The sequence below is a fragment of the Streptomyces sp. NPDC002870 genome, assembly GCF_042888505.1.
Lineage (GTDB): Bacteria > Actinomycetota > Actinomycetes > Streptomycetales > Streptomycetaceae > Streptomyces.
Map to the genome: position 1 here is coordinate 55,310 of NZ_JBIAPW010000031.1, position 43,475 is coordinate 98,784.

Sequence of the window (43,475 nt, forward strand, 5' to 3'; positions counted from 1 at the left end):
GCGTACCGCGTCCCCGGCACCGGCTTGACGGTGTGGGCGCCGAAGACGCCCACACCCCCGACGTGTCCGTCCAGGTGCTGGACCAGCGTCCCGCCGAGCGCCACGTTCAGCAGCTGCAGGCCTCGGCAGATCCCCAGCAGCGGCGTCCCGGACGCCAACGCCGCCCTGATCAGGGCGAGTTCCCACGCGTCCCGGTCCCGCGCCGGCGGGCCCGTACGCGCCTCGGGCTCGGCCCCGTACCGTACGGGCTCGACATCCGCTCCGCCCGCGATCACCAGGCCGTCCAGCCGGGACACGACCACCTCGGCCTGGGCCGGGTCGTCGGGCGGGAGGAGCGCCGCGAGGCCGCCGGCCGCCTGGACCAGGCGGGGGTATCCGGCCGGCAGCAGCGCCGCGGGCATCTCCCACACGCCCCACGCGGCCGACTCCAGGTACGTGGTGACGCCGATGAGCGGCTTGGACACAGTGACCTCCGTTCAGTTCCGTTCGAGTCCGTTCCGGTCGAGTCGGTTCCGTCGAGTCAGTTCCGTTCGAGTTCGGCCTCGGCCGCCGCCAGCGCCGCGAACTCCTCCTCCGGAGCTTTCGCCACCAGATGATGGCGACTGTAGATCGCGAAATAGGCGAGTGCGACGGCGTAGACGCCGAGCGCGATGAAGGCCGCGTCCTTGTCCACCAGGAACGTGGCCACCAGCGCGGAGAGTGCAAGGACGAAGGCGACGGACGAGGTGAGCATGCCGCCGGGCGTGCGGTACGGGCGCGGCAGGTCCGGCTCGCGGCGGCGCAGCACGATGTGCGAAAGGGCCATCAGCGCGTAACTGATCGTCGCCCCGAAGACCGCGATGTTCAGCATCCGCGCGCCGTTACCCGTCCCCGCCGCCAGCGCGAAGCCGATCGCCCCGGGGATCAGCAGCCCGAGGTAGGGCGACTTGCGGCGGCTGGTGAGGGAGAGGAAGCGCGGGAGGTAGCCGGCCCGGGAGAGCGCGAAGAGCTGGCGCGAGCCCGCGTAGATGAGCGAGAAGAAGGACGCAACCAGGCCCGCCAGGCCCGCGTAGTTGACGAAGCGGCTCAGCGGCGTCGGATCGCCGCTCCCCTGCAACGCCACCACCAGCGGATTTCCGGCCTCCTGGATCGCGTTGGAGCCGCGTGCGCCGGTCGAGGCTATGAAGGTGACCACGGCCAGCAGCACCAGGATGCCCATGGAGATGGCGAGCGCCCGCGGCATCGAGCGCACCGGGTCCTTCGCCTCCTCAGCCGCCAGCGGCACGCCCTCGACACCGAGGAAGAACCACATGCCGAAGGGGAACGCCGCCCAGATGCCGAGCAGACCGAACGGCAGCCAGGAACCCGAGCCGAACGCGTCCTTGTCGACGGGGATGTCGTCCAGGCCGCCCGCGCTGAACTCCGTCAGCGCGCCGACCGCGAAGATCAGCAGCGCCGCGACCGCGATCGCCGTCACCACCAGGCTGAAGCGCAGCGCCTCGCCGACGCCCCACAGATGGATGCCGATGAATATCACGAAGCAGGCGAGATAGACCGGCCAGCCGGACTCCAGGCCGAACAGGCCGAGCGATTCGACGTAGTCACCGATGAAGATGGCGATCGCCGCGGGCGCGAGTATGTACTCGATGAGGATCGCGGTGCCGGTCAGGAACCCGCCCCAGGTGCCGAGCGCGCGGCGGGCGAAGCCGTAGCCGCCGCCCGCCGTCGGCAGGATCGCCGACAGCTCGGCGAGTGCGAAGACGAGACAGGCGTACATCGCGCCCATCAGCAGGGTGGCGATCGCGAGCCCGCCGAAGCCGCCCTTCGACAGGCCGATGTTCCAGCCGGAGAAGTCGCCGGAGACGACATAGGCGACGCCGAGCCCTGTGAGGAGCAGCCAGCCCGCGCTGCCTCTGCGCAGAGTGCGGCGGTTCAGGTAGGTGTCGTCGGCGGGGGACTGTTCGCGTGTGGTGGTGCCTTCGGCCATGAGTCGCTCCTGGCAGAGGTCAATGGTTTGTGCGGACACCATTGCGGCAGTGATCTGTGATGCGCAAGCCCTGCGCGTAAACCTGCGGTTACGGTTCGGTCGCGAGGAGGGTGTCAGGGCAGGAAGCCGCGCAGCAGTGCCGCCGTCCCCTCGCAGTGCTCCCGCATCACCTCGCGCGCAGCGTCGGCATCCCCGTCGAGCACCGCTTCGACCAGCGCCGTGTGCTGGTGCTGCGAGTGCTCGAGGTTGCGTACGAGCAGCGGAATGCAGTCCAGCAGATCGTTCAGCGTGGCGCGCACCGCGGCGTACCGCGCGGTCAGCGTGGGAGAGCCGGAGAGCTCGGCGATGGTCAGATGCAGCAGCGTGTCCTGGCGCCGGTACTCGGTGAGCGGCGCGTCGTGCGTCGCGGCCAGGGCCGTACGCAGCCGGTCCGCGCCCTCGTCGGACAGGCCGTGCGCGGCGCACAGCCCGGCGGCTCCCACTTCCAGGACCTCGCGGAAGCGCAGGGTGTCCTCGACGTCCACCTCCGCCACGCGTCGGCGCAGTTCGTCCTCGCCATGGGCGTCGGGGCGGTGCAGCACGAACGTGCCGCCGTAGCGGCCGCGCCTGCTCTCCACGAGCCCCTGGTCGGCGAGCACCTTCAGCGCTTCGCGCAGCGTGACCCGGCTTATCCCCATCCGCTCGGCGAGCTCGCGCTCCGCGGGCAGCCGTTCGCCGCCGGCGACCAGTCCGAGGCGCAGCAGCTGAAGAATCTGTTCCAGTGCTTCCTCGAAGCCGTTGCCCGCGCGCACAGGGCGCAGTACGGGCATCAGCGGGTCGGCCGCATTCGGGTCGGCCGCATTGGGGGCGTCCTCTTCGGGGGCGGCCGCATCGCTCTTCTTCACCACGTCGCCGTTTCCTCTTCCCATGCAATGGTCTTCAGTAATACCTTATGGCTTCCGGCTGACCCAAGGAGGCGTAATCCCGTGGCAGACCGCAAACCCCCGCTCGGGGTCGAGGAGCTTCGCGTGCTCGTCGCGAGCGGTGAGATCGACACAGTCGTCCTGGCCTTCCCCGATATGCAGGGCCGGCTCCAGGGCAAGCGGTTCGCCGCACCTTTCTTCCTGGACGAGGTCCTGGAACACGGCACAGAGGGCTGCAACTACCTCCTCGCCGTCGACACCGAGATGAACACCGTCGACGGCTACGAGATGTCCTCGTGGGAGCGCGGCTACGGCGACTTCGCCATGCACCCCGACCTCACCACACTGCGCCGAGTCCCCTGGAACGAGGGCACCGCGCTGCTCGTCGCCGACCTCGCCTGGAACGACGGCTCACCCGTCGTGGCCGCGCCCCGCCAGGTCCTGCGCCGCCAGCTGGACCGCCTCGCCGAGCACGGCTTCACGGCGCACGTCGGCACGGAGCTCGAATTCATCGTCTTCAAGGACACCTACGAGGAGGCCTGGGACCGCAACTACCGCGATCTCATCCCGGCCAACCAGTACAACATCGACTACTCCGTCCTCGGCACCGGCCGCATCGAGCCGCTGCTGCGCCGGATCCGCAACGAGATGGCGACCGCCGGCCTGATCGTCGAGTCCGCCAAGGGCGAGTGCAACCCCGGTCAGCACGAGATCGCCTTCAAGTACGACGAAGCCCTGGTCACCTGCGACCAGCACGCCGTCTACAAGACCGGCGCGAAGGAGATCGCCTCCCAGGAGGGCGTCTCGCTCACGTTCATGGCCAAGTACAACGAGCGCGAGGGCAACTCCTGTCATATCCACCTCTCCCTCCAGGACGAAACCGGCACGAACGTCATGGCGGGCGACGGACCCGGCGGAATGTCGCAGGTCATGCGCCACTTCCTGGCCGGACAGCTGGCGGCGCTGCGTGACTTCTCGCTGCTGTACGCGCCCAACATCAACTCGTACAAGCGCTTCCAGCCCGGCTCCTTCGCGCCGACCGCCGTTGCCTGGGGCTACGACAACCGCACCTGCGCGCTGCGCGTCGTCGGCCACGGCCGGTCGATGCGGTTCGAGAACCGGCTGCCGGGCGGCGACGTCAATCCCCACCTGGCCGTGGCCGGTCTGGTCGCGGCCGGTCTGTACGGCATCGAGCAGCAGCTGGAACTGCCCGACGAGTGCTCCGGGAACGCGTACACCGCCGGATACGCGCAGGTGCCCACGACGCTGCGCGAAGCCGCCGAACTCTGGGAGAACAGCCCCATCGCCAAGGCCGCATTCGGCGACGAAGTCGTCGCGCACTACCGCAACATGGCGCGGGTCGAGCTCCAAGCCTTCGACGCCGCGGTGACCGACTGGGAGCTTCGCCGCTCCTTCGAACGTCTGTGAGGCACGTCTTGCCATACGCGTACCACGAGGTGCTCAACCCCGCGACAGGACAGGTCGTCGAGACCGTCCGGGCGACGACGGCCGCCGAGGTCGACGCCGCCGTCGCACGGGCCGCGAAGGCCCAGCAGGGCTGGGCGGCCGCCGCACCCGCCGACCGGGCCAGGCTGCTGCGCCGCTTCGCCACGGTCGTCGACGAACACCTCGAAGAACTGGCCCGGTTGGAGGTGCGGGAGGCCGGGCACACCATCGGCAACGCCCGCTGGGAAGCGGGCAACGTCCGCGACCTCCTCGACTTCGCGGCCGGGGGAGTCGAGCGCCTGAATGGCCGTCAGATCCCTGTCGCGGGCGGCCTCGACATCACCATCCTCGAACCGCTCGGCGTCATCGGTGTGATCGCGCCCTGGAACTTCCCCATGCCGATCGCCGCCTGGGGCACGGCTCCGGCCCTCGCCGCCGGCAACGCCGTCCTGCTCAAGCCCGCGGAGACCACCCCGCTCACCGCGCTCCGGCTCGCCGAACTCGCCCTGGAGGCAGGCCTGCCGGAGCACCTCTTCCAGGTGCTGCCGGGAGCCGGCGACGAAGCGGGCAACGCGCTGGTCGAGCACCCGGGCGTCGCGAAGATCGTGTTCACCGGCTCCACCCGGGTCGGCAAGCAGATCATGGCCAAGTGCGCGGCCCGGGTGAAGCGCGTGACCCTCGAACTCGGCGGCAAGAGCCCCAACATCGTCTTCGCCGACTCGGACCTCGAAGCCGCGGTCGCCGCCACCCCCATGTCCTTCCTGGACAACAGCGGCCAGGACTGCTGCGCCCGCACCCGCATCCTGGTGCAGAGCTCGGTCTACGACCGTTTCCTCGACCTTCTCGCCCCGGCGATCGAGTCCGTCGTCGTCGGCGACCCGGCCGACGAGAACACCCAGATGGGCCCGCTGATCTCGCAGGCGCAGCTGGACCGGGTACGTGCGTACGTCCCCGACGAGCTGAAGGCGATCCGCGGCACCGCCCCCGAGGGCCCCGGCTTCTGGTTCCCGCCGACCGTCCTCACCGACCTGGCGCCGGACGCCCCCGCGGCCTGCGAAGAGGTCTTCGGCCCGGTTGCCGTCGTCCTCCCCTTCGACGACGAGGCCGACGCGATCCGGCTCGCCAACGCCACCGAGTACGGCCTGTCCGGCTCGATCTGGACCCGCGACGTGGGCCGCGCGATCCGCGTCTCCCGCGCCGTCGCCGCCGGCAACCTCTCCGTCAACTCCCACTCGAGCGTCCGCTACTGGACGCCGTTCGGCGGCTACCGGCAGTCCGGCCTCGGCCGCGAACTCGGCCCCGACGCCCTCACCGCTTTCACCGAAACCAAGAACGTCTTCATCAGCACGGAGGCCTGAAGCAATGACCGCCCAGAACATCTGCCGCCGCCTGGTCGGCCGCACCGCCGTCATCACCGGCGCCGGCAGCGGCATCGGCCTGGCCACCGCGCGCCGCCTCGCCTCCGAGGGGGCGAACGTCGTCTGCGGCGACATCGACGAGACCGCGGGCAAGGCCGCGGCCGAGGAGGTCGGCGGTACGTTCGTACGCGTCGACGTCACCGACGCCGAGCAGGTCGAAGCGCTGTTCAAGACCGCGTACGACACCTACGGCAGCGTCGACATCGCCTTCAACAACGCGGGCATCTCGCCGCCCGACGACGACTCGATCCTCACCACGGGCCTGGATGCCTGGAAGCGCGTCCAGGAGGTCAACCTCACCTCCGTCTTCCTGTGCTGCAAGGCCGCCATTCCGTACATGCAGCGCCAGGGCCGCGGCTCGATCATCAACACCGCGTCGTTCGTGGCCATCATGGGCGCGGCGACCTCCCAGATCTCGTACACCGCGTCCAAGGGCGGCGTGCTCGCCATGTCGCGCGAACTCGGCGTGCAGTTCGCCCGCGAGGGGATCCGCGTGAACGCGCTCTGCCCCGGGCCGGTCAACACCCCGCTGCTGCAGGAGCTGTTCGCCAAGGACCCGGAGCGCGCCGCGCGCCGCCTGGTCCACATCCCGGCCGGACGGTTCGCGGATGCGGACGAGATCGCCGCCGCCGTGGCCTTCCTCGCCAGTGATGACTCCTCGTTCATCAACGCGACGGACTTCCTCGTCGACGGCGGAATCGCGGGCGCGTATGTCACTCCCGTGTAGCACTCCCGTGTAGAGGCACGGAAGCGGCCCCCCTAGGGTGGCCGGATGAGCATGACGACCCCGGCGGGCTGGTACCCGGACCCCAACGTGCCAGACGGCGAGCGCTGGTGGGACGGGGCCGCCTGGACCGCGCACACACGCCCGGTCCAGGCGCAGGCCCAGGCGCAGGCGCAGGCCCCAGGCCAGGCCCAAGCCCCGGGCCAGGCCGTCGGGTTCGGTTCGCCTACCGTGCCGATGCAGCAGGCGACACCCGCAGGCGCAGCGGGTGGCAGGGCGCGGGTGGTGGCGCTCGGCACGGCGGGCGTGCTGCTCGTCGCGGCGGTCGCCGCCGGCGCGGTGCTGCTCGGGAAGGACGACGGGGGTACGAAGCCCAAGTCCGCGCCGAGCGTGTCCGAACCGGCCCCGACGACGGACCCGAAGAACAGCCAGGCCGCGACCCCGCCCGCGAGCGGCGACTCCGCGCTGCTGACCGACCAGCTCAACGGCATAACCATGCTCGTCCCCGAGGGGTGGGAGAAGTCCGACAGTTCCCTCGACGAGGGCACCACGATGGTGACGGACGAGACCTACGACTGTCCGGGAGGCGGCTCCTCGCTCTGCCGGCACGGCCGGGTCTCGTCGATCACCGCCGCCCAGACCGATGTGCACTCGCCCGCGGCGCTCGCCAAAGAGGACATCGTGACGGCGGCGGACAAGGCGTACGAGGAGGACGCCCTCGGCAGCCGCATCCACGGCGGCATCAAGTCCCACACCGTGCTCAAGTCCCAGTCCATCGCCGTCGCCGGGCGGGCGGGCTATCTCGTGCGCTGGCGGGTGACCACCGGAGCGGGCCCCAGCGGGTATGTCCAGTCGCTGGCCTTCCCGTCGACGGTGGGCACCGGGGCGATGGTCGTCGTCCGGTTCGCCTTCGACGCGGGTCCGGACGGGCCGAAGCTCGCAGAGATGGACAAGATCGCCGCGAGCATCCGCCCGATCGGCGACTCCACGAGCGGCGGAGTCGGCAGCAGCATCGGCCCCGGCTGAGGGCCCACCGTGGCGTACTGAGCCCCGGTCCTCAGAGGAAGGTGCGGCCCTCGCCCCGGTACGTCGGCGCCGTGCCCGTCACGTGGTCGCCCTCGATGAGATGCAACGTGTCGAAGCGCTCGCACAGCTCCCCGGCCTTGGCATGCCGGAACCAGACCTTGTCGCCGATCAGCAGATCGTCGGCGGCCGAGCCGAGCAGCGGGGTCTGCACCTCGCCGGGCCCCTCCTGCGGGTCGTAGCGCAGACCCTCCGGGAGATACGGGACGGGCAGCCGGTCCGCGCCGGCCGCACCCGACGCCGGATAGCCGCCACCGAGCACCGTCACCACGCCCACGCCCGGCCTGCGCACCACGGGCTGGGCGAAGAGCGCGGCGGGACGCCCCGTGAACGAGGTGTAGTGGTCGAACAGCCGCGGGACGTACAGCCCGGACCCGGCGGCGATCTCGGTCACCGCGTCCTCGGCCGCGGTGTGCTGGACGCTGCCGGTGCCGCCGCCGTTGACGAACTCCAGGTCCGGCGTCACGGCCCGCACCGCCCGCACGACCGCGGCCCGCCGGGCCGCCAGCTCCTTACGGGCCGCGGACTGCATCAGCCGGACGGCCCGCGAACGCAGCGGACTGCCCGCCACGGCGTCCCCGACACCCGCCACATGCCCCTCGTACGCCATCAGGCCCACCAGCCGGAAGCCCGGGCGGCGCGCGATCGACCGCGCCAGCTCGGCGAGCTGGGCGGGCTCACGCAGAGGGGAGCGCCGGGCCCCGATCCGTACCCTGCCGCCCAGCAGTTGCAGCGCGGTGTCGAGTTCCAGACAGACCCGGATCTCCTCCTTGCCGCCTGCCCTGGAGCGGTCGATCAGCTCCAGCTGCGCCGCGTCGTCGACCATCACGGTCACGGCGGCCGCGAGCTTGGGGTCGCCCGCGAGCTCCCCGAACCCGGCCCGGTCCGCGGACGGGTAGGCCAGCAGCACGTCGTCGAACCCGGCCCGCGCCAGCCACAGCGACTCGTCCAGCGTGAACGACATGATCCCCGCGAACCCGTCCCGCGCCAGCACCCGCTCAAGGAGTGCCCGGCAGCGTACGGACTTGCTCGCCAGCCGGATGGGCTTGCCGCCCGCTCTGCGCACCAGATCGTCGGCGTTGGCGTCGAACGCGTCGAGATCGACTACGGCGAGCGGCGCATCGAGATGGGCGGTGGCCCTGTCGTAGCGGGCCCGGTCAGCGGCACGGGGAGTCATGGCCCGAGCTTGCCAGACCGGATTACCGCAGGGTAGGGGGACGTTTTGCGCAGATCCCCCCGGACCCCTGGTCTCGTTGCCGCGGCGCGTGTTCCAGCCCGTAGAGTGACGCACACGCGGTGACGAACGGGCCTGCCCCGAGAGGCGATCCGTTGGTGTACGTGGACGAGAATTCAGGGGGGCGGGATGAGCACGGAGGCGCAACGTCCTCCCGGCCCGGCCTCGCCTCAGCCCGGCGGCGGGGAGCCGACGCCGAGCACGTCACGCATCACGGATGAGCTGGGCCCGCCGGATCCGGCCCCGAGGACGCTGCGGGCGTCGAGCCTCACGGAACTGGTTCACCCGCAGCCTGTGCTCCCGCCGCCGGGGCCGTCGGCCCCACGGCACCCGGATGCGCCGGCGCGCGAGCCGTCTGCCGACGCACAGGCCGGCCGGGCCGCATCGCCGTACTCGGATACGCCGGCGGGTGCGCCGTCGCCCGACGCCCGGGCCCGGCCGAACGCGCCTGCGCGCCGGCCCGAGTCCGGGTCCGGACGGACCGAGCCGGACGCGGCCACCCCCGACGTGCGGCCCGCGTCCTCGGGCAGTGGCTCCGCCGGGCCCGAGCCGTACGCCGGCAACTGGCCTGCTGACGGCGGCCGCCGACCGTCCTCCTCCCCGCCGTTGCCGCAGCCGTCGTCGGGCCTTCCGCCGCGTCCGGAGGTACCGCCCGCGCGCTCCGGCGTACCCGCGCCACTGCGCCCGCCCGCCGCCGAGCGCCCCGCCGCGCCCCGCCCCGGTGGCGTCCCGCCCGTCGAGACCACCGCCCGGCTGCGGCCCATCGCCGCGCCCCCCGGCCCCCGCACCGGTTCCGCGCCCCTGCCCGCAGAGGCGCCCCCGCTGCCCGCCGCCGCACCCACGCGGCGCAGGCCCGTCGGGGCCGTCGACCTCACACCGAGGCCCGGCGCACGACCCGCGCACCCGGGCCACGGCCCTGGCCACGGAGCCGACGGCTGGCCCTGGATGCCGCCGGAGAGCCCTGCCGAGATGACCACCCGGCTCCGTCCCGTACGGACCCGGCACCCCGCGCGCACCCTCGGCGCCGTCGCCTGCGTCGTCCTCGGCCTCGGCCTGATCGGCGGCGCGGTCACCGGCAGTTGGCTGACCGGTGACTCCAGCGCCGACGCCGCCGCACGTACCGGGTACACCGAGACCCGCACCCTCTGGCACAGCGTCCCCGTGGACACCCTTTTCCCCCGCACCCTCAGGGGCGAGGGCGCGGGACCCGGCGGCGCGGACCGGGCGTGGACCCGGATCGCCGTCGCGCCCGACGGCGGCTGCGCGGGCGCCCTCGACCCGCTGCTGGTCAGAACGTTGCAGCCGGTCGGCTGCGCCCGCGTGCTGCGCGCCACCTACGCCGACGCGACGTCCAGCAGCGTCACCACGGTCGGGCTGATCTTCACAGAGGCCGATGCGGCCGCCATGCACACGCTGGCATCCCGCTTCACCGCCGAAGGCCTGGACGAGCGCCCCGATCTGATGCCCCGCACCCTCCCGGCAGAGGGCACCGTCGCCGCCGGTTTCGGCGACCGGCAGCGCGCCAGCTGGACCGTGAACGTCCTGACCGAGGCGCCCGTCGTCGTGTACGCCGTGTCCGGCTTCGCCGACGGCCGTACCGTCAGCGACCCGCAGCCCGCCGACGAGGCCAGGGCCAGGGGCGCGACGTCCGCGCCCGCCCAGGCGGGCCTCGGCCATGAGGCCAAGGGCATCGCGGACCGTATCCAGCGCGTACTGCGCAGGACCGTCAGCACGGCCACGGAGAAGCCCGAATGACCCGCCGCCCCGTCACCGGACACCGCCTCCGCCACCGCATCGCCGCCACCCTCGCGGCCGCCGCCCTCGCGCTCCTGCCGGCGACGCCCGCGCACGCGGACGGCATCCGGACCCAGCAGTGGGCGCTCAGCTCCATGAATACCGACCAGGCCTGGAACACCACCAAGGGCGAGGGCATCACCGTCGCGGTCCTCGACACGGGCGTCGACGACCGCCACCCCGACCTCGCGGCCTCGGTGCTGCCCGGCAAGGACTTCATCGGCTTCGGCGCCCAGCGCGGCGAACGCGCCTGGGCCCGCCACGGCACCGCCATGGCGGGCATCATCGCCGCCCACGGCCACGGTCCGGGCAGCGAGGACGGCGTCATGGGCATCGCGCCCGAGGCGAAGATCCTCCCGGTCCGGGTCATCCTCGAAGGCACCGACAAGGCCCGCGAGAAGGCCCGCAAATCCCGCGGCAACGCCCTCGCCCAGGGCATCCGCTGGGCCGCCGACCAGGGCGCCGACGTCATCAACCTCTCCCTCGGCGACGACAGCGAGTCCGCGCATCCCGAGGCGGCCGAGGACGCCGCCGTGCAGTACGCGCTCGCCAAGGGCTCCGTCGTCGTCGCGTCGGCCGGCAACGGCGGCGAGAAGGGCGACCACATCTCGTACCCCGCCGCCTACCCCGGCGTGATCGCCGTGACCGCCGTCGACCGATTCGGCACCCACGCAGCTTTCTCCACCCGCCGCTGGTACGCCACCGTCAGCGCACCCGGCGTCGACATCGTCATGGCCGACCCGGACCAGAAGTACTACCAGGGCTGGGGCACCAGCGCGGCCGCCGCCTTCGTCTCCGGCGCGGTCGCCCTGGTCCGCTCCGCCCATCCGGGCCTGGCCCCGGCCCAGATCAAAAAGCTCCTCGCGGACTCCGCCCGCAACGGCCCCAAGGGCGGCCGCGACGACGCCAAGGGGTACGGCGTCGTCGACCCGGCCGCCGCGATCAAGGCGGGCGCCAAGCTGCGCCCGGCCGGCCTGAAGGCCGCGTCCTCGGGCTACGGCAAGAAGTACTTCGGCCCCGGCCCCGTGGCCGAGAAGAAGGACGCGGAGCCGGCCGGCTGGCTCGCCCCGCTCGCCGGCGGCATCGGCGCGCTCGTGCTGGCGGGCGCGGTCGTGCTCTGGCGCGGCGGCCGGGTCAGAGGCGCCTGACCGCGCCGAGCGAGCGGCGCCCGGCCGGGTCAAGCCAGAGGCACGCGGGCGGCGCCCGACCCGGGCCGAGCCGGCGGCGGCCCAGCCGGCCGGGTCAGAGGCGCCTGACCGCCTCCCACACCGCCGCCTCGACGCACGCGATGCCCTCCTCCTTCGTCTCATGCCCGTCGGAGAGCACCGCGAGGAGCCGGCCACCGGCCCGCCCCACGGAGTGCACGACCCACAGCCCGGTATCCCGCATCGGCATCCAGCCGTTCTTGAGCGCCCACGCGCCGCCCGCGGCCGACACCCCCCAGTCCTGCCCCTCGACCACCTGGCCCATGAGGTCCCGGAGATACGCGTACGGGCCGTCGAACACGGCCCGCATCAGCGCGAGTTGATCCGCCGCGGTGGTCCGCGTCAGCCCCCACGCCGTCTCGGCCCGCGTCTGCGTGAGCCCGAGCCGCGCATGCGCCGCGTCCAGCCCCGCCGCGCCGCCGATCGTCTCCCACAGCGCCGTCGCCGCGTCGTTGTCGCTCCGTACGATCATGGCCCGCGCCAGCTCCCGCTCCCGCGCGGTCAGCGGACGCCCGTCGCGCAGCAGCGCGGCCAGGATCGAGACCTTCACGATGCTCGCCGAGGGATACGCACGCTGGTCGCCGTACGACCGGCCGGCCACGGCGACCGCGACACTGACACTCATACCAAGGAGGCTAGGCTCCTCGCGTGGCGCTCAAGAACATCCCCGACTCCGGTTTCTCCGACGACGACGGCACCGCCGATCCCCGGCTGACGGCGGCCCTCGCGGCCTGGTCCGCGGACCGCACGGCCCAGCAGCCGGTGCTCGAAGCCCTCAAGGACGCCCGGCTGCTGGTCCCGGTCGTCGCATTCCTCGGCGAGGTCGAGGAGGACGAGAACGGCCTGCGCCGCGAGAAGACCAGCGACATGGCGGTCCCCACGCTGACGGCGGGCGACCGCCGTGCGCTCCCAGCGTTCACCTCGGTCGACTCGCTGGCCCGCTGGGACCCGCACGCGCGCCCCGTGGCCGTACCGCTGCATCAGGCATTGCAGGCCGCCGCCCACGAGCAGGCCGACACGCTGCTGCTCGACGTCGCGGGTCCCGTCCCGTACCAGGTGACCGGCAGCGCGCTGCTCGCCCTCTCCGAGGGCCGCATCAGTGCCGACCCGCTCGACGACCCGGCGGTCACCACGGCGGTACGCGACGCGGTCGCCGCCGAGCCCGCGGTGCTCCGAGCCCACCTCGGCCCGGGCCGCGCGGACGGCATCCTCGCCCTGGTCCTGGCCGCGGACGCGGTCCCGGCCCAGGCGGCCCGCCGCGTCGCCGAGACGCTGGCGGCCGACGACGTACTGAGGGCCCGCCTGGTGCGGGGCCTCGACCTGGCTTTGCTCCCGGCCGAGGCCACCCCGCCGGGCGAGCCCCTCTTCGTACGCGGTTGAGGAAAGGATCCGGGCTCAGCCGTACACCGGGCCGGTGTACTTCTCGCCCGGTCCCTGGCCCGGCTCGTCCGGGACCAGCGACGCCTCGCGGAAGGCCAGCTGCAGCGACTTCAGCCCGTCGCGCAGCGGCGCCGCGTGGAAGGAGCTGATCTCGGTCGCGCTCGCGTCCATCAGACCCGCCAGCGCATGCACCAGCTTCCGCGCCTCGTCCAGATCCTTGTGCTCCGCGCCGTCCTCGGTCAGACCGAGCTTCACGGCGGCCGCGCTCATCAGGTTCACCGCGACCGTGACGATGACCTCGACGGCGGGGACCTCCGCGATGTCGCGGGTCATGTCGTCGAAGCCGGGGGACTCATTGGGGGTGGTCGCGTCACTCATGACGCACACGATATGCCCCGCCGCGGGCGACCGGGTCCCGGCCACCGGTTAGCCGCTTCCGGCCAGAGCTGCTAACCTTGTGTAACGACCGGCCGGACACGTGTGTGCCCGGCCCACAAGTGGAGGCTCCGATCTCCCACCTGGCTGTCCTCCGGGACGGCGGGTCACCGGTCAGGCGGCGCCCATCGTTCCGTACGGACGATGGAGCCGCCCGATAAGCCCCGCGGTAGCACGCGGCGGTGTTCCGGTATTCGAGGAGCTCCCGCCTGTGTCCCGTCCGGGGCATTTTTCACGTTCCGGTGCGGTTGGTCTCAGGAAACAGACGTTACGCGGCTGCCTGCCAGACATCCGTGTGGTGCTACTTAGGAGGATCCATCAGCGCCGAGCCCCGCATCAACGACCGGATTCGCGTTCCCGAAGTGCGACTTGTCGGTCCCAGCGGCGAGCAGGTCGGGATTGTTCCGCTTGCCAAGGCCCTCGAGCTTGCGCAGGAGTACGACCTCGATCTGGTCGAGGTCGCGGCGACCGCCCGTCCGCCCGTGTGCAAGCTCATGGACTACGGGAAGTTCAAGTACGAGTCGGCCATGAAGGCCCGTGAGGCGCGCAAGAACCAGGCGCACACGGTCATCAAGGAGATGAAGCTCCGGCCGAAGATCGACCCGCACGACTACGACACCAAAAAGGGTCACGTCGTCCGGTTCCTCAAGCAGGGTGACAAGGTCAAGATCACGATCATGTTCCGTGGTCGTGAGCAGTCCCGCCCCGAGCTTGGCTTCCGCCTGCTGCAGCGGCTCGCTTCCGATGTCGAGGATCTCGGATTCATCGAGTCGAACCCGAAGCAGGACGGCCGGAACATGATCATGGTTCTTGGCCCGCACAAGAAGAAGACCGAGGCCATGGCCGAAGCGCGTGAGGCCCAGGCCGCCCGCAAGGCGGAGCGCCAGGGCTACGCGCACGAGGAGTCGACGGACGAGGCCGCCCAGGCCCCGGCCGAGGCCCCTTCCGAGACGCCCTCCGAGGCGTGACCTGGCGGGGCTGCCACCCAGGCAGCCCCCGGTCCCGCCCGGAACCCACAAACCAAGATCTGACGCTCCTGTTGTCCGGTGTCCGCACCGGGGGAGTGCCACTGACGAGGAGATAACGGCGCTATGCCGAAGAACAAGACGCACAGCGGTGCCAAGAAGCGCTTCAAGATCACCGGCTCCGGCAAGGTGCTCCGTGAGCGCGCCGGCAAGCGCCACCTGCTGGAGCACAAGTCGTCCAAGCTGACGCGTCGCCTCACCGGCAACGCCGAGATGGCCCCGGGTGACTCGAAGACCATCAAGAAGCTTCTCGGCAAGTGACGTATGTGTCCCCGGTGACCGGGGGCACGCGCCGAGACCGGGACCAATTCGTTTCCGGGCCGGGGTGAGTCGAACTCTCACTCCCAGCCCCGCTACAAGGAGTTAACAAGTGGCACGCGTCAAGCGGGCAGTCAACGCCCACAAGAAGCGCCGGGCGATCCTCGAGCAGGCCAGCGGCTACCGCGGTCAGCGTTCGCGCCTGTACCGCAAGGCCAAGGAGCAGGTCACCCACTCCCTGGTCTACAACTACAACGACCGCAAGAAGCGCAAGGGCGACTTCCGTCAGCTGTGGATCCAGCGCATCAACGCCGCTGCCCGCCAGAACGGCATGACGTACAACCGCCTCATCCAGGGTCTGAAGGCCGCCAACATCGAGGTGGACCGCAAGATCCTGGCCGAGCTCGCGGTCAACGACGCCGGCGCGTTCGCCGCGCTCGTCGAGGTTGCCCAGAAGGCGCTTCCGAGCGACGTCAACGCCCCGAAGGCCGCGTCGGCGGCCTGACGGCCGCGTCCAGCCGGACCGCTTTTGGACCCGCAGGCCTTCGGCCTGCGGGTCCGGTGCGTTCTGAGCTGTATACCAGCTGTATCCGGGGGCGCCCCCGGCCCCCCCGGGCCCCCGGACCACCCCGCCCGGACCGAATCAGAGAGCCGCAGGCACATGGCCCCCGAGCTGATCTCCCCGCGTTCCCCGCGCGTCACCGCCGCCAGGCGGCTTGCCAAGCGCGCCTTCCGGGGCAAGGAGCGCCTGTTCATCGCCGAGGGGCCGCAGGCCGTGCGGGAGGCGGTCGGCCACCGCGGCCCCAGCGGTGAGCCCACGCTGGTCGAGCTCTTCACCACCGTCGAGGCCGCCGAGCGGTACGCGGACATCGTCGACGCCGCCCGTGCCGCCGGGGCCCGGGTTCACCACGCCTCCGACGCGGTGCTCGCAGAGGTCTCCCAGACCGTCACCCCACAGGGCCTGGTCGGCGTCTGCCGGTTCCTCGACTCGCCGTTCGAGGAGATCCTGGCGGCGCGGCCGAAGCTCGTCGCCGTACTCGCGCATGTACGCGACCCCGGGAACGCAGGCACGGTGCTGCGCTGCGCGGACGCCGCGGGCGCCGACGCCGTCGTCCTCACCGACGCCTCCGTCGACCTCTACAACCCCAAGTCGGTGCGCGCGTCGGTCGGTTCGCACTTCCATCTGCCCGTCGCCGTCGGCGTCCCCGTCGAGCAGGTGGTGCGGGGACTACGCGACGCCGGAGTGCGCGTACTGGCCGCCGACGGCGCCGGTGACGACGACCTGGACGACGAGCTCGACGCCGGGACCATGGGCGGGCCCACCGCATGGATCTTCGGCAACGAGGCCTGGGGACTGCCGGAGGAGACCCGTGCGCTCGCGGACGCCGTCGTGCGCGTACCGATCCATGGAAAAGCCGAAAGCCTGAACCTCGCGACCGCGGCAGCCGTATGTCTCTATGCCTCGGCGCGTGCGCAGCGCGCGGTGGGTACTCCCTGAGTGGGAGTACTCGCTCAGGGGGTCCGCTCCGTCACCTTCAGCTAGTAGTGTGACGGGCTCGGGGGCCCACTGCGGCGGCGCGAGAGGTGGGGTGCGGGGATGGCTGTCGGGACGAGCAGGCTCGCGGAGACACACGGGGCGATGCTGTGCCGGTCCGGCGGCCTCGACGCGTTCGGGATCGACCCCGACGAACTCCCCGACGGACTTGTCGTGGCCGACGAGACCGGCCGCGTGATCTGCTTCAATGCCGCGGCCGTACGGATCACCGCCGTGTCCAAGGGCGAAGCGCTCGGCCTGCCGCTGGAGCGCGTGCTGCCGCTGGAGGACCTCAAGGGCTGCCGCTGGTGGACGCTGACCGATCCTTACGGCGGACTCGCCACCCGCGTCGGCCAGCCCGAGCGCAATCTGCTGCTGCCCGGCGGCCGGGAGGTCCTCGTCGCTGCCCGCTATGTGCGCGAGTACCCCACCGGGCCGGTACGTCGCGTCGTCATCAGCCTGCGGGGCACCGAGGCCCGGCGCCGCACCGAACGCAGTCATGCCGAGCTGATAGCGACCGTCGCCCATGAGCTGCGTTCCCCGCTGACCTCCGTGAAGGGCTTCACCGCGACTCTGCTCGCCAAGTGGGAGCGTTTCACCGACGACCAGAAGCGGCTGATGCTGGAGACGGTCGACGCCGACGCCAACCGCGTCACCCGGCTCATCGCCGAACTCCTCGACATCTCCCGTATCGACTCCGGACGGCTCGAAGTGCGCCGCCAGCCCATCGACATCGCGGCGGCCGTCGGACGCCACATCCAGGCGCACATAGCCAGTGGCCAGTCTCCCGACCGCTTCTTCGTACGCATCCAGTGCCGACTGCCCGACCTGTGGGCCGACCCGGACAAGGTCGACCAGGTGCTCGGCAATCTGCTGGAAAATGCGGTGCGCCACGGCGCCGGAACCGTCACCATCGAGGTGGCGCCGGCATCGGCGAAGGACGACGAGAAGGGCACGGCCGTCACCGTGAGCGACGAAGGCCCCGGCATCCCCGAGGAGTCGATGGGCCGTGTCTTCACCCGCTTCTGGCGGGGGAGCAAGCGCGGCGGCACCGGCCTGGGCCTCTACATCGTCAAGGGCATCGTCGAGGCGCACGGCGGGACGATCACCGTCGGCCGCGGACCCGGCGGCGGCGCCGAGTTCCGATTTATTCTGCCCGTCGGCGCCCCGGCCTACCTGGCTTGAGCAGCCCGCGGGCTCATTCGCCTCTCCACACCCCGTTAGACTCGACCTTTGGCACCTTTGCGTCCTCGGTCGACGAGCGGGGGCCCCAGCCAGCCCATCGGAAGTACGGGAAGAGATGTCCGCACCCAATAAGTCGTACGACCCAGTTGAGGTCGAGGCACTGAAACCGGAAGAGATCGAGCGCATGCGGGACGAGGCGTTCGCCGCCTTCGCCGCCGCCGGCGACCTCGAAGAGCTCGCCCACGCGAAGGTCGCGCACACCGGCGGCGGCTCGCCGCTCGCGCTCGCCAACCGGGAGATCGGCGCACTGCCGCCGCAGGCCAAGGCCGAGGCCGGCAAGCGCGTGGGCCAGGCCCGCGGCGCCGTGAGCAAGGCGCTCGCCACCCGCCAGGCCGAGCTGGAGTCCGAGCGCGACGCCCGGGTGCTGGTCGAGGAGGCAGTGGACGTCACGCTGCCCTACGACCGCGTTCCGGCCGGCGCCCGCCACCCGCTGACCACGCTCTCCGAGCGCATCGAGGACGTCTTCACAGCCATGGGCTACGAGGTCGCGGAAGGCCCCGAGGTCGAGACCGAGTGGCTGAACTTCGACGCGCTGAACATCGCCGCGGACCACCCCGCCCGCGGCGAGCACGACACCTTCTTCGTCGAGGGCCCCGACGGCGGTGGGGGCACCACCCAGGCCGAAGGCTCCGGGGGAAATTCCGGCGTCGTACTGCGTACGCACACCTCGCCCGTGCAGATCCGCTCGCTGCTCGACCGTGAGCCGCCGGTGTATGTCATCTGCCCCGGCCGCGTCTACCGCACCGACGATCTGGACGCCACCCACACCCCGGTCTTCCACCAGGTCGAGCTGCTCGCCGTGGACGAGGGCCTGACCATGGCGGACCTCAAGGGCACCCTCGACCACATGGTCCGGGCGCTGTTCGGCGGCGAAGGGATGAAGACCCGGCTCCGGCCGAACTTCTTCCCCTTCACCGAGCCGTCCGCCGAGATGGACATGGTCTGTTACGTGTGCCGCGGCGAGTCCGTCGGCAACCCGGACCGGCCCTGCCGCACCTGCGGCAGCGAGGGCTGGATCGAACTCGGCGGCTGCGGCATGGTCAACCCGAAGGTGCTCATCGCCTGCGGCGTCGACCCCGACAAGTACAGCGGATTCGCCTTCGGGTTCGGCATCGAGCGGATGCTGATGTTCCGCCACAACGTCGAAGACATGCGAGACATGGTCGAGGGCGACGTCCGGTTCACCCGGCCGTTCGGGATGGAGATCTGATGCGGGTCCCGCTTTCTTGGCTGCGGGAGTACGTCGACCTGCCGGCCACGGAGACCGGCCGCGACGTACAGACCAAGCTCATCGCGGCAGGTCTCGAGGTCGAGACGGTCGAGCAGCTCGGCGCGGGCCTCAAGGGCCCCCTCGTCGTCGGCAAGGTGCTGACCATCGAGGAGCTGACCGAGTTCAAGAAGCCCATCCGCTTCTGCACCGTCGACGTCGGGCAGGCAAACGGAACCGGCGAGCCGCAGGAGGTCGTCTGCGGCGCGCGCAACTTCTCCGTCGGCGACAAGGTCGTCGTGGTCCTGCCGGGCGCCGTGCTGCCCGGTGACTTCGCGATCGCCGCGCGCAAGACGTACGGCAGGACCTCGCACGGCATGATCTGCTCCGGCGACGAGCTCGGCATGGGCGACGACGGCAGCAGCGGCATCATCGTGCTGCCGCCCGAGCACGAGGTCGGCACCGACGCCATCGAGCTGCTCGAACTCGTCGACGAGGTCCTCGACATCGCCGTCACGCCCGACCGCGGCTACTGCCTCTCGATGCGCGGCGTCGCTCGCGAGACCGCCATCGCGTACGGCCTGCCGCTGCGCGACCCGGCGCTGCTGGACGTGCCCGCACCGAACTCCTTCGGCTACGTGGTCAAGGTCTCCGACCCGGTCGGCTGCGACCGCTTCACCGCCCGTACGGTCGTCGGCCTGGAGCCCGAGGCCCGCTCCCCGATCTGGCTGCAGCGCAGGCTGCAGAAGGCCGGGATGCGCCCGATCTCGCTCGCCGTGGACGTCACCAACTACGTGATGCTCGAAGTCGGCCAGCCGCTGCACGCCTACGACCGGACCCGTCTCGACGGGCCCATCGGGGTGCGCCGCGCCGAGCCCGGCGAGAAGCTCACCACCCTGGACGGCGCCCAGCGGGTGCTGGACGTCGAGGACCTGGTGATCACCGACAACCGCGGGCCGATCGGCCTCGCGGGCGTCATGGGCGGCGCCAACACCGAGATCGCCGACCACGACCTCGGTGCCACCACCGAGGTCGTCATCGAGGCCGCGCACTTCGACGCCGTGTCCATCGCGCGTACGGCCCGGCGCCACAAGCTCTCCTCCGAGGCGTCCAAGCGCTTCGAGCGCGGCGTCGACCCGCAGGCGGCCGCCGCCGCCGCGCAGCGGACCGTCGACCTGCTGGTGCTGCTCGCGGGCGGCACCGCGGAGGCCGGCGTCACCGAGGCCATCGCGCCGTCCGCGCCGCGTACGGTCTCGATGCCCGCCGACCACCCCGACCGTGTCGCGGGCGTCCACTACGGCCGCGAGACCGTCGTCCGCCGCCTCCAGGAGGTCGGCTGCGACGTGCACGGGCAGGACGAACTGGTCGTCACCGTCCCGTCCTGGCGTCCCGACCTCGGCGAGCCGAACGACCTCGCAGAAGAGGTCATCCGGCTGGAGGGGTACGAGAACCTGCCCTCCACGCTGCCCAAGCCGCCGGCCGGCCGCGGGCTCACCGGCCGCCAGCGGCTGCACCGCCGCGTCGGCCGCGCACTGGCCGGCGCCGGCTACGTCGAGGCGCCGAACTACCCGTTCGTCGGCGAGACGGTGTTCGACCAGCTCGGCCTGGAAGCGGGGGACCCGCGACGCACCGTCGTCAAGCTGGTCAACCCGCTCTCCGACGAGGAGCCGGCGCTGCGCACCACGATGCTGCCGGGCCTGCTCGCCGCGCTGCGGCGCAACGATGGCCGTGGCTCGCACGATCTGGCCCTCTTCGAGACGGGTCTCGTCTTCCGGCCCACCGGCGAGGAGACGGTCCCGGGCACGCTGCCCGTCGACCGCCGCCCGACCGATGAGGAGATCGCCAAGCTGAACGCGGCGCTGCCGCGCCAGCCGCGCCGCGTAGCCACCGTTCTGGCCGGTGCGCGCGAGCAGGCCGGCTGGTGGGGCAAGGGCCGCCCGGCCGACTGGGCCGACGCGGTCGAGTCCGCCCGTACGGTCGCCCGCGAGGCCGGCGTCGAACTCACCGTCCGCGCCGACCAGCACGCCCCGTGGCACCCGGGTCGCTGCGCCGCGCTGTACGCCACCGTGGACGGCGAGGAAACCCTCGTCGGCCACGCCGGCGAACTGCACCCGCGCGTCATCAAGGCGCTCGGACTGCCGGAGCGCACCAGCGCCATGGAGGTCGAGCTCGACCTTCTTGAGCGGGCGGGTGAGGGTGCCCTCCGGGCCCCGCGGATCTCCACCTTCCCGGTGGCGACCCAGGACGTCGCGCTGGTCGTGTCCCAGGACGTGCCGGCCGCCGAGGTCGAGAAGGCGCTGACCGAGGGCGCGGGTGAACTGCTGGAATCCATCCGGCTGTTCGATGTGTTCGTCGGGTCGCAGATCGGCGAGGGCGAGAAGTCCCTGGCGTACGCGCTGCGGTTCCGCGCCCCGGACCGGACGCTGACCGTCGAGGAGGCGTCGGCCGCCCGCGACGCCGCCGTCGCGCTCGCCGCCGAGCGCACCGGGGCGGTGCTGCGCGGGGCCTGACCGGCCCCCGATCCCCTGAGGGGCGTGCCCGGACACCGGGTGCGCCCCTCACGCCTTTGCGCCGGCAGCTGGGCGGCCGACGGCCGAGACCTACGATGTGGCGCTGCTGGCGCTGCTGGTGCCGCGCTACGGCCGCTCGCGGGTGCCGGCGCAGTGCGGGGACACCGCCCTGCGCCGTACCCGGTCAGAACCCTCCTATCGCCGGCGGTCATCTGCAGCCATGTGCAGCGATCGGCAACCAAGGGATTGCCGTGCGGCCGGCGCCGCCCGCCCTGCCGCGGAGTGTCGGGCAGATCAGCAGGGCAGACGACGCGATCGAGGGCCGCCGCACTGTACGAGGGGGAGCCGACGGCCCGGCCGCCTCCATGAGAGGCATTTCAGTCAACCGGCGCGAACGGTACGGCGGCAGAGCGCGCGAGGCACAGATCGGGGCACTCCAAACACACCCCGTGCGAATCCCCCTCTACTACGCTGAGCGCACCGAGCCGACAGAGGGGCCCACATGCAGCCCAATACCCTGCTCGACGCCCTGCTCGACGAGGCAGGAATCTCCAACGCGGGACTCGCCGCCCGCGTCAATCAGGCGGGCCGGGCCAGGGGCCTGTCACTGCGGTACGAACACACGGCCGTGGCACGGTGGTTGAAGGGCCAGCGCCCGCGCGGCCAGGTGCCCGACCTCATCTGCGAGGTGCTCGCGAGCCGGCTGCACCGGGCCATAACGCTGGGCGACATCGGTCTGGGCGTGCCCGGCGAGTCGGGCTCGCCGCCCGGCTCGCCGCTCTCCGGTTTCGTGGAGCGCGCCACCGCGCTGTGGCGCTCCGACGAACAGCAACGGCCGCACATCATCGAGGCGCCCGCCGTCACCGGAACACCCGCGGTGATGCCCGTATGGGAGTGGGAGAACCCTCCGGAGGACTCCGACGTCTCCCGCTCCGGACGGACGCACGTCAGCATGGCCGACATCAAAATGCTGCGCGCCGCCCGGGCGCACTACGAGCTGATGTACCGCAAGGCGGGCGGCATCGCCACCCGCGCGCGGATCGTCGGCTTCCTCAACGCCGAGACCGCGCCTCTGCTGCGCGGCGCCTACAGCGACGCGCTGGGCCGCCAACTGCACCGTGCGACAGGCGGTCTGGTGGCTGTCGCCGGCATCTGCGCGTACGACTCCGATGCGCACGGCCTCGCCCAGCGCTACTTCCACCAGGCGCTGCGGCTCGCAAAGGCCAGTGGGGACCGGGGACTTGGCGCCTATGTCATCGCGCTGCTGGTCAACCAGTCGCTGTTCATGGCCGAGCACCGGCAGGCGGTGGCCTTCGCGGAGGCGGCGCTGCGGGCGGCCGGGCGGCAGCTCACCCCGGCGCTGGCCGCCGATCTGTACGCGATGCAGGCGAAGGCGTACGCACATCTCGGCGACAGCGGCAGCGCGCTGCGGTGCATCCGGCGCGCGGAGCTGGAGGCGGAGCGGATCCGGCGGGGGCACGAGCCGGACGAGACCGGCTATGTCCAGCCGGGGCTGGTGAACGTCCAGGTCGCGGAGGCACTGCTCAGCCTCGGTGATCTGCCGGCGGCACGCGAGCACGCCACGGCGGCCGTCGGCACTCCGGCGCACGACCGCGGCCGGGTCCACCGGCTCGCCATGCTCAGCCAGATCGAGCTGCGCCAGGGCGAGGTGGACCGGGCGGCGCGGACGGCTGCGGAGATGGTGGAGCGGGCGAGGGGGATGGAGTCGCAGCGGCTCAGGGACCGGCTTCGCGCGGTGCGCGAGCATCTCGTGGCGAGCGGTTGCAGCAATGCAGACGAGGCGGCCGAACTCATCGACGGGGCGCTGCGCGTTCCCCTCTGACCGAGCTCCTGCTGCGATATTGCCATCTACTTGTCGGAAGGTGGCAGAAAAGTGCAGTGGACGAACTTAAGCGAACAAACTGTGTATGAAAACCGCTGGTTCAGGGTCAACCTCGCGGATGTCGTGCTCCCCGACGGCCGGCACCTGGACCACTTCCTCATCCGGCTCCGTCCGGTCGCCGTAGCGACAGCGGTCAACGGGGCCAACGAGGTGCTGATGCTCTGGCGGCACCGCTTCATCACCAACAGCTGGGGCTGGGAGCTCGCGGCGGGAGTCGTCGAGGACGGCGAGGAAATCGAGGCCGCCGCGGCCCGGGAGATGGAGGAGGAGACGGGCTGGCGCCCCGGCCCCCTCCAGCACCTCCTGACCGTCGAACCGTCCAACGGTCTGACCGACGCCCGGCACCATCTCTACTGGGCCGAGGACGCCACGTACATCGGCCACCCCGAGGACGACTTCGAGTCGTCGCGCCGCGAGTGGGTACCGCTCAAGCTGGTGCCCGACATGATCTCCCGCGGTGAGGTCCCGGCCGCCAACATGGCGGCCGGGCTGCTGATGCTCCACCATCTGCGGCTGGGCTGAGCCCCGGCGGCTAGTGGCCGCCCAAGGCCTGCCACACGGTGACCGCCAGCGCTCCCAGCGCAGTGAGCGCAGCGACGGCGGGCAGCGGCCACCTGGCGTGCTCGAGTGCCCCGACGCGCGCGGCCAGATCGGTGAGTTCCCGGTCGATCTGGTCGTTGCGCTGTGCGAGCAGTGCCAGATGCCCGTCGATCCGGGCAAGGCCGACGTCGAGGCTGCGGCGTAACTCGGCGAACTCTTCGACGACCACTAAATGATCAGGGTCGGTGGTCACGGATGGGCTCCTCTTCGACAGAGTTGTACTGCGGACCCTTGACTGAGCGGAACCGAGTCAACTCGCCCTGATCGGAGGGCGGGAGCGTGTGCGCAGGGCATATGCGGGCACGCCCCGCACACTCCGTGTGAATCAGGAGTAGGGGTAGAACCCGGAGCCCGTCTTGCGGCCGAGGCGCCCCGCGTCCACCATCCGCTGCAGCAGCGGGGGAGCGGCGTACAGCGGCTCCTTGAACTCCGCATACATCGAGTCGGCGACCGAGGCGACGGTGTCGAGGCCGATCAGGTCGGAGAGCTTCAGCGGACCCATCGGGTGGGCGCAGCCCAGCTCCATGCCGTTGTCGATGTCCTCGCGGCTGGCGATGCCCGACTCGAACATCCGGATCGCGGAGAGCAGATACGGAATGAGGAGGGCGTTCACCACGAAGCCCGAGCGGTCCTGGGCGCGGATCGGGTGCTTGTCCAGCACGTTCTGGACCACGGCCTCGGAGCGCTTGACCGTCTCCTCTGAGGTGGTCAGCGCCGGGATCAGCTCGACGAGCTTCTGCACCGGGGCGGGGTTGAAGAAGTGGATGCCGATGACCTGGTCGGGCCGGGAGGTCGCGACGGCCAGCTTCACCAGCGGGATGGAGGAGGTGTTGGAGGCGAGGATCGCGTCCGGGCGGGTCACCACCTGGTCGAGCACCTGGAAGATCTCGGTCTTGATCTGCTCGTTCTCCACGACGGCCTCGATGACGAGATCGCGGTCGGCGAACTCCCCGAGGTCGGTGGTGAAGCTGAGCCGCTCCAGTGTCGCGTCGCGCTCTTCCACGGTGATCTTGCCGCGCTCGGCGGCCTTCGAGAGGGAGTTGTAGAGCCGGGTGCGACCGATCTCCAGGGCCTCGCCCGTGGTCTCGGCGACCTTCACCTCCAGGCCACTGCGGGCGCACACCTCCGCGATGCCCGCGCCCATCTGGCCGCAACCCACCACTCCGACGCGTGCAATGTCGGCCATTGAGTCCGTCACCTCGTGCCTTTCGCTGATCTCTGCGGCAGGCGCCCCCGTGTGGTTCCGGTGCCCGCCTCGACCCCCTGACGTTACTCCGGATGCATCTGTGCCCGGCGGCCAGGGGCGGGCATGCTGGGCGCAGCACGGTGACCGGCAACGAGCGCGGACGGGGCGACATATGGGGCATATCGGGAGAAGAAGGTTCGTGCTGACGGCAGCCGGAACACTCGCCGCGCTGGCGACGGGCGGAGACGCGGCCGCCCGGCCCGTCGGCTCGCCGGCCGGCGCCGCGCGACGCCGGCACAAGCCGCTCCCGGAGTTTCGCGGCATGTGGCTCGCGACCGTCTCCAATCGCGACTGGCCGTCCCTGCCCGGCCTCCCCGCCGCCGAGCAGCGCGCCGAACTCCTCGACCACCTCGACACCGCCGTCGCCCGCAAGCTGAACGCCGTCGTCCTCCAGGTCAGGCCCGCCGCGGACGCCCTGTGGCCCTCGCCGCACGAGCCCTGGTCGCAGTACCTCACCGGCGCACAGGGGGAGCACCCCGGCTGGGACCCGCTGGGGACCGCCGTGTGCGAGGCGCATCGGCGCGGTCTCGAGCTGCACGCCTGGTTCAACCCGTACCGTGTCGCGACTCACACCGACCCGTCCCGTCTGGTCGAGAACCACCCGGCCCGGGTTCACCCGGAGTGGGTCCTGCCGTACGGCGGGAAGCTGTACTACAACCCCGGCATCCCCGAGGTCCGGGCCTTCGTCCAGGACGCGATGATGGACGCCGTCAACCGCTACGACATCGACGCGGTCCACTTCGACGACTACTTCTACCCGTATCCGGTGGCCGGTCAGGTCTTCGACGACGACGGGACCTACGCCCGGTACGGCGCGGGCTTCCCGGACAAGGCAGCCTGGCGGCGGAACAACATCGACCGGCTCATCAGCGAGATGGCCGACCGGATCAAGAAGGCCAAGAAGACAAAGAGGGCCGAGAAGGACATCGCGTTCGGAATCAGCCCGTTCGGCGTGTGGCGCAACGTCGCCACCGATCCGCTCGGCTCGGACACCACGGCGGGCGTGCAGACCTACGACGATCTGCACGCCGACACCCGTAAGTGGATCAAGCAGGGCTGGATCGACTACGTCGTACCGCAGCTGTACTGGCACATCGGTTTCGGCCCGGCCGACTACGCCAAGCTGCTGCCCTGGTGGAGCGATGTCGTACGGGGCACGGGCGTCGGTCTCTACGCCGGCGAGGCCCTCTACAAGGCGGGCGACCCCGCCCAGCCCGCTCCCTGGCAGGACCCCGCCGAACTCTCCCGGCATCTCACGCTGGCGCGCACATACGCCGAGGTGGGCGGCCACTGCTTCTTCTCGGCCAAAGAGGTCATGACTGATCCGGTCGGGGCGATGGCCAGGGTGGTGGCCGACCACTATCCGGACAGGGTTCTGCCGCCCGCCTGAGGGACGAGCCGGGTCAGGGGGCCGGCCGAGGGATCCGGCTCAGCTCTTCTCGCGGTGGCGCACGACAGTGTCGGGGCCCGGAGACAGCAGCGCCTCATGCCCGTCGTCGAAGCGCACGCGGTACGGGGGATTGCCCTTCTGCCCCAGTACCTCCACGACTTCGGCGGTCTTGTCGTGCTGTCCCACGGTCCTGCCGTGTACGAGCAGCGTGTCGCCCACGTTTGCTTCCATCGGGAGTGACCTCCTCGAAGGCGGTGGTTCGTGCTTCGAGTCTACGGCCGGGGCCGGGAGTTGCACCCTCAGCTGCGGGCCCGCTGCGTCACGGCGATGCACACCAGAACCGCCACGGCCGCAACCGGGGCGGCGGGGGAGAGCCGCTCGCCCAGCAGGGACACCGACCAGACAAGGGTGAGCAGCGGCTGAGCGAGCTGGAGCTGGCTGGCCTTGGCGATGCCGATGGAGGCCATGCCCCGGTACCAGACGTACAGACCGAAGAAGGTCGAACCGGCCGCGACCCAGAGCAGTCCGACCACGCCGTGCGCCGTCAGCCGGACGGGCTCGAATGTCAGGGCGAGCGCCGATCCCGACAACGCGAGCGGCAGGCAGAGCATCAGCGCCCAGCCGATCACCTGCCAGCCCGGCATATGGCGGGCCAGCCTGCCGCCCTCGGTGTAACCGGCCGCGCAGACCAGTAGCGCGCAGAAGAGATACAGGTCACCGGTCTGGAGCGCGCCGCCGCTCTGCTGCACGGTGAAGGCGATCACCACGGCCGCGCCGGCGAGCGCGGCCAGCCAGAAGGTGCGTGAGGGGCGGCGGCCGGTGCGGACGGCCGCGAAGGCGGCGGTGGTCAGTGGCAGCAGCCCCACCACCACCGCGGCGTGCGAGGTGGTGGAGGTCTGCAGTGCGAGAGTCGTCAGCAGCGGAAAGCCCACCACGACACCGCCGGCCACCACGACGAGCCCCGCCCAGTGCCGGCGGCCCGGGAGCGGTACCCGCATCACCAGCAGAAAGCCGCCGGCGATCAGGGCGGCGAGGGTGCTCCGTACGGCGACCAGGGACCAGGGGCCGAAGCTCTCCAGGCCCCAGACGGTGGACGGGAAGGTGAGCGAGAACGCGATGACCCCGAGCGCGGCGAGGAGGGTGCCGCTGCTGACCGCTATCGAGGTGCTGTGGGTAGCGCTATCCTGTGCTGTCATGCAAGAGCGTAGCAGTGTGGCGGAATTGGCAAATGCGCTGAAGCGAGAGCTGGACCGCTACTCGCCAGGTGGGAAGCTGCCGTCGAGCCGGGCGCTGGTCGAGCGGTACCGGGTCTCGCCCGTGACCGTCTCCCGCGCGCTCGCCCAGCTCGCCGCCGAGGGTCTGGTCGTCACCCGCCCCGGCGCCGGTGCGTTCCGGACGCAGCCCCGTGCCGACACCGCCCCGGCGCCGGGGGACACCTCCTGGCAGGAGGTCACCCTCAGCGCGGACGCCGCCACCGAGCTGGTGCCGCGAGCCGTGGACGCGTCCGCGGTCCTGGCCACGCTGGCCGCGCCGCCGCCGGGCGTCGTGGAGTTCAACGGCGGCTATCTGCACGCCTCGCTCCAGCCGGAGCGGGCGATGGCCGCCGCGCTGGCCCGGGCGGGACGGCGGCCCGGGGCCTGGGGGCGGCCGCCCACCGACGGGCTGCCGGAACTGCGCGAGTGGTTCGCCCGCGGCCTCGGCGACAGCATCGGCCCCGCCGACGTACTGATCACGGCGGGCGGCCAGTCCGCACTGACCACCGCCCTGCGCGCCCTCGCACCGCCAGGCGCCCCCGTCCTCGTGGAGTCCCCCACCTATCCGGGCATGCTGGCCATCGCCCGCGCCGCCGGGCTGCGTCCCGTGCCGGTCCCGGTGGACTCCCAGGGAGTCCGTACGGAACTGCTCGCCGCCGCCTTCAAGGCCACCGGCGCCCGGGTCTTCGTCTGCCAGCCGCTCTTCCAGAACCCCACCGGCGCGGTGCTCTCGCGCGATCGCCGCCCCGACGTGCTGCGCATCGCGCGCGAGGCCGGAGCCTTCGTCGTCGAGGACGACTTCGCCCGCCGTATGGTCCACGAGGACGCGGGCCCCCTGCCGGACCCGCTCGCCGCGGACGACCACGGGGGCGTCGTCGTCCACGTCAGCTCGCTCACCAAAGCGACCTCGCCCAGCCTGCGGGTGGGCATGCTGGCTGCTCGCGGCCCGGTACTCGAACGACTGCGCGCCATCCATGTCGTCGACACCTTCTTCGTCGCCCGGCCCCTCCAGGAAGCGGCACTGGAACTGGTCGGATCGCCGGCCTGGAACCGCCATCTACGCGCCGTGGCGGCCGAGTTGAAGGCCCGTCGCGACACCATGACCGCGGCGCTGAGCCTCGGACTGCCCGAGCTGTCCCTCCCGCACATCCCGGCAGGCGGCTACCACCTCTGGCTGCGCCTCCCCGACGGCGCGGACGAGGTCACCCTGTTTTCGGCGGCTCTGCGGGCGGGCGTGGCACTGGCCCCCGGCCGCCCCTACTTCTGCGCCGAACCTCCGGCCGGGCATGTCCGGCTGAGCTTCGCGGGAGTGGCGGGCCCCGCCGAGATCGCCGAGGGGGTACGACGGCTGCGGAAGGCCTGCGACGAGGTGCTGGGCTGAGCCCCGTCCCCCGTCAGCCGTTGGCGGTCCGGGATCGGGCGATCATGAGCAGCGCCGACGCAATCGCCGGCATCCCGGCCACGATGGACAAAATCCCCCCTTGACCTGCGGGGCTTTCGCATCCACGATCGCGCCATGAGTGTCCGGATCACGCTGGTCGCCGCCGCGCGCAGTTCCTCCCTGCTCACCGAGCGGTTCGACGACGACCGGCCGCTCGACCAGGCAGGCTGGCACGAAGTGCAGCTCAACGCGTACCGGCTGGTGCCGCTCAGCGCCGCAGAGTTGCGCTACTGCTCGCCGACCGCCCGGAGCCGGGCGACCGGCGAGGCACTCGGCTTCGCGCCGATCGCCCAGCCCGCGCTGCGCGACTGCGACATGGGCCGCTGGCGCGGCTTCACGCTCTCGGAGGTCACGGCCCGTGAACCGGCGGCCGTCGACGCCTGGCTCGCCGACCCGCGCTCCGCGCCGCACGGCGGCGAGTCGCTGCTGGCGTTCATATCGCGCATAGGCGGCTGGCTGGACACGAGGCCGGCCGACGACGGCGCTTCCCTCGTCGCGGTCGCCGAACCCGCCGTCGTACGGGCGGCACTGGTGTACGCACTCAAAGCGCCGCCCTCGTCGTACTGGAACGTGGACGTCCGCCCGCTGTCGACCGTCGCCCTGATGGGGCAGGCGGGCCGCTGGAGCCTGCGCCTGGAGACGGCCGCCTGATCCTGCTCGTGCGAGCCGACGGGCCGAATGCCAAGGCCGCCCGCCGGGACCGCCGGCACGGGTTCACGGCACGCAGTCAACCTCTGCCGAGCGCCTCACGTCTGCGTCGCAGAAACGCGCGTTCCGCCTCGTTCGCGGTGCGGGCGAGCGCCGCCTCGTACGCCCGGGACGCGTCCTCGTCGCGGCCCAGCCGGCGGAGCAGGTCGGCGCGGATGGCGTGGAACAGGTGGTGCCCGTCGAGGTCGATGTCGTCGACCAGGGCCAGTGCCGCGGCCGGGCCGTCGAGCTCGGCCACCGCGACCGCGCGGTTGAGGGCCACGACCGGGTTCGGAGCGAGGGCGAGCAACTGGTCGTACAGCTGGAGAATCTGGCCCCAGTCGGTGGCCGCTGCGATCGGCGCATCGCTGTGAACCGCGTTGATCGCCGCCTGGATCTGGTACGGGCCGGGCCGATCGCGCCTCAGGCACTGGCGGACCAGCGCCTGGCCCTCGGCGATGAGCGCGTGGTCCCACCGGGAGCGGTCCTGGTCGGCCAGCAGGACGAGGTCGCCGTCGGGCGTGGTGCGGGCGGCCCGGCGTGACTCGGTGAGCAGCATCAGCGCGAGCAGCCCCTTGACCTCCGGTTCGTCGGGCATCAGCTCGGCCAGCAGCCGACCGAGGCGAATTGCCTCCGCGCAGAGGTTCTCGCGGACGAGGCGCTCGCCCGAGCTGGCTTTGTAGCCCTCGTTGAAGATGAGGTAGACGACGGCGAGCACGGCCCGCAGGCGGTCCGGGAGGTCGGCCTCGCGCGGCACCCGGTAGGGGATGCGCGCATCGCGGATCTTGCCCTTGGCACGGACCAGCCGCTGGGCCATGGCCGGCTCGGCCACCAGAAATGCGGACGCGATCTCCGCGGTGGTGAGCCCGCCGAGGAGCCGGAGGGTCAGGGCGACCCGGGAGGCGGGGGCGAGCGCGGGGTGGCAGCAGGTGAAGATCAGACGCAGCCGGTCGTCCTGCACGGGATCCTCCTGCTGGGCAGGCGTGTCGGGGGCGTGCAACAGTGCGGCCTGGGCATGCCGGTCCTGACGGGATGCCTCCCGGCGCAGGCGGTCGATCGCCCGGTTGCGGGCGGTGGTGATGATCCACCCGGCCGGGCTCGGCGGCAGCCCGGCCGACGGCCACCGTTGCAGCGCCGTGGTGAACGCGTCCTGGACCGCCTCCTCGGCGATGTCGATGTCACCGAAGACGCGGACCAGGACGGCGACCGCGCGACCGTACTCCTCGCGGAACACCCGCTCCGTCACCGACGGGGGCACCTCCGGCATGCCGGACGTCACCCACAGGTTCCGTACTGCAGCGGCCTGACCTCGATCGGGAGGGTGATCGCCCGGGCGAGCTTGCCGCCCCACTCGAGCGCGGCGTCGAGATTGGGCGCCTGGATGACGGTGAACCCGCCGATGTGCTCCTTGCCCTCGATGTACGGGCCGTCGGTGGTGAGCAGCTCACTGTCCTTCAGCCGAACCACGGTGGCCGTGCTCGGCGGGTACAGGCCGCCGGAGAACACCCAGGCGCCGGCCGCCCTGATCTCGGCGTTCACGGCCTGAAGGTCCTGCATGATCGGCTCCAGAACCTCGGGCGGCGGCGGGGCTCCGTCGGGCTGGTAGATGCTCAGCAGGTACTGCTGCATGGCGTCTCTCCTCGGTGTGGTGGCGGGCCCGGTGCCTGCCTCTCACCCTCCATACGAACGGTTTCCGGCGGGATCGACATCGCACCCGGCCGGACCGGAAGAATTTTTCGCGCATCGGCGGGCGGCCGCGGCCGCGAGGATCGAGGCGGCCGCCATGCCGCCGGTTGCTTCATTCACATCCCGTCGGCCTGATGTCCGGAAACGGAGACGGGACCGCCCCGGCCGGGCGGGATGCCGGACGGGGCGGATCACCTACAGGTACAGGTACAGGTACACGTACCGGTGCGGAACGAGGGCGGTCGCCTGCGCCGTCCCCCTTCCGCACCTGTCGCGTCAGCCGAGGATCGCGAGAGCCTCGTTGAAGGTGGTCGACGGGCGCATGACGGCCGAGGCCTTCGACGCGTCGGGCCGGTAGTAGCCGCCGATGTCGGCCGGCGATCCCTGCACCGCGATCAGCTCGTCGAGGATCGTCTGCTCCTGCTCGCTCAGCGTCTTGGCGAGGGCGGCGAACGCCTCCGCGAGCTGCGCGTCCTCGGTCTGCTTCGCCAGCTCCTGCGCCCAGTAGAGCGCCAGGTAGAAGTGGCTGCCACGGTTGTCGATGCCACCTACTCGGCGGCTGGGCGACTTGTTCTCATTGAGGAAGCTGCCGGTCGCCCGGTCGAGCGTGTCGGCGAGAACCTGGGCGCGCGCGTTGCCCGTGGTCTGCGCGAGGTGCTCGAAGCTGACCGCGAGCGCGAGGAACTCGCCCAGGCTGTCCCAGCGCAGGTAGTTCTCCTTGACGAGCTGCTGGACGTGCTTGGGCGCGGAGCCGCCGGCGCCGGTCTCGAACAGTCCGCCGCCATTCATCAGCGGGACGACCGAGAGCATCTTCGCGCTCGTGCCGAGCTCGAGGATGGGGAACAGGTCGGTCAGGTAGTCGCGCAGCACGTTGCCGGTGACCGAGATCGTGTCCTCGCCCCGGCGGATGCGCTCCAGGGAGAAGGCGGTCGCCTCGACTGGCGACATGATCTCGATCTGCAGGCCCTCGGTGTCGTGCTCGGCGAGGTAGGTCTTGACCTTCTCGATGAGCGTGGCGTCGTGCGCGCGGCCCTCGTCGAGCCAGAACACCGCCGGGTCGCCGGTCGCGCGGGCGCGGGTGACAGCGAGCTTGACCCAGTCCTGGATCGGCAGGTCCTTGGTCTGGCACATACGGAAGATGTCGCCGGCGCCCACGACCTGCTCGAGCACGACGTTGCCGGTCTCGTCGACGACCCGCACCGTGCCCGTGGTGGGAACCTCGAAGGTCTTGTCGTGGCTGCCGTACTCCTCGGCCTTCTGCGCCATCAGGCCGACGTTCGGCACCGAGCCCATCGTCGACGGGTCGAAGGCGCCGTTCGCGCGGCAGTCGTCGATGACGACCTGGTAGATGCCGGCGTAGCTGCTGTCGGGCAGGACCGCGAGGGTGTCGGCCTCCTCGCCGTCCGGGCCCCACATGTGACCGGACGTGCGGATCATGGCCGGCATGGAGGCGTCGACGATGACATCGCTCGGTACGTGCAGGTTGGTGATGCCCCGGTCGGAGTCGACCATCGCCAGCGCGGGACCCTCGGCGAGCTCGGCCTCGAAGGACGCCTTGATGGCCGCGCCCTCGGGCAGCGACTCCAGGCCCTTGAGGATGCCGCCCAGTCCGTCGTTCGGGCTCAGGCCGGCCGCGGCGAGCGCCTCGCCGTGCTCGGCGAACGTCTTCGGGAAGAAGGTGCGCACCACGTGGCCGAAGATGATCGGGTCGGAGACCTTCATCATCGTGGCCTTCAGGTGCACCGAGAACAGAACGCCCTCGGCCTTGGCGCGTGCGACCTGCGCCGCGAGGAACTCACGCAGCGCCGCCACCCGCATCGCGGACGCGTCCACGACCTCGCCCGCGAGCACGGGCACCGACTCACGCAGGACGGTGGTGCTGCCGTCGTCCCCCGCGAGCTCGATGCGCAGCGTGCCGGCCTGGGTGATGACCGCGGACTTCTCGGTGGAGCGGAAGTCGTCGACGCCCATGGTCGCGACGTTCGTCTTCGAATCGGAGACCCACGCCCCCATCCGGTGCGGGTGCGCCTTGGCGTAGTTCTTCACCGACGCCGGCGCACGGCGGTCGGAGTTGCCCTCGCGCAGCACCGGGTTGACGGCACTGCCCTTGACCTTGTCGTAGCGCGCACGGACGTCCCGGTCCTCGTCGGACTTCGGGTCGTCCGGGTAGTCCGGCAGCGCGTAGCCCTGCTCCTGCAGCTCGGCGATCACGGCCTTCAGCTGCGGGATCGAGGCCGAGATGTTCGGCAGCTTGATGATGTTCGCCCCGGGAGTCCTGGCCAGCTCACCGAGCTCGGCCAGTGCGTCATCGATGCGCTGGCTCTCCTCGAGACGCTCGGGGAAGCTGGCGATGATCCGCCCCGCCAGAGAGATGTCACGGGTCTCGACACTGACCCCGGCCGTCGAGGCGTACGCCTGGACGACAGGCAGGAACGAATGGGTCGCCAGGGCCGGCGCCTCGTCAGTGTGCGTATAGATGATGGTCGAGTCAGTCACCGGGTGCTCCGCTCCACGTCTGCAACATTGCTCGACATCAAGATATCTCGTGCCCCACCCCCTCTGGACAGGGCCCTGCCCCAGCGACCGGGCCCGGCCTGACGGGCCTGACCCGCAGCCCGTTTCAGGCACGCTCGGCGGCGAACGGGCCGCCGGAGCCGAAGGCCAGGGCGGCGAAGCGTTCGCCGATGCGGCGGTGTGTGGCGGCGTCCGGGTGGAGCTGGTCGGGCAGCGGCAGTTCGGCGAAGTCCGCCTCGCCGTAGAGGTCGCGGCCGTCGAGGTGGTGCAGGTTCGGGTCGTCGGCTGCCCGCTGCTTCACGAGGCGGGCCAGTTCGTCCCGTATGACGTTGAGGGTCAGCTTTCCGCCGGCCCGTTCCGCGGGATCGCCCGCGGCCCGGAACTGGAGCCTTCCCGCGCTGAGGTGGTTGAAGTCCGGGGCGCTGGGGCCGGGGGTGTCCTCGTGAATAGGGCACAGGATGGGCGAGACGACCAGCAGCGGAGTGGTGGGGTGGCCCTCGCGGATGGTGTCGAGGAAGCCGTGCACCGAGGGGCCGAAGGCGCGCAGACGCATCAGGTCGGTGTTGACGAGGTTGATGCCGATCTTGACGCTGATCAGGTCCGCGGGGATGTCGCGCAGGGCGCGGGCGGTGAAGGGGTCGAGCAGGGCGCTGCCGCCCAGGCCCAGGTTGGTCAGTTCCACGCCGCCGAGGGAGCCGGCCAGCGCGGGCCAGGTTGTGCTGGGGCTTGCGGCGTCGGAGCCGTGGCTGATCGAACTGCCGTGATGCAGCCACTTCTTGCGGTCCCCGACCGGTGCGGGCTCGACGGGGGCGTCGGTGCGCAGGGCGACCAGCTGGGTGATCTCGTTGTACGGCAGCCAGATCTCGACGTCCTTGACACGGTCGGAGAGGCCGGAGAACCGGACGGTGCCGACCGGGCCGGGCCGGGTTTCCGCGGACCCGGTCGTCATGTCCACCATCAGGACGTTGCCGCCGGTCACACTGGCCTGCCCGGCCAGCCGGCCGTCGACGAGCAGGTCGTACACGCCGTCGGGGCGGGGCGGGGCGCCCTGGTAGGCGTTCTTGGTGCGGAGTGCATCCAGCTCGACGGCCGTGGCCCGCGTGCGGAACACCAGCCGTACGCCGGAGGGCTGGGCCTCCGCCATGGCCAGTCGCCCGTCGGCGCACTGCGCACGGGCCCGGGCGGGCAGCCGGTGCGGCAGCACCCCGTGTTCGGTGCGCTCCAGATCCAGCGCGCCGCGCAGGAGGTCCGAGGTGATGGGCGTGGTGATCCAGTCCGTCGCCCGGGCCGCCGTGGGGGTGCCGGGGACGTCGTCGAGCCGGTCGTTCATGGTTGCATTCTGCCGGTCGGATGCATGGTCCCCCCAATGATTTTCCGCCCCCTGGTGGCCGACGGCCGATGGTCGCCGACCGCCAGGCGAATCGGGATCATCGGGATGCTCGGGATCATCCACCGGCTCAGCGCGGGCAGCCGGTGATGCATACCAGGTCGCACCGTTTGAATGATCAAAATGGCGGGGGGCTAGCATATGAGCACCGCCTAGCTCGAAAGATAAACCTGTGACTGTCAATGACGACTCGTTCACCAACTGGAAAAACCGCGAGGAGATCGCAGAGTCGATGATCCCGATCATCGGGAAGCTGCACAGGGAGCGGGACGTCACGGTCCTGCTCCACAGCCGCTCCTTGGTGAACAAGTCGGTGGTCAGCATCCTCAAGACCCACCGATTCGCCCGGCAGATCGCCGGTGAGGAACTTGTCGTCACCGAAACGCTGCCGTTCCTGCAGGCTCTCACCACGCTCGATCTCGGCCCTTCCCAGATCGACATCGGCATGCTCGCCGCGACGTACAAGGCCGACGGCCGCGGTCTCTCGGTGGAGGAGTTCACCGCCGGGGCCGTAGTCGGCGCCACGGGTGCCAACAAGATCGAGCGCCGCGAGTCGCGCGACGTCGTCCTCTACGGGTTCGGCCGCATCGGCCGCCTCGTCGCCCGCCTGCTCATCGAGAAGGCCGGCTCCGGAAACGGCCTGCGGCTGCGCGCCATCGTCGTCCGCGGGGGCGGCGGCCGGGCCGCCGAGGATCTCGTCAAGCGCGCCTCGCTGTTGCGCCGCGACTCCATCCACGGGCAGTTCCAGGGCACGATCACCGTCGAAGAGGCGAAGAGCACGATCATCGCCAACGGCAACGAGATCAAGGTGATCTACGCCAACGACCCGTCGGAGGTCGACTACACGGCGTATGGCATCAAGGACGCCATCCTCATCGACAACACCGGCAAGTGGCGCGACCGCGAGGGTCTGTCGAAGCACCTCCGCCCCGGTATCGACAAGGTCGTCCTGACCGCGCCGGGCAAGGGCGACGTCCCCAACATCGTCCATGGCGTCAACCACGACACGATCAAGCCGGACGAGCAGATCCTGTCCTGCGCGTCCTGCACCACCAACGCGATCGTCCCGCCGTTGAAGGCGATGGCGGACGAGTACGGCGTCCTGCGCGGCCACGTGGAGACCGTCCACTCGTTCACCAACGACCAGAACCTGCTGGACAACTACCACAGCTCCGACCGCCGCGGCCGCTCGGCGCCGCTCAACATGGTCATGACCGAGACCGGTGCCGCCTCCGCCGTCGCCAAGGCGCTGCCCGACCTCAATGCAAGGATCACCGGCAGCTCGATCCGCGTCCCGGTGCCGGACGTCTCGATCGCGATCCTCAGCCTGCGGCTCGCACGCGAGACCACCCGCGAGGACGTCCTCGACTACCTCCGCAACGTGTCGCTGACCTCGCCGCTCAAGCGTCAGATCGACTTCACCACCGCCCCCGACGCGGTCTCGAGCGACTTCATCGGCTCGCGCCACGCCTCGATCGTCGACGCCGGCGCCACCAAGGTCGAGGGCGACGACGCGATCCTCTACCTGTGGTACGACAACGAGTTCGGCTACTCCTGCCAGGTCATCCGCGTCGTCCAGCACGTATCCGGGGTGGAGTATCCGACCTACCCGGTTCCGGTGGTCTGATCTCGGCGGACTGTCCGATCCGCTGTCCCGGCAGGCGGGGCGGCGTGTGTGGGGGGCAACCGATCCCGATCGGCGGCCGGTTGCTCTCCCCTGCACGGTGATCAACGCGTCGGAGTGACCGTGCGAGTCATGTCTTGCGGGGCGGCTGCGGCTGTCTCATAGTCCGAGGTATGGACGCGCGCGAAACGGCGCTCCGAGCGGCATACGGCCATGCAGTCCGCTGGCTGGCGAGCCTTTCCGATCGCCGGGTTCCCGCCCGCGCTTCGGTCGACGAGATCGTGCGCGCGCTCGGTGTCGAACTGCCCGGCGGTCCGAGCACGCCCGCCGACGTCGTCGACCTGCTGGCCACGGCCTGTGAGCCGGGGCTCACCGCGTTTCCCGGCGGCCGCTTCTACGGGTTCGTGGTCGGTGGCACCGAACCGGCCGCGCTGGCCGCGGACTGGCTGGTCAGCGCCTGGGACCAGAACTGCGTGATGCGCGCCGTCTCGCCCGCGTACACGGCGGCGGAAGACATCGCCGGCGCGTGGTTGCTCGATCTGCTCGGCCTTCCGAGCGACAGCGCCGTCGGCTTCACCACAGGTGCCACGATGGCGAACTTCACCTGCCTCGCCGCCGGGCGCGACGCGGTGCTGCGCCGTACCGGCTGGAACGTCGCCCGCGACGGACTCGCAGGTGGGCCAGGTGTACACGTCATCGTCGGCGAGGACCGCCACATGGCCATTGACCTGGCGCTGCGCTACCTGGGGCTCGGCAGACCGGAACTGGTGAAGGCGGACGATCAGGGACGCATCGAGCCCGACGCCCTGCGGCACACCCTGGCGGCGGGCGGGCAGAGGCCCACGATCGTGATCCTCCAGGCCGGAGACATCCATTCCGGCGCCTTCGATCCCTTCGTCGAGACGATCCGTGCCGCTCGCGAGGCAGATGCATGGGTGCACATCGACGGCGCCTTCGGACTGTGGGCGGCCGCCTCCCCGGCTTACGCACACCTGACGGCGGGCTGCGCATACGCCGACTCCTGGGCGACGGATGCCCACAAGACCCTGAACGTCCCCTACGACTGCGGCCTCGCCATCGTGCGCGACCCGTTCGCGGTCCGGGCAGCGATGGGCCTGCACGGCGACTACCTCATCCAGGACGAACACGGCGACCCCATCGACAAGGTCCCCGAGCTCTCCCGGCGCGGCAGAGCCTTCACCGTGTGGGCCGCACTCAGGTCCCTCGGCCGAACAGGGGTGGCCGACCTCGTCGAGCGGCTGTGCCGGCACGCCTCCGCGTTCGCCGCCGGCATCGCCGAGATCGACGGCGCGACGGTCCTCAACGAAGTGGTATTCACTCAGGTCTGCGCCGAGTTCGGCAACGACGAACGCACGGAACAGGTACTCACCCGGCTGCTCGACGATGGCACGGCGTGGATCAGCGGCTCCACCTGGCACGGCCGTCGCGTCATGCGGATCTCGGTGAGCAACTGGTCGACGACCGACGACGACGTGACGCGCGCGCTCGACGCGATCCGCGCTGTGACGTAGCGATGCAGTTGGCCCCTCAGCGCATTCGAGTCGGCCCCGCCGAGCACCGTGGTCGGCCCGGCCTGGTGGCGCGCACTCAGCGGGAGGTACGGCACCGGACCGTGCCGAACCCGGCGGGAGACAGGTCACATCTTTTCGAACCCCAACTGCGCGCTTTCAGCTGACGGCAGCGCCGAACCACTTGGGCAGCCGGCTGAGCAGATCCTGCTGATCCTCACCGACCCACGCCACGTGGCCGTCCGGCCGCAGCAGCACCGCGGGCGCGTCCAGTTCCTCGCTGACGTCGACGACGTGGTCGACCCGATCCGCCCAGCCCTCCACCGAGAGCGCGCCGGTCTGGTCGAGCAGCACGCCGCGGCCGCCGTGCATCAGCTCGTAGAGGCGCCCCTGCTTCAGCTTCACGTCCCGCATCCGCCTGCCGAGCAGTACGTGGCCCTCGCCGAAGTCGTAGCGGACCCCGACCGCGGTGATCATCTCGGTCACGTACCGGTTCACCTCCTCGAAGTCCATCAGCTTCGAGAACAGCTCCCGCAGCGCGGTCGCACCCGGATCGGTCCCCAGCAGCGTGATCTGCGCGCGGGTGTTGTCCAGCACGCGGGCGCCCACCGGGTGCCGTTCGGCGTGGTAGCTGTCCAGCAGCCCCTCCGGTGCCCAGCCGTTGACCGCGGCGGCCAGCTTCCAGCCGAGGTTGAACGCGTCCTGCACGCCGAGGTTGAGCCCCTGCCCGCCGGTCGGCGGGTGGATGTGCGCCGCGTCGCCTGCCAGCAGCACCCGGCCGACCCGGTAGCGCTCGGCCTGCCGGGTGGCGTCGCCGAACCGGGACAGCCAGCGCGGCGAGTGCACGCCGAAGTCGGTGCCCGCGAACGCCCGCAGCTGCTTCTTGAACTCCTCGAGGGTCGGCGCGGTCGCACGGTCCTCGGCCACCCCGTCGGCGGGCACGACAACGCGGCACACCCCGTTCTCGCTGGGGCTGACGCCGAACCGCAGTTGGGTCTTGCGCACTTCCTCGACGACGGCGGCAATCGTCGCCGGATCCTCGGTCACCTCCATTTCGCCCAGCAGCGTCTCGACCGTGGCGGGCACGCCGGGGAAACCGACGCCGAGCAGCTTGCGCACCGCACTGCGGCCGCCGTCGCACCCGACGAGGTAGCGCGAGCGCAGCTGCGTGCCTCCCCCGCCGGCTACGCCCTCATTGGCGGGGGTGCCCCCACTCGCCAGCTCGACACTCACCCCGGCCCTGGCCCCGTCTTCGGACTGGCTCAGCCCGACCACTTCGCAGCCGCGCCGGATCTCGGTACCGAGTTCGACGGCGCGCTCGTTGAGCAGCCGCTCGGTGACCGGCTGCGGGGTGGCGACGCCGTACGGGTGCGCCGTGTCCAACCGGTCCGGCCATGGCTTCATGATGCCGCCGAAGAGACCGCCGACCTGGAACTTCTCACTGACCGCGAGGAACCGGTCCAGCAAGCCGCGCTGGTCCATCATCTCGACGCTGCGCGCGTGCAGGCCCTGCCCGCGGGACTGCTCGGTCGGCTCGGTCAACTTCTCCAGCACGACCACGTGCACGCCGTGCAGCCGCAACTCGGCGGCCAGCATCAAGCCGGTCGGTCCGCCGCCGACCACGATCACGTCAATCATGAAATCCCCCATTCAACGAGATTGAATTTCGGCCGGCCGCTCCGCGCAGTCCGGGCGGCACGCACACCCGCACCTCCGCGCCGAGTCCCCGCAACCGCACCGCGAGTCCCGCCGGCGGTTCGGCGTCCCCGCGCGCCCCCTACGTCGACAACGACACACGCACTTCGCGAATCTGCTATTTCCGCAGGTTCCGGCCTCGGCCGATGATTCTGCGGCACGACCCCGGTCTTGCCGCAAGCCCCCCGGTGCGCTATACGTTGAAAGTGGCAAGGAGTGGTTATCTCCTTGCCTTTTGTCGTCCGCTGTGGACGGACAAGCTCCTCCCGAAGCGGTGACGCGCCGCGTACGGCGATGCCGGCGGAGGAGTTCGTCGCCGCGCCGCACGAGCGCTGGGCGGAGCTCGCCAAACGCCTGCACGGCACCGAGCACGCCGACGACGACACCACCTGAATTCCGGGTGCCGTTAACGAACCACCTATGCGCTTTCTGTGACCGAGAACTTTAGTTGGCGAATCTCGGCGGTGGATGCTCACTGTCCGTGAGTGTCGTGGTGAGGCGGTCCGACGTCGGCAGGAGTGGCTGGAGCCAGCGTGTTGCTGCCGACGGCTTGGCTCCGGGTGGCCTCGATGAGCGTTGAGCGGGACGCGATCACTGTGATGTGAGCGGCTTGCCGGCTCATCAGCAAACGTAGACGTACTGATTGAGGTGATCGAAGGCGACGGAGGCTCTCAGTGGTGCCGTTGGGCTGCACCCAACGCGACAGATGTGTCGTAGGCGTGGGACCCAGTTGGGTGCACCGGGGTAACGATCACTCCGCTGATCTGGGGTTTTTGCGCTGGTTGGCATTGAAGCGCGCTTTCTTCTGACGATTGCCGCACGTGTTCATGTCGCACCATTTGCGGGTGCGACTTTGGCTGGTGTCGAAGAAGGCGGCTTGGCAGGTCGGTGAGGCGCACAGGGCCAGTTTTCCGTCTCGTTCGCCCGAGATGATGCTGATCGCGTCGGCGGCGATCACGCTGAGGGCGTCTTCCACGCAGGAAGCCGAGCTGAGCTGCCATTGCCGCTTGCCCTCGGGCGTCAGGATGGCCGCGGCCCGACCCTGAGCACTGCGGTTATTGATGACGTGGACGGCAGGTGCGGGGAGAGCGTCCTGGATCGCGGCTGCTGTCGCGGCGGCGTGAATCGACTCCCTCAGTTCCCGGGCGAGGTCGAGCTGGGCGGTAGTGCAGGAGTCCACGGCGAGGCCGTACACGGCCAGCCAGTCGACGAGTCGCTGCGGCGTGGGAATGCGCTCCACTGCGTCGCCATGACGCTCCGACAGAGTCCCCGTGAAGCTGGTCGCCAGCACCGAACCGAGGCGGAAGTCAGGGAAGCCAGCGCGCATGGAACCACCTTAGCTGGTTGCGGCGCGGCTCGGAGAACTGTTAGAACCGTCTTAGCCGGTTCCACGAAGCCAGGAGGTCTCATGCCCCGTCCGACCAGCGACGTGCAAGCATTTGAAGCCCACGCAACTGACGCCGACCTCGACGATCTGCGCGTGCGACTGGCCGCGGCGCGACTGCCGGAGGCTGAGACGGTTCATGGCGCCGCGCCCGGCTCTCGCCGGTGGGAGCAGGGCGTTCCTCTCGCCGATCTCGTCGATGTCGTGAACTACTGGCGCACCGGGTATGACTGGCGGTCTTTCGAAGAGCGCCTTGACCGGATCGGCCAGTTCCGCACGACCATTGATGGTCTGGGAATCCACTTCCTGCACCGCCGATCCGCGCGCGCGGATGCCACTCCTCTGATCTTGACGCACGGCTGGCCGGGCAGCATTGCCGAGTTCACCGATGTAGTGGAGGAGTTGGCGGATCCGAAGGATGCGGAAGCGCCGGCGTTCCACGTCGTGGTCCCGTCGCTGCCGGGCTTCGGATACAGCGACAAGCCGGCCACCACCGGGTGGGGAACCGAAAAGATCGCGGCCGCATGGGTCGAACTGATGGGAAGGCTCGGCTACAGCAAGTTCGTAGCCCACGGCGGCGACTGGGGAGGCAACATCACCACGGTCCTCGGCGGCAGGTTCCCGGCGCACGTTCTCGGCATCCACACCACGTTCGCGGAGGCGCCGCCCGGGTTGACGACGGACGGGCTGACGGCGGTCGAGCGCCAGTGGACCGAGGAAACCCGCGATTTCTGGCACCACCGCGCGGCGTACGCGAAGCAGCAGGCGACCCGGCCGCAGACCATCGGCTACTCACTCGTCGACTCACCGGTCGGGCTTCTTGCCTGGATCCTCGACAAGTTCGCCGAGTGGTCAGACACCGAAGACAGCCCGTTCGAGACGATTTCCAGGGACCGCATTCTTGACGACGTCACCCTGTATTGGCTGACGCGGACCGGCGCATCGTCGGCCCGCATTTACTACGAAAGCCACAACTCACTCGACCCCGAACTCCGGGTCGACGTCCCGTCAGCGATCACTATGTACCCCCGCGACATCGAGAAGAGCCCGCGCACCTGGGCACAGGAGCGGTACCGCCAGATCGTCCGCTGGAGGTCACCAGAAACCGGGGGACATTTCCCGTCGCTGGAGGTCCCCGAGTATTTCGTCAAAGACCTACAAGAGGGCCTCGCGGCAGTGCTGGCCGCTAATCGGTGAACGCGGCTGGGTGCCGGCACTCGATCACCGCCTGATCCGGCTCAAGGAGTTGCCCGACGGCTTCCAGACCGAGTTCATCGAGACGGCAGAACGTGGTCAGAACCTGCCACGTCGAACTCCACCGATGCGGCCAGCCGTCCCCGAGCAGCAGCCGTCCCCGCAGAAGGGCATCCCCGTCGTACGCCGTGACCAGCTGATCCAGACCACTTGAATCCGACGGGATCTTCGCGCTCGCTGCCTCGCTCACTCACCCACAGCAGCACCATGTGACCGAGAACTTTAGTTGGCGAATCATGGTCTGAGACGCGCAGGTCGGGAGCGCATGGAGAATTCTTGTTGGCGAATCATGAGAGGGATAGTTGGCGAATCATGATTGCAATCGTTCACTCTCTGTCACTGGTGGTAGCTCTACCAGCGACGACACCAGCGAGAGGTGAGTGTTCCGCATTAGGCTTGCGAGATGACGGACTCGACTAGCTACTTGCCCCTGAAGAAGTCGGGGCTGCCGGCGGTGTGACGCGTTGGGGAGAGCTGGTGGAGCCATCGGTTGGCCGGGACAGTTGACGTGGGTCA

General features: G+C 70.7%; 40 protein-coding genes (1 of these 40 cut by a window edge). 23 read left to right on the plus strand and 17 right to left on the minus strand.

Features of this window, described 5'->3' with window-relative positions:
* The 3 genes from ACFYWY_RS29570 to ACFYWY_RS29580 all read right to left on the minus strand — a co-directional run.
* Positions 1–464 carry the 5' portion of a gamma-glutamyl-gamma-aminobutyrate hydrolase family protein gene (locus tag ACFYWY_RS29570; protein ID WP_389191550.1) on the minus strand. It extends 214 nt beyond the left edge of the window, so the window shows 464 of its 678 coding nt (coding positions 1–464); it begins with the start codon at positions 462–464; its stop codon lies beyond the left edge, outside the window.
* A gap of 56 nt (positions 465–520) precedes the next feature.
* Positions 521–1,966 (minus strand): ethanolamine permease, encoded by a 1,446-nt coding sequence (gene eat, locus ACFYWY_RS29575; RefSeq protein WP_389191553.1) that lies wholly within the window; start codon positions 1,964–1,966, stop codon positions 521–523.
* Between the two features lie 113 nt (positions 1,967–2,079).
* Positions 2,080–2,775: a FadR/GntR family transcriptional regulator gene (locus tag ACFYWY_RS29580; RefSeq protein ID WP_389191660.1), complete on the minus strand. Its 696-nt coding sequence runs from the start codon at positions 2,773–2,775 to the stop codon at positions 2,080–2,082.
* Positions 2,776–2,931: 156 nt separating this feature from the next.
* Between ACFYWY_RS29580 and ACFYWY_RS29585 the strand changes: the two genes are divergently transcribed.
* The 4 genes from ACFYWY_RS29585 to ACFYWY_RS29600 are packed head-to-tail and all read left to right on the plus strand — an operon-like array spanning position 2,932 to position 7,482.
* Positions 2,932–4,296 carry a glutamine synthetase family protein gene (locus ACFYWY_RS29585; RefSeq protein ID WP_389191556.1) on the plus strand — a complete coding sequence of 455 codons (1,365 nt, stop codon included), beginning with the start codon at positions 2,932–2,934 and terminating at the stop codon, positions 4,294–4,296.
* Positions 4,263–5,672 carry an aldehyde dehydrogenase family protein gene (locus ACFYWY_RS29590; protein ID WP_389191663.1) on the plus strand — a complete coding sequence of 470 codons (1,410 nt, stop codon included), beginning with the start codon at positions 4,263–4,265 and terminating at the stop codon, positions 5,670–5,672. The genes ACFYWY_RS29585 and ACFYWY_RS29590 overlap by 34 nt, the downstream gene beginning before the upstream one ends.
* Before the next feature lie 4 nt (positions 5,673–5,676).
* The gene (locus ACFYWY_RS29595; RefSeq protein ID WP_389191559.1) at positions 5,677–6,459 is read left to right on the plus strand and encodes a 3-oxoacyl-ACP reductase; all 783 of its coding nucleotides are present in this window, start codon (positions 5,677–5,679) and stop codon (positions 6,457–6,459) included.
* A 45-nt stretch (positions 6,460–6,504) separates the two neighbouring features.
* Positions 6,505–7,482 (plus strand): DUF2510 domain-containing protein, encoded by a 978-nt coding sequence (locus ACFYWY_RS29600; RefSeq protein ID WP_389191562.1) that lies wholly within the window; start codon positions 6,505–6,507, stop codon positions 7,480–7,482.
* A 31-nt stretch (positions 7,483–7,513) separates the two neighbouring features.
* Here the strand turns inward: ACFYWY_RS29600 and ACFYWY_RS29605 are convergent, their stop codons facing one another.
* Positions 7,514–8,716, minus strand: coding sequence for an amino acid deaminase/aldolase (locus ACFYWY_RS29605; RefSeq protein WP_389191564.1), 1,203 nt, complete (start codon positions 8,714–8,716; stop codon positions 7,514–7,516).
* Between the two features lie 1,002 nt (positions 8,717–9,718).
* Here ACFYWY_RS29605 and ACFYWY_RS29610 point away from each other — a divergent pair.
* Positions 9,719–10,528 (plus strand): hypothetical protein, encoded by an 810-nt coding sequence (locus ACFYWY_RS29610; protein ID WP_389191666.1) that lies wholly within the window; start codon positions 9,719–9,721, stop codon positions 10,526–10,528.
* Positions 10,525–11,715, plus strand: coding sequence for a type VII secretion-associated serine protease mycosin (mycP, locus tag ACFYWY_RS29615; RefSeq protein WP_389191567.1), 1,191 nt, complete (start codon positions 10,525–10,527; stop codon positions 11,713–11,715). The genes ACFYWY_RS29610 and mycP overlap by 4 nt, the downstream gene beginning before the upstream one ends.
* 94 nt (positions 11,716–11,809) lie before the next feature.
* Here mycP and ACFYWY_RS29620 read toward each other — a convergent pair whose 3' ends face one another.
* Positions 11,810–12,397, minus strand: a complete 588-nt coding sequence (locus ACFYWY_RS29620) for a serine hydrolase (protein WP_389191570.1) — start codon at positions 12,395–12,397, stop codon at positions 11,810–11,812.
* A 23-nt stretch (positions 12,398–12,420) separates the two neighbouring features.
* Here ACFYWY_RS29620 and ACFYWY_RS29625 point away from each other — a divergent pair, with 23 nt between their 5' ends.
* On the plus strand, positions 12,421–13,152 hold the full coding sequence (locus tag ACFYWY_RS29625; protein ID WP_389191572.1) for an SseB family protein: 732 nt from the start codon (positions 12,421–12,423) through the stop codon (positions 13,150–13,152).
* A gap of 15 nt (positions 13,153–13,167) precedes the next feature.
* Here ACFYWY_RS29625 and ACFYWY_RS29630 read toward each other — a convergent pair whose 3' ends face one another.
* A complete protein-coding gene (locus ACFYWY_RS29630; protein WP_307664532.1) occupies positions 13,168–13,530 on the minus strand; it encodes a DUF1844 domain-containing protein in 363 nt (120 codons plus the stop codon).
* A gap of 350 nt (positions 13,531–13,880) precedes the next feature.
* Here ACFYWY_RS29630 and infC point away from each other — a divergent pair, with 350 nt between their 5' ends.
* From infC to ACFYWY_RS29675, 9 genes are all read left to right on the plus strand, one after another.
* Complete coding sequence (infC, locus tag ACFYWY_RS29635; RefSeq protein ID WP_389191576.1) at positions 13,881–14,555, plus strand: translation initiation factor IF-3; 675 nt, start codon at positions 13,881–13,883, stop codon at positions 14,553–14,555.
* Between the two features lie 123 nt (positions 14,556–14,678).
* The gene (gene rpmI / locus ACFYWY_RS29640) at positions 14,679–14,873 is read left to right on the plus strand and encodes a 50S ribosomal protein L35 (RefSeq protein WP_142216133.1); all 195 of its coding nucleotides are present in this window, start codon (positions 14,679–14,681) and stop codon (positions 14,871–14,873) included.
* A gap of 109 nt (positions 14,874–14,982) precedes the next feature.
* Positions 14,983–15,375: a 50S ribosomal protein L20 gene (gene rplT, locus ACFYWY_RS29645; protein ID WP_307664534.1), complete on the plus strand. Its 393-nt coding sequence runs from the start codon at positions 14,983–14,985 to the stop codon at positions 15,373–15,375.
* 156 nt (positions 15,376–15,531) lie between these two features.
* Positions 15,532–16,368: a TrmH family RNA methyltransferase gene (locus tag ACFYWY_RS29650; protein WP_389191579.1), complete on the plus strand. Its 837-nt coding sequence runs from the start codon at positions 15,532–15,534 to the stop codon at positions 16,366–16,368.
* A gap of 99 nt (positions 16,369–16,467) precedes the next feature.
* Positions 16,468–17,589 (plus strand): ATP-binding protein, encoded by a 1,122-nt coding sequence (locus ACFYWY_RS29655; RefSeq protein WP_389191582.1) that lies wholly within the window; start codon positions 16,468–16,470, stop codon positions 17,587–17,589.
* A 115-nt stretch (positions 17,590–17,704) separates the two neighbouring features.
* On the plus strand, positions 17,705–18,859 hold the full coding sequence (gene pheS / locus ACFYWY_RS29660; protein WP_389191585.1) for a phenylalanine--tRNA ligase subunit alpha: 1,155 nt from the start codon (positions 17,705–17,707) through the stop codon (positions 18,857–18,859).
* Positions 18,859–21,366 carry a phenylalanine--tRNA ligase subunit beta gene (gene pheT / locus ACFYWY_RS29665; protein WP_389191588.1) on the plus strand — a complete coding sequence of 836 codons (2,508 nt, stop codon included), beginning with the start codon at positions 18,859–18,861 and terminating at the stop codon, positions 21,364–21,366. The genes pheS and pheT overlap by 1 nt, the downstream gene beginning before the upstream one ends.
* 502 nt (positions 21,367–21,868) lie before the next feature.
* Positions 21,869–23,209 (plus strand): transcriptional regulator, encoded by a 1,341-nt coding sequence (locus ACFYWY_RS29670; RefSeq protein ID WP_389191591.1) that lies wholly within the window; start codon positions 21,869–21,871, stop codon positions 23,207–23,209.
* A gap of 51 nt (positions 23,210–23,260) precedes the next feature.
* The gene (locus ACFYWY_RS29675; protein ID WP_389191594.1) at positions 23,261–23,791 is read left to right on the plus strand and encodes an NUDIX domain-containing protein; all 531 of its coding nucleotides are present in this window, start codon (positions 23,261–23,263) and stop codon (positions 23,789–23,791) included.
* A gap of 10 nt (positions 23,792–23,801) precedes the next feature.
* On the opposite strand, the gene ACFYWY_RS29680 is transcribed toward ACFYWY_RS29675, so the two are convergent.
* Positions 23,802–24,062, minus strand: coding sequence for a hypothetical protein (locus ACFYWY_RS29680; protein WP_389191597.1), 261 nt, complete (start codon positions 24,060–24,062; stop codon positions 23,802–23,804).
* A gap of 132 nt (positions 24,063–24,194) precedes the next feature.
* The gene (locus ACFYWY_RS29685; protein ID WP_389191600.1) at positions 24,195–25,055 is read right to left on the minus strand and encodes a 3-hydroxybutyryl-CoA dehydrogenase; all 861 of its coding nucleotides are present in this window, start codon (positions 25,053–25,055) and stop codon (positions 24,195–24,197) included.
* Positions 25,056–25,227: 172 nt separating this feature from the next.
* Between ACFYWY_RS29685 and ACFYWY_RS29690 the strand changes: the two genes are divergently transcribed.
* Positions 25,228–26,505 carry a glycoside hydrolase family 10 protein gene (locus ACFYWY_RS29690; protein ID WP_389191603.1) on the plus strand — a complete coding sequence of 426 codons (1,278 nt, stop codon included), beginning with the start codon at positions 25,228–25,230 and terminating at the stop codon, positions 26,503–26,505.
* A 39-nt stretch (positions 26,506–26,544) separates the two neighbouring features.
* Here ACFYWY_RS29690 and ACFYWY_RS29695 read toward each other — a convergent pair whose 3' ends face one another.
* Positions 26,545–26,736: a DUF1918 domain-containing protein gene (locus ACFYWY_RS29695; RefSeq protein ID WP_389191606.1), complete on the minus strand. Its 192-nt coding sequence runs from the start codon at positions 26,734–26,736 to the stop codon at positions 26,545–26,547.
* Between the two features lie 68 nt (positions 26,737–26,804).
* A complete protein-coding gene (locus ACFYWY_RS29700) occupies positions 26,805–27,701 on the minus strand; it encodes a DMT family transporter (RefSeq protein ID WP_389191609.1) in 897 nt (298 codons plus the stop codon).
* Here ACFYWY_RS29700 and ACFYWY_RS29705 point away from each other — a divergent pair.
* Both ACFYWY_RS29705 and ACFYWY_RS29710 read left to right on the plus strand, forming a co-directional pair.
* Complete coding sequence (locus ACFYWY_RS29705) at positions 27,700–29,139, plus strand: PLP-dependent aminotransferase family protein (protein ID WP_389191612.1); 1,440 nt, start codon at positions 27,700–27,702, stop codon at positions 29,137–29,139. The two genes, ACFYWY_RS29700 and ACFYWY_RS29705, sit on opposite strands and share 2 nt — an antisense overlap.
* Before the next feature lie 135 nt (positions 29,140–29,274).
* Positions 29,275–29,850, plus strand: a complete 576-nt coding sequence (locus ACFYWY_RS29710) for a histidine phosphatase family protein (RefSeq protein WP_389191614.1) — start codon at positions 29,275–29,277, stop codon at positions 29,848–29,850.
* Between the two features lie 76 nt (positions 29,851–29,926).
* Here ACFYWY_RS29710 and ACFYWY_RS29715 read toward each other — a convergent pair whose 3' ends face one another.
* The 4 genes from ACFYWY_RS29715 to ACFYWY_RS29730 form a co-directional block, all read right to left on the minus strand.
* On the minus strand, positions 29,927–31,153 hold the full coding sequence (locus ACFYWY_RS29715; protein WP_389191617.1) for an RNA polymerase sigma factor: 1,227 nt from the start codon (positions 31,151–31,153) through the stop codon (positions 29,927–29,929).
* A gap of 8 nt (positions 31,154–31,161) precedes the next feature.
* Positions 31,162–31,515, minus strand: a complete 354-nt coding sequence (locus tag ACFYWY_RS29720; RefSeq protein WP_389191621.1) for a YciI family protein — start codon at positions 31,513–31,515, stop codon at positions 31,162–31,164.
* Positions 31,516–31,848: 333 nt separating this feature from the next.
* A complete protein-coding gene (locus tag ACFYWY_RS29725) occupies positions 31,849–34,068 on the minus strand; it encodes an NADP-dependent isocitrate dehydrogenase (protein WP_389191623.1) in 2,220 nt (739 codons plus the stop codon).
* Positions 34,069–34,192: 124 nt separating this feature from the next.
* Positions 34,193–35,416, minus strand: a complete 1,224-nt coding sequence (locus ACFYWY_RS29730; protein ID WP_389191626.1) for a GDSL-type esterase/lipase family protein — start codon at positions 35,414–35,416, stop codon at positions 34,193–34,195.
* Positions 35,417–35,645: 229 nt separating this feature from the next.
* Between ACFYWY_RS29730 and ACFYWY_RS29735 the strand changes: the two genes are divergently transcribed.
* Together ACFYWY_RS29735 and ACFYWY_RS29740 are read left to right on the plus strand one after the other, a co-directional pair.
* A complete protein-coding gene (locus tag ACFYWY_RS29735; RefSeq protein ID WP_389191629.1) occupies positions 35,646–37,100 on the plus strand; it encodes a glyceraldehyde-3-phosphate dehydrogenase in 1,455 nt (484 codons plus the stop codon).
* Between the two features lie 170 nt (positions 37,101–37,270).
* Entirely contained in the window at positions 37,271–38,629 is a 1,359-nt protein-coding gene (locus ACFYWY_RS29740; protein WP_389191632.1) for a pyridoxal phosphate-dependent decarboxylase family protein, read from the plus strand.
* 156 nt (positions 38,630–38,785) lie between these two features.
* On the opposite strand, the gene rox is transcribed toward ACFYWY_RS29740, so the two are convergent.
* A complete protein-coding gene (gene rox / locus ACFYWY_RS29745) occupies positions 38,786–40,264 on the minus strand; it encodes a rifampin monooxygenase (protein WP_389191635.1) in 1,479 nt (492 codons plus the stop codon).
* A 285-nt stretch (positions 40,265–40,549) separates the two neighbouring features.
* Here rox and ACFYWY_RS29750 point away from each other — a divergent pair, with 285 nt between their 5' ends.
* Positions 40,550–40,714: a hypothetical protein gene (locus ACFYWY_RS29750; RefSeq protein WP_389191638.1), complete on the plus strand. Its 165-nt coding sequence runs from the start codon at positions 40,550–40,552 to the stop codon at positions 40,712–40,714.
* Between the two features lie 358 nt (positions 40,715–41,072).
* On the opposite strand, the gene ACFYWY_RS29755 is transcribed toward ACFYWY_RS29750, so the two are convergent.
* Positions 41,073–41,648 carry a CGNR zinc finger domain-containing protein gene (locus tag ACFYWY_RS29755; protein ID WP_389191640.1) on the minus strand — a complete coding sequence of 192 codons (576 nt, stop codon included), beginning with the start codon at positions 41,646–41,648 and terminating at the stop codon, positions 41,073–41,075.
* A gap of 81 nt (positions 41,649–41,729) precedes the next feature.
* On the opposite strand from ACFYWY_RS29755, the gene ACFYWY_RS29760 reads away from it, so the two are divergent.
* Positions 41,730–42,902 carry an epoxide hydrolase family protein gene (locus tag ACFYWY_RS29760; protein ID WP_389191643.1) on the plus strand — a complete coding sequence of 391 codons (1,173 nt, stop codon included), beginning with the start codon at positions 41,730–41,732 and terminating at the stop codon, positions 42,900–42,902.
* Here ACFYWY_RS29760 and ACFYWY_RS29765 read toward each other — a convergent pair.
* Complete coding sequence (locus ACFYWY_RS29765; RefSeq protein WP_389191672.1) at positions 42,892–43,149, minus strand: hypothetical protein; 258 nt, start codon at positions 43,147–43,149, stop codon at positions 42,892–42,894. The two genes, ACFYWY_RS29760 and ACFYWY_RS29765, sit on opposite strands and share 11 nt — an antisense overlap.
* Positions 43,150–43,475: the final 326 nt, after the last annotated feature.

What these genes read in the sequence shown, in the direction of transcription:
- ACFYWY_RS29670 (WP_389191591.1), top strand. Translation starts at nt 21,869, where the DNA reads ATGCAGCCCAATACCCTGCTCGACGCCCTGCTCGACGAGGCAGGAATC.
- ACFYWY_RS29620 (WP_389191570.1), bottom strand. Translation starts at nt 12,397, where the DNA reads ATGAGTGTCAGTGTCGCGGTCGCCGTGGCCGGCCGGTCGTACGGCGAC.
- ACFYWY_RS29690 (WP_389191603.1), top strand. Translation starts at nt 25,228, where the DNA reads ATGGGGCATATCGGGAGAAGAAGGTTCGTGCTGACGGCAGCCGGAACA.
- ACFYWY_RS29755 (WP_389191640.1), bottom strand. Translation starts at nt 41,648, where the DNA reads ATGCGCGCTGGCTTCCCTGACTTCCGCCTCGGTTCGGTGCTGGCGACC.
- ACFYWY_RS29595 (WP_389191559.1), top strand. Translation starts at nt 5,677, where the DNA reads ATGACCGCCCAGAACATCTGCCGCCGCCTGGTCGGCCGCACCGCCGTC.
- ACFYWY_RS29705 (WP_389191612.1), top strand. Translation starts at nt 27,700, where the DNA reads ATGCAAGAGCGTAGCAGTGTGGCGGAATTGGCAAATGCGCTGAAGCGA.
- ACFYWY_RS29700 (WP_389191609.1), bottom strand. Translation starts at nt 27,701, where the DNA reads ATGACAGCACAGGATAGCGCTACCCACAGCACCTCGATAGCGGTCAGC.
- ACFYWY_RS29740 (WP_389191632.1), top strand. Translation starts at nt 37,271, where the DNA reads ATGGACGCGCGCGAAACGGCGCTCCGAGCGGCATACGGCCATGCAGTC.
- ACFYWY_RS29655 (WP_389191582.1), top strand. Translation starts at nt 16,468, where the DNA reads ATGGCTGTCGGGACGAGCAGGCTCGCGGAGACACACGGGGCGATGCTG.
- ACFYWY_RS29650 (WP_389191579.1), top strand. Translation starts at nt 15,532, where the DNA reads ATGGCCCCCGAGCTGATCTCCCCGCGTTCCCCGCGCGTCACCGCCGCC.
- ACFYWY_RS29610 (WP_389191666.1), top strand. Translation starts at nt 9,719, where the DNA reads ATGCCGCCGGAGAGCCCTGCCGAGATGACCACCCGGCTCCGTCCCGTA.
- ACFYWY_RS29630 (WP_307664532.1), bottom strand. Translation starts at nt 13,530, where the DNA reads ATGAGTGACGCGACCACCCCCAATGAGTCCCCCGGCTTCGACGACATG.
- pheT (WP_389191588.1), top strand. Translation starts at nt 18,859, where the DNA reads ATGCGGGTCCCGCTTTCTTGGCTGCGGGAGTACGTCGACCTGCCGGCC.
- mycP (WP_389191567.1), top strand. Translation starts at nt 10,525, where the DNA reads ATGACCCGCCGCCCCGTCACCGGACACCGCCTCCGCCACCGCATCGCC.
- rox (WP_389191635.1), bottom strand. Translation starts at nt 40,264, where the DNA reads ATGATTGACGTGATCGTGGTCGGCGGCGGACCGACCGGCTTGATGCTG.
- ACFYWY_RS29580 (WP_389191660.1), bottom strand. Translation starts at nt 2,775, where the DNA reads ATGCCCGTACTGCGCCCTGTGCGCGCGGGCAACGGCTTCGAGGAAGCA.
- ACFYWY_RS29710 (WP_389191614.1), top strand. Translation starts at nt 29,275, where the DNA reads ATGAGTGTCCGGATCACGCTGGTCGCCGCCGCGCGCAGTTCCTCCCTG.
- rpmI (WP_142216133.1), top strand. Translation starts at nt 14,679, where the DNA reads ATGCCGAAGAACAAGACGCACAGCGGTGCCAAGAAGCGCTTCAAGATC.
- ACFYWY_RS29685 (WP_389191600.1), bottom strand. Translation starts at nt 25,055, where the DNA reads ATGGCCGACATTGCACGCGTCGGAGTGGTGGGTTGCGGCCAGATGGGC.
- ACFYWY_RS29695 (WP_389191606.1), bottom strand. Translation starts at nt 26,736, where the DNA reads ATGGAAGCAAACGTGGGCGACACGCTGCTCGTACACGGCAGGACCGTG.
- ACFYWY_RS29715 (WP_389191617.1), bottom strand. Translation starts at nt 31,153, where the DNA reads ATGCCGGAGGTGCCCCCGTCGGTGACGGAGCGGGTGTTCCGCGAGGAG.
- ACFYWY_RS29720 (WP_389191621.1), bottom strand. Translation starts at nt 31,515, where the DNA reads ATGCAGCAGTACCTGCTGAGCATCTACCAGCCCGACGGAGCCCCGCCG.
- ACFYWY_RS29730 (WP_389191626.1), bottom strand. Translation starts at nt 35,416, where the DNA reads ATGAACGACCGGCTCGACGACGTCCCCGGCACCCCCACGGCGGCCCGG.
- pheS (WP_389191585.1), top strand. Translation starts at nt 17,705, where the DNA reads ATGTCCGCACCCAATAAGTCGTACGACCCAGTTGAGGTCGAGGCACTG.
- ACFYWY_RS29605 (WP_389191564.1), bottom strand. Translation starts at nt 8,716, where the DNA reads ATGACTCCCCGTGCCGCTGACCGGGCCCGCTACGACAGGGCCACCGCC.
- eat (WP_389191553.1), bottom strand. Translation starts at nt 1,966, where the DNA reads ATGGCCGAAGGCACCACCACACGCGAACAGTCCCCCGCCGACGACACC.
- ACFYWY_RS29600 (WP_389191562.1), top strand. Translation starts at nt 6,505, where the DNA reads ATGAGCATGACGACCCCGGCGGGCTGGTACCCGGACCCCAACGTGCCA.
- ACFYWY_RS29760 (WP_389191643.1), top strand. Translation starts at nt 41,730, where the DNA reads ATGCCCCGTCCGACCAGCGACGTGCAAGCATTTGAAGCCCACGCAACT.